Source organism: Streptomyces sp. SP18BB07 (assembly GCF_036322545.1).
Taxonomy (GTDB): Bacteria; Actinomycetota; Actinomycetes; order Streptomycetales; family Streptomycetaceae; genus Streptomyces; species Streptomyces deccanensis.
In genome coordinates this window covers 57,672-115,342 of record NZ_JAQYWT010000256.1, presented here as the reverse complement: position 1 = coordinate 115,342, position 57,671 = coordinate 57,672, and the positions used below count along the sequence as shown (strand labels likewise).

Here is a 57,671-nt window from a genome sequence, read left to right as displayed (position 1 = left end):
CGCGGAGGTCGCGGCGCGGTATCGGGTGGGGCTGGTGTGTACGCACGCGGGTGGGACCCAGCCGCGTACCCGGCCGCATCGGGTCGAGTACGACGACGTGATGGCCGACGTGCTGCGGGTGACCGTGGGGTTGGCGGAGCGGGCGGTGGCGCTGGGGGTGCCCCGGGAGTCCGTGCTGATCGATCCGGGGCACGACTTCGGGAAGAACACGCGGCACAGTCTGGAGGCGACTCGGCGGCTCGGGGAGATGGTCGCCACGGGGTGGCCGGTGCTGGTGTCGCTGTCCAACAAGGACTTCGTGGGGGAGACGTTGGACCGGCCGGTGAAGGAGCGGGTGGTGGGGACGTTGGCGACCACGGCTGTCTCGGCCTGGTTGGGGGCTCAGGTGTATCGGGTGCATGAGGTGGCTGAGACTCGGCAGGTGGTGGAGATGGTGGGGGCGATCGCGGGGTGGCGGGGGCCTGCCGTGGCCCGGCGGGGGCTTGCCTAGTTCTTTTCGCCCCCGCCGCCCCTACCCGTCCCGTCCTCAAGGGGCTGCGCCCCTTTGACCCCTCAGTCGCTGACTTCGGCTGCGGGTCCGGTGGGGGTTCTCGCGCAGTTCCCCGCGCCCCTTAAGGGCCTGCGGCCCATTAAGGGGCGCGGGACCCGGAGTTATCTGCCCGCTTCCTTCGAGACCAGCGCCACCGCCTCGTCGACGTCGTCCGTGACGTGGAAGAGGGTCAGGTCCTTGGCCGCTGCCTTGCCCTCGGCGATGAGGGTGTTGGTGAGCCAGTCGACCAGGCCGCTCCAGTAGGACTCGCCGAAGAGGACGATGGGGAAGCGGGTGACCTTCTGGGTCTGGACGAGGGTGAGGGCCTCGAAGAGTTCGTCGAGGGTGCCGAGGCCGCCGGGGAGGACCACGAAGCCCTGGGCGTACTTGACGAACATCATCTTCCGGACGAAGAAGTAGCGGAAGTTGAGGCCGATGTCGACGTAGGGGTTGAGGCCCTGTTCGAAGGGGAGCTCGATGCCGAGGCCGACAGAGGTGCCGCCCGCTTCGAGGGCGCCCTTGTTGGCCGCCTCCATCGCGCCCGGGCCGCCGCCGGTGATGACAGCGAAGCCGGCCTCCACCAGGCCGCGGCCGAGCCGGACACCCGCCTCGAACTCAGGTGAGTCGGCGGGAGTGCGAGCGGAGCCGAAGACACTGATCGCGGGCGGGAGTTCGGCGAGGGTGCCGAAACCCTCGATGAACTCCGACTGGATGCGCAGGACCCGCCAGGGATCCGTGTGGACCCAGTCGGAGGGGCCGCCGGCGTCCAGCAGCCGCTGGTCCGTCGTGCTCGCCTGGACCTGACCGCGTCTGCGCAGCACCGGCCCCAGCCGCCGCTCCTCGGGTGGCTGCTTCTTGCCCTCGGGGTTGCCGGTCGCCATGTCCGCTCCCTCCGCCGTGCTGGTGGTTCACCTCAGCGTAGATCCATACGGGTTACGGACGGGGGACGTCAGCGTGTCCGCCACGATCCGTCACCGGGGACAGCTCATGCCGTCAGCCAGGACCTCAGGCGCTCCTCGCCCGCCAGGATCTTCGCCGTCTCCACCCGCTCGTCGCGCCGGTGCGCCAAGTGCGGGTTGCCGGGGCCGTAGTTGACGGCCGGGACGCCGAGCGCGCTGAAGCGGGAGACGTCCGTCCAGCCGTACTTGGGCTGGGCGGTGCCGCCGACGGCCTCGATGAACGCCGCGGCCGCCGGGTGGGACAGACCGGGCAGCGCGCCGGGGCTGTGGTCGTCGACGGTGAAGTCCTCGACCCCGCAGTCGGCGAAGACCTCGCGGACGTGGGCGATGGCCTCCTTCTCGCTGCGGTCGGGCGCGTAGCGGAAGTTGACCGACACGACGCACGCGTCGGGGATGACGTTGCCGGCGACGCCGCCGGAGATGCCGACCGCGTTGAGGCCCTCGCGGTACTCCAGGCCGTCGATCAGCGGGTAGCGCGGCTCGTACGACGCCAGCCTGGCCAGGATCGGGGCGGCCGCGTGGATGGCGTTGGAGCCCATCCAGCCGCGGGCGGAGTGGGCGCGCTCGCCCTTGGTCGTCAGCAGGACCCGCAGGGTGCCCTGGCAGCCGCCCTCGACCTCGCCGTCGGTGGGCTCCAGGAGGACCGCGAAGTCGCCCTCCAGCCACTCGGGGTGGGCCTCGGAGATGTGCTTCAGGCCGTTCAGGTCCGCGGCGACCTCCTCGTTGTCGTAGAAGACGAAGGTCAGGTCGCGGTTGGGCGCCGGGACCGTGGCCGCGATGCGCAGCTGGACCGCGACGCCGGACTTCATGTCGCAGGTGCCGCAGCCCCACAGGACGCCGTCCTCGTCGAGGCGGGAGGGGACGTTGTCGGCGATGGGCACGGTGTCGATGTGGCCGGCCAGGATCACGCGCTCCGCGCGGCCCAGGTTCGTACGGGCGACGATGTTGTTGCCGTACCGGTCGACCGTGAGGTGCGGCAGGGCGCGCAGGGCGGTCTCGATCGCGTCCGCGAGGGGCTTCTCGGTGCCGCTCTCGGAGGGGAAGTCGACGAGCTGCGCGGTGAGCCGCGCGGCGTCCAGCGTGAGGTCAATCGGGGTCTCGGCCATGTCCCCGACCCTAACGCGCGGTCGGAGTCGGGCCGCGCGGCGAGTGGATCCGGTCACTTCCACACCCCTGTTCACATCACTCTTCACAACACCTGCACGGCGGCCATTACTCTCCAGTACCTTGGACCGCGTGTCGGAGCCGTACCCCTTCCCCCCAGGTCCCCGTCCCCGCCGTCGCGGCCGTCGCGTGCTGCAGTTCATGGCGGCCTTCGTCGTGCTCGCCGCGATCGGGGCGTATCTCACCGTGCAGTATCTGACCGGGGGGAACGGCACCCCGCGGTGTGTGGTCGTGTCCGCGGCCGGCGACGGGGCGTCGTACGAGTTCACGCCCGAGCAGGCCGCCAACGCGGCGACGATCTCGGCGGTCGGCACCTCGCGCGAGCTGCCCGAGCGGGCCGTGACGATCGCGCTGGCGACCGCGCTGCAGGAGTCGAGCCTGCGCAACATCGCGCACGGCGACCGGGACTCGCTCGGCCTCTTCCAGCAGCGGCCCTCGCAGGGCTGGGGCACCGAGCAGCAGATCCAGGACCCGGTGTACGCGGCCGGTGAGTTCTACGAGCACCTCGTCAAGGTCGAGGGCTACGAGCGGCTGCCGCTGACCGTGGCCGCCCAGCGCGTGCAGCGCAGTGGCTACCCGGAGGCGTACGCCAAGCACGAGCCCGACGCCACGCTGCTCGCCGCCGCGCTGACGGGGCGGTCGGCGGCCACGCTGACGTGCGAGGGGCGCCGGGACACGACCGGCACCGGCACCGCCTACACGGGCGGCCCGGAGGCCGTGCGCAGCGCGCTCGCCCGGGACTTCGGGGACGAGGCGTTCGAGTCGGCCGCGGCGGTGGTGAGCTCCGAGGGCGGCGCCTCCGCCGAGGCGAGTGCGGCGCCGAGTCCGAGCGTCTCCCCCGCCGCCGGGACCGTGACCATCCCGCTGACGGACATCGAGGACGGGGACCGGGCCCGGCAGCGCGGCTGGGAGCTGGCGCACTGGGCGGTGGCCAACTCCTCCCGGCTCGGTGTCGAGCGCGTCTCCTACGCGGGCCGTGAGTGGGTCGCGGAGGGCCGGGCCGGCGCGTGGCGCAAGGCGCCGGGCGTGGCGGGCGGTGCGGCGGGCGCCGCCACCGAGGTCCGAATCGTCACTGGACAGTAGGCTGCACGGCTCACCCGTGCGGGGTAGGCACGGCGCGTCGGGTGGACGGGGTGCGCGGGATTTCCCCTGCTCACCCCCGGTATGCGGAATCCGTTGGGAACACAGGGCCGTAAGGATTCAGCAGACGGTCACAGCGGGTGGCGTTTGTCCGACTGAATCCGTATTTGATGATGCGACGCATTGCCAACTCTTTACGTCGGGGCGCCGCAACCTCCGGGGACTGCGAGTCGGTAGTCACTGCGTCCGAGCCCGGAACGATCACATCCACTGGTCAACTCCCGGGCGCGGTCGGACACTTCACCGTCCTCTTCCGTCTAAGGAGCACCATGTCCCTCCCCCTGACCCGCCGGATCGCCCGTGCCGCGCTGCTGACCGCAGCGGGAGCGGCCTCCGTGGTCGGTGCGGCCGGCTCCGCGAGTGCGGCGCCCGAACTTCCGGCCACCCCGAACCTCGGCGGCCTGTCCGCCGTGGACGGGGCGAACGCGGGTAGCACCGTGGACGGCGCGACGCAGAACGTCACCGGGGTCGCGAGCGACGCCGGCACCAAGGCGTCCAAGCAGACCCTGCCGACCGTGAGCAAGACCGGCGGGAAGACCGTCAAGACGACGACGCCCGTCGCGCAGAAGGCCGCCGGAGAGGCCGCCGGGTCCGCCGGCACCGTTCTGGGTGACACCACCAAGACGGCGACGAAGGGTGGGCTCCCGACGGGGAAGCTGCCGGCCCAGAGCCCGCTCGGCTGACCTGCCGTACGTCGAAGGGGCCCGGGGAAACTCCCCGGGCCCCTTCGACGTCGTGTGCGCTACGCGTCGTGTGCGCTATGTCGTGTGCGCTACGCCAGGGACAGGCGTTCCACCGCTGCCGCCACGCGCTCGTCCGTCGCCGTGAAGGCCACGCGGATGTGGTGGTCGCCCGCGGTGCCGTAGAAGTCGCCGGGGGCCACGAGGATGCCCAGGTCGGCGAGGTGGGCGACGGTGGTCCAGCAGGACTCGCCCCGGGTGGCCCAGAGGTAGAGGCTGGCCTCGCTGTGTTCGATGCGGAAGCCGTGGGCGACGAGGGCGTCGCGGAGGGCCGTGCGGCGGGCCGCGTAGCGGGCGCGCTGCTCCTGGACGTGGGCGTCGTCCCCGAGGGCGGCCACGACGGCCGCCTGGGTGGGGGCCGAGGTCATCATCCCGCCGTGCTTGCGGATCTGCAGGAGCGGGCCGAGGACGTCCGGGTCGCCGGCGAGGAAGGCCGCGCGGTAACCCGCCAGGTTGGAGCGCTTGGAGAGGGAGTGGACGGCGACGATGCCCTCGTACGAACCGCCGTTGACGTCCGGGTGGAGGACCGAGACCGGATCGGCCTCCCAGCCCAGCTCCAGGTAGCACTCGTCGGAGAAGATCAGGATGCCGTGCGAGCGGGCCCACGCCACGATCCGGGTCAGCTCCGCCTTGGAGAGGACCCTGCCCGTGGGGTTGGACGGCGAGTTCAGCCAGAGGAGCTTCAGACCGGCCGGGTCCAGGGCCGTCGGGTCGTCGTAGACCTCGTGGTCCGCGCGGGCGAGCCGGGCGCCCACCTCGTAGGTCGGGTAGGCCAGGCGCGGGTACGCGACCCGGTCGCCGGGGCCGAGCCCCAACTGGGTGGGGAGCCAGGCCACCAGTTCCTTGGAGCCGACGATCGGCAGGACGTGGTGGTGGGTGACGTCCCGGGCGCCGAGACGACGCTCCAGCCAGCCCGTGATCGCGTCGCGCAGACCGACGGTGCCCCAGACGGTGGGGTAGCCGGGCGAGTCCGCCGCGGCGACCAGCGCTTTCTGGATCAGGTCGGGCACCGGGTCGACGGGGGTGCCGACGGAGAGGTCGACGATGCCACCGGGGTGCGCGGCGGCCGTCGCCTTGTACGGCTCCAGCTTGTCCCAGGGGAAGGTGGGGAGGCGGTCGCTGACTGCGGACACGGGAACTGGCTCACTTTCTCACTGGCGAACGCCTCGGTCCCGTACGGCGATCATGGTGATCGGGCCGTACGGGACCGGGGCGGCGCGGATGCGGGCCGCCGGGGCGTCACCCCGGGGCCTGCGGTGTCGCTCTCAGGCCTGCGGCGGGAGTGCGGCGACGAAGGGGTGGTCACGCTCGATCAGACCGAGCTTGCTGGCACCACCGGGCGAGCCGAGCTCGTCGAAGAACTCGACGTTCGCCTTGTAGTAGTCCTTCCACTCCTCCGGGGTGTCGTCCTCGTAGAAGATCGCCTCGACCGGGCACACCGGCTCGCAGGCACCGCAGTCGACGCATTCATCCGGGTGGATGTAGAGGGACCGCTGACCCTCGTAGATGCAGTCGACCGGGCACTCCTCGATGCACGCCTTGTCCTTGACGTCGACACAAGGCTGCGCGATGACGTAGGTCACGCTGTCGTTCCTCCTCGGTAGGGCGCTGGCGGGCCTCCTCAGGCTCCGCCGCCTGGCGCGCGGGAGCGCGGCGTCGTCGATGCCCGCACCTAGTATCTCCGTTCCGGGGCATGATCCGAACAGGAGGGGTGGACAGACCTGTGGAAATCTCTGCCGGTGGACGGCTCGAGATCCGTGTCTCTGCTGCTGACGTGGGCAAACGCGTGTCCGTGCGGTGCCTCGACGAGCCTACCGCCGGGGGTGGGAAATTCACTGACACGGTTGGTGTTCTCACATCATGGGACGGCGGTGTCCTGTCGATCACCCGCCGGAACGGGGAGCGGGTACGGATCGAGGAGTCGACGCTGGTCGCGGGGAAGGTGGTGCCCGCCGCCCCGGCCCGGCGGCGTGGGCCCGCCGCCTCGTACCGGGAGCTCGCGCGGGTCTCCGCGCGGGCCTGGCAGCCCGTCGAGAGCGAGCGGCTCGGCGAGTGGGAGCTGCGGGCCGCCTCCGGCTTCACCCGGCGCGCCAACTCGGTGCTGCCGATCGGGGACCCCGGAATGCCCCTGGACGACGCGCTCGCGGCCGTACGCGGCTGGTACGCGGCCCGGCGGCTGCCCGCCTACCTGCAGCTGGCCACGGGCGCCGAGGGCACTCAGGAGCTGCTGTGCGCGGAGGTGGCGGACCGCGGCTGGGTCCGTGAGGTGACCGCCGAGCTGTGGATCGGCGCGCTCGCGCCGGTCGCGGACCGGGAGTGGGCCGGGGTCGAGCTGTCGCGCACGGCGGACGAGGCGTGGCTCGGCCGCTACCAGCGCAAGGGGCTCGGCGAGGTCGCGCTGAAGGTGCTCGGGAGCGGGCCGTCGGTGTGGTTCGCGACCGTGCCGGGGGCGGAGGGCTCGGGGCCCGCCGCCATCGGGCGGTGCGTGGTGGACGGGCGATGGGCCGGTTTCGCGGCCGTCGAGGTCGATCCCGCCCAGCGGCGGCGGGGGCTCGCGACGACCGTGATGGCAGCGCTGGCCCGGCGGGCGCTGGACGAAGGGGCCTCGGCCGGGTGGCTCCAGGTGGAGACGGACAACGCCGGGGCGCGGGCGCTGTACGGGGGGATGGGGTTCGCGGCGCACCACGCGTACCACCACTATCGGGAGCCCGGGGGCGCCGGCCCCGGCGGTGACGCCGGTCCCGGTTCGGATGCCGGTGCCGGTTCCGTGTCGGGCCGGTCGTCGTGAGCGGGCATCACCCCGCCGTGCCGGCGCCGTTTCCCCCCGAGCCGGAGCGGGCGGCCGAGGTGCGGCGGCGGTTCGCGGAGGAGGCGCGGGCCGAGCGGCCCGACCTGGCCCTGCTGTGCCTGCTGGTGGGCGCGGCGGGCGACGGGACACTGGACGACGCGGGCGTCGACGCCGCCGAGATCGAGCTCGACCGGCTGGCCGGGCTGATGCCGTACCGGCCGGGCTCGCCGCGTGCGTGGGCTGTCGCGGCGGCCGAACTGCTCGGCGCGCGGTGCGGTTTCCGGGGGGCCGCCGGGGACTACCAGCGGCTGGAGTCGTCGCTGCTGCACCAGGTGCTCCTGCGGCGGCGGGGGTTGCCGATCCTGTTGTCCGTGGTGTGGATGGAGGTGGCCCGGCGGGCGGGGGCGCCCGTGTACGGGGTCGCGCTGCCGGGGCACTTCGTGGTCGGGTTCGGGCCCCGTGAGGAGCAGGTCCTCGCCGATCCGTTCGACGGGGGGCGGGTGCTGAGCGGGAGCGACGCGGAGCTGCTGGTGGCCGGGGCGACGGGGGCTCCGCTGGACCCCTCGGTGCTGAGTCCCGCCGATCCGCTCGACGTGGTGGTGCGGGTCCTCAACAACGTGCGGGCGTGGGCGGCGGCGCGGCCCGAGCGGACGGATGTGGCGTTGTGGGCGCTGGAGTTGTCGCTGGCGATGCCGTCGCATCCGGGGCGGTTGCGGTACGAGTGGGCGCGGCTTCTGGTGCAGCGGGGGGAGTTCGTGCGGGGTGCTGCCGCGTTGGAGGAGTACGCGGAGGTGGTGGCCGGGGTGGATGCCGGGGCCGCGGAGAAGATGCGGAGGCAGGCGGAGGCGGCTCGGGCTCGGCTGAACTGAGAGTGCGGCGGTTCGTGGGTGCCTGTTCGCCGTGCGGCGCCTGTTGTCCGGCGGGTGCGGGTGCGTCGTGGCTGGTGGCGCAGTTCCCCGCGCCCCTGGCGGTGGCTGCCCCTGGACTCGGTCACCAGCACAACCGTGCGCCCTACAGCCAGCCCTTCTCCCTCGCGGTCCGCACCGCCTCCGTTCTGTTTCTCACCGCCAGTTTGTGGATCGCCGTCGACAGGTAGTTGCGGACCGTGCCCTGGGAGAGGTGGAGGGTCTCGGCGAGTTCCGCGTTGGTCGAGCCGTCGGCCGCCGCGCGCAGGACCTCGCGTTCGCGGTCGGTCAGGGGGTTCGCGCCCTCCGCCAGGGCCGCTGCGGCGAGCGTCGGGTCGATGACCCGCTCGCCCGCGAGGACTCTGCGGACCGCGTCCGCGAGTTGGGCGGCGGGGGCGTCCTTGACCAGGAAGGCGTCAGCGCCGGCCTCCATGGCGCTGCGGAGGTAGCCGGGGCGGCCGAAGGTGGTGAGGACGACCAGCTTCACCGCCGGGAGCGCCCGGTGGACCTCGGCGGCCGCCTCGATGCCCGTCGCGCCCGGCATCTCGATGTCGAGGAGGGCCACGTCGACGGCGTGCGCGCGGGCGGCGGCCAGGACCTCGTCGCCGCGGGCGACCTGAGCCACGACCTCGATGTCGTCCTCCAGGCCGAGCAGGGCGGCCAATGCCTCGCGGACCATGGACTGGTCCTCGGCGAGCAGGACCTTGATCGTGCGGGTCATGCGCCGGATCCTACGTCCGGGTCGCCGGGCGTGGCGGGGGCCCGGGCCACCAGGCGGAAACCGTGGGGGGAGCGGCCCGCCTCCAGGGTTCCGCCCACCTTCGCCAGCCGCTCGGTCAGGCCCGCCAGACCGCTGCCCGTGCCCACGCCGGGGGTGCCGGCCGGAGCGCCCCTTCCGTCGTCGTCCACTGTCAGTTCGAGCACCGGTCCGTCGAGGGTGTGGCGGCGGACGAGGTCCACCGTGCAGCGGTGGGCGCCGCTGTGCCGTACGACGTTGGTGACGGACTCGCGCAGGGCCCAGGCGAGGGCGGACTCGCTCTCCTCGGGTATGTCGGTGAGGTCGGGGTCGGAGGGCAGTTCGGGGCTGATGCCGGCCGCGGTCAACGCGTCGCGGGCGCCCGCGAGTTCCGCGCCGAGGCGGGGGCGACGGTAGCCGGTGACGGCCTCGCGGACGTCGACCAGGGCCTGGCGGCTGACCTGTTCGATGTCGGCGACCTGCTGGGCGGCCCGGTCGGGGTGGTCGGGGAGCATCCGGCCCGCCAGCTCGCTCTTCAGCGTGATCAGGGAGAGCGAGTGGCCGAGGAGGTCGTGCAGGTCACGGGCGAGGCGCAGGCGCTCTTCGTTCGCGGCGAGCTGGGCGACCGTGGCCCTGGCCTCGCGCAGTTCCCGTGTCGTGCGGATGAGTTCGCGGATGCCGGTCATGGCGAAGCCGCCGAGGAGGGCAGGGAGGAGCAGGGAGGCGAGGTAGGCCTCGCCGCGCGGTACGGCGAGGGCGACGGTCGTGAGCAGGGCCGACACCACCGGGATCGTGAAGCGGGCGAGCCGCAGCGGGAGGGCCGCGCCAGAGGCGACCGAGACGTAGACGAAGAGGACGAGCCACTCCCGGCCGAGGGAGAGGGCGAGCACGACGGACTGGGTGGCGAGGACGGCGAGCGCGCCGAGGACCATGGGGGTGGTGTCGCGGCGGCCGGTGCGGAAGATCAGCACGAAGTACCAGGCGACGAAGGCCACCAGGCCGGTCCAGCCGAGGACGACGACGCCGTCGCTGTGGCCCCCGTGCAGCAGGTCGCTGACGGGGGCGCTCAGATAGGCGAGCCAGATCCCGGTCCAGAGGAACTTGATCGCTCTCTGTCTGCGGTTCTGCGGGCGCTGCCCGATGCCGACGCCGCTCACGCCTTCAGCGTGTCCTTCCGGTAGAGCCAGGCCGCGCCGCCCGCGAACAGGGCGAAGGAGACGGCCAGGATGACGAGGTCCCGGGTGTGCGGGGCCTGACTCTGCTCGATGGCCTGCCCCAGCGAGGCGTACGCGTGCGTGGGCACCCACTTGGCGATGTCCTGCAGCCACTGGGGGAACGTCGTCGTCGGCATCCACAGGCCGCCGAGCATCGACAGACCGAAGTAGGTGATCATCGTGATCGGGCGGACCGCGTCCCCGGAGGCGAGGTAGCCGATGGCCACGCCGAGCGCGGCGAAGACGAGGCTGCCGGCCCAGATCGCGCCGGTCAGGGCGAGCCACTGCCAGGCCTCCAGGCGTACATCCTTCACGACGGCGGCCACCACGAAGACGATCACGATGGCCGGCAGGCTGACCACGGCCGCGCTCGCGGTCTTCGCGAGGACGTAGCCGCGCCCCGGCAGCGTGGTGAGCCGCAGCTGCCGTACCCAGCCGCTCTCGCGTTCCTTGGCGATGCGTTCGCTGTTGCCCATCAGAACAGCCGTCAGGGCGCCGAAGGAGGCCATGGAGACCATCATGTAGGTCGGCAGGGTCAGACCGGTGTCGCCGAGTTCGTCGGTGGTGCTCGCGCTGCCCGCGATGAGCAGGAACAGCAGCGCGGGGTAGAGCACCGAGAAGAACATGGCCTTGCGGCTGCGCAGGGCGCGGACGAGTTCCAGCTTGATGAGGCTGTTCACTTCGACCTCGCCTCCTCGGCGGCGGTGATCGCGACGAAGGCCTGCTCCAGACCGAGGCCGGTGACCTCCAGGTTGCGGGGGTAGACACCGAGGCCGTAGAGGGCGTGGACGGTCGCGTCGGCGTCGGTGGACTGGATGCGGACGGTACGGCCGGACACGTCGAGCGTGGTCAGGAAGGGGAGGTCGCGCAGGGGTGGCTCGTCCAGCGGGCCGTCGGGCAGGTCGAAGGTGATGCGGCGGGCGCCCGCCCTGGCCTTGATCTCGGCCGCCGTGCCGTCGGCCAGCAGGCGGCCCCGGTGCAGGACGAGCACGCGGTCGGCGATGGCGTCGGCCTCTTCGAGGTAGTGGGTGGCGAAGAGGACGGTGCGGCCCCGGTCGGCCTGTTCGCGCATGGTGGCCCAGAAGGCCTGGCGGGCGGTGACGTCCATGCCGGTGGTGGGTTCGTCCAGGACGATCAGGTCGCTGTCGCCGGCCGTGGCGAGGGCGAAGCGGACCCGCTGGACCTGGCCGCCGGAGAGCTTGTGGACCTTGCGGTCGGCGATCTGGGTGACGCCGGCGCGGGCGAGGACCTCGGAGGCCGGGTACGGCCTGGGGTGCAGGGCGCAGGCGAGCCGGACCAGTTCGGCGACCGTGACCTCGTCCATCAGGCCGCCGCTCTGCAGCATGGCGCCCACGCGTCCGGCGGTGATCGCCTCGCGCGGGCCGGTGCCGAAGAGGTCGATCGTGCCGCTGTCGGGGTTCCTGAGGCCGAGCAGCAGGTCGAGGGTGGTGGACTTGCCGGCGCCGTTCGGGCCCAGCAGGGCCACGGTCTCCCCCGGGTGCAGGGCGAGCGTCAGGCCGTGCACGGCCCGGACGTCGCCGTATGCCTTCGTCACGTTGTCGAACGCCACCGCCGCGGGCCGGGTGGCGGCCTCGGTGGTCGTCGTCGTGGTCGTCGTCATGGGCACCATCGTGGGCGCGCGGGGGGTGCGGGCGGCAGTGTCGGGGGTCCTCACCCCGGGATGACAGAAGTCATACCCGCGACAGTGACGAGGGGGCACCCGGGATGTCCCGGGTGCCCCCTCGTCGTGTCGACGCGCTGCGCTCACCGGCGCTCGCCGGGTGCCGCTGCGCCCACCCGTGCCGCCCCAGCGGCACGACTGACCGCAGCCAGGAGCAGCGGCACGTTGCCGCTAGCTCGGGTCCGTCTCGATGACCGCCGTGCGGTCGGTCGTGCTCTTCAGGGCGAGGCGGAGGGCGCCGTAGACGTCCTGGACGGTGACGGGGGTCTTCTCGCCGTTGCCGCGGGTGATGAGAACGCCGTCGAAGGTGCCGCCGTAGAGCTCCTTGAGGGCCTTCTCGTCGTAGGAGTCGACGAGCTTGCCGTCGACGGCCTTCACCTTCAGGAACTTCCAGAGGGAGTTCTCCGGGCTCAACGGGATGCTGTGCGCGGCGTCGGTCTGGACGGTCACGGTGCCCGACATGGCCGGCTCGGCGAACTCCTTCATGAACCGGTCGACCTCGGCCTTGTCGACCGACGGCTCCTTGGTCGTCGTCGGCAGCTGCACCGTCGCGGCCTCGCCGGTCTCGACCTGGGTGCGGTACGCCTCCTCGACGGCGTCGGTGGACTCGTCGACCGCGATGCCCTTGCCCGCCTTGCCGTAGACGGCGACGGCCTTGCCCGCCTCGTACTTGACGGTGCCGTCGTTGGCCGAGCCGGAGCTGCCGGCGGCGCGCCGGAGGGCGGCGTGCAGCTTCTCCTCGTCGACGGGCATGACGGGCTCGACGACGCGCTCCTGGCCGAAGAGCGCGCCGATCACCGAGACGGGGTTGTAGTCGCTGACGGCGGCGGCGCTGACCGTGGCCTGCTTGTCGAACTGGAGGCCGGCCTGGTCGGGCTTGAGGGCGACGGTCTCGCCGTCGACCGAGAGCTTCAGCGCCTCGTTCGTGCTCTTGCCGAAGGCCGCGTCGAGCTTGTTGACGGCCTCGTCGCGGGTACCGCCGCCGATGTCGACGCCGAGCACGGTGGTGCCCTTGGGGACGTCGGAGTGGTTCATCAGCAGACCGGCGCCGTAGACACCGCCGCCGAGGACGATCACTCCGCCGACGAGCAGGCCGAGCTTGCTGCGGCCCTTCTTCTTGGCCGGCTTGGCGGACTTGGTGTTCTTCGCCGGGCCGGACTTCTGCTGCGGGCCGGGGTCGGGCAGCTTCGGCGGGGTGTGCTGCACCGCGCCGTCGGGGCCGCCCGCGCCGAACGGCGTGCCCTGGGTGCCGGGGGGCACGACCGGGATACCGCTGGTCAGGGTGTGTCCGGAGGGGTTGTCGACGAGGGCGCCGGAGCCGCCGTAGCCCGGGGTGCCCGGTTCGGGGGCGGGCCGCTGCGGGGTGAGGACCGCGGTGTCGTCGCTGATGCCGCCGCCGGGGCGGGCGTAGCCGCCGGAGGCGGCGGGCGCGGAGAAGTCGGCGTCGGGGCCGCCGAAGGGGTTGCCCTGGTAGCCGGGGCCACCGGGACCGCCCTGGCCGGGCGGCGGGCCGAGCGGGCTGTCGCCGGTGACGGGGCCGCCGGTGGGGCCCGCCGGACCGGAGCGGCCGTCCGGGCCGCCGGGGCGGCCGCCGTTGTCCGAGAAGTACGGCAGGTCGTCGCGCTCGGGCTTGGTGCCCGCCAGCGCGGCCGAGACGTCGAAGGAGCCGGTGCCGCCGCCGTGACCGGGCGCGACGGGCTGGCCGCCGGTGGCGCCGGGCAGGCCGGCACCGTTCGTGCCGCCGGGCCTGGAGCCCGCGCTCGCGCCGGGGCGCGGGCCGCCGAGCTGTGCACCGGGGCCGCCGGCCATCGGGCCGGGGCCGCCCGCACCGCCGGGCCGGGCACCCGTGGCGGGTCCGCCGACCGCGCCGGTACCGGGCGTACCGGTACCGGGGCCGCCGATCGGGCCGGTGGGGAACCCGGCGCCGTTGCTGCCGCCGGTGCTCGTGCCCTTGGCGGGGGTGGCGCCCTTGCGGGGCGCGAACCAGTCGCTGGCCGGCTTGTCGTCGGCGGGCGCGGCCGGCTCCGGCGCGGGCGCCGGGGTGTCCGTGAACACGGGCATGGCCGTGGTGCCGGTGGTCTCCGACACGGACCCGGGTCCGGTGTCGTCCGCGGCGCCGTCACCGTCGCCGACCGGCTTGCGGACGACGACCGGCGGGATCGGACGCGAGCCGGGGATGTTGATCCGGACGCGCGTCGTCAGCGTGGTCTCGGTCTTGGGTCCGTCCGGTCGCTCGCCCGCGCCCGACCGGGCCGCGTCGGCGCCGGCCTCGGTGGCCATGGGCGTGCCGTACGGCGGTGTCCCCGACGGGTACGCGGTGCTGCCGCGCCCATTGGCCCCGGAGGACGAAGTGTCAGTTTCACGACTCAAGGCAGGTTCTCCCGGTTTGCTCCGCCGCCCGTCACGACCTCAACTCAGCGGGCAGCTCGGCGGCGCGCACCACCATACTGGCCACTTCCGGCGCGTATCCCACGACCGCGTGGGAAACCCACACGGGACCCGCACCTGCCCGCTGCGGCGAAGTGGTACGTCACTTCCCAAGTCGGGCGTCGGACCCGGTCGGTTGCCGCCCCCGCCCAAGGGTGGCGCACATCACAGCCACAGCCATGCCACCGAGCAGGAAAAGGTACGAGCCCGCCCCCGCGCCGAACAGGAAGTCCCCCTCCGGCCGGGTGGACGTCAGCAGGACGACGGAGATCATCCAGCCGGCGGCCGGCGCAACGGCCCCGGCCCGGCCGCTTGTCGCCCGGGCGCCGCCCAGGAACAGCCCGGCCGCGCCGAGCAGCGCGAGCAGCAACCCCCCGGGGAACCAGGCCGCTTGGAGCAGCCCGCCGGCCACCCCGACCACGGCTCCCAGTACGAGGAGTCCCAGGTGTGCGGCGGCCCGCCCCAGCGGGGGGAACGTCAACGGCTGTGCGAGCGCGGGGCCTTGCCCGCTCGTCGGCCGGGTCTTCGCGGTCATCGCCGGCCCACCTCTCGGCGGCCGTGCGCGCGCACCACTCGTGTGTCATACCCATGCGTACGCATCACAGGGCCGTTCCGTTCTGCTGTTCCCCGAAAGTCTGCGCTTTCTCGGGAGTCTGTCGTTGCCCTGAAGTCTGCCGTTCCCCGGAAGAGATGCCGGGAGAGATGCCGGGGATCCCCTCGAACAAGTCGCCCTCCCGGCTCCCGCCTTCGCGTCTGCCCCGGACCAACTCGTAGTACTCGGTGGTCAGGAGCGGCTGGGCCAGCCGGTTGGAGAGGACGAAGTACGGCTCGACGACCTCGATCTGGGTGGCGTGCGCGCGCATCGCGGTGGCCTTCGCTGCCGCGAAGGCGGTGCCGTCGATCTCGGTGGTGACGATGTGGTCGTCCACCACTCCGGGCACATCGGTCACGCTCGCGGCCCGTTCGAACGGCAGCCGTCCGGGTTCGGCGAGATCGCGGCGGAGCCGGCCGAAGCCCTCCAGGAGCACCCCGCGCGGGACCCGGTTCCAGTAGACCTTGGCGATCTCCCAGGGCTCGCCCAGATCGGGGCGGAAGCCGGGGTCGGCGGTCAGGTCGGCGGCGCGCATGGCGACACGGTGGGCCTGGATGTGGTCGGGGTGGCCGTAGCCGCCGTTGGGGTCGTAGGTGACGAGGACCTGGGGGCGTACCTCGCGGATCACCTGGACCAGGTGGGCCGCGGCCTCGTCGACGTCGGCGGACCAGAAGGCGCCGGGCCGGTCGTTCTGTTCGACGCCCATCATCCCGGAGTCGCGGTAGCGGCCGGGGCCGCCGAGGAAGCGGTGGTCGGTGACGCCGAGCTTCTTCATGGCCTCGGCCAGCTCGTCCACGCGGTGCGGGCCGAGCTTGTCGTCGCGGTCGGGCGCGAGGTGGGCGAGGCCGGGCGGGATGACCTCCCCCTCCTCGCCGAGGGTGCAGGTCACCAGCGTCACCCGCGCTCCCTCGGCCGCGTACCTGGCCATGGTCGCGCCGTTGTTGATCGACTCGTCGTCCGGGTGCGCGTGCACCAGGAGCAGTCGGCGGGTGGACAGATCCGTCATGGGGCCACCCTACGAGGCCCCGGTGCGCGCCCGTGCCGGGCGCGGTCATTCACAGGGACGGTCGGCCGCGGGGGTCGCGGGCCCGGTGGGACGGGTCCTGGGAGAGGCCCCCGGCGGCCGGAGGTGTCAGAACTTGATACTGCCGATCATGCCCGCGATGTTGGTCGTCAGCTCGCTGATCGTCGGCGCGATGGTCGAGGAGGCGAGATAGAACCCGAGCAGGATGCAGATGATCGCGTGTGGTGCCTTCAGCCCTGACTTCTTGATCAGGATGAAGACGATGATCGCCAGCAGCACCACCGCCGAAATCGAGAGTGCCACGGCGGCTCACCTCCAAAAGTTCCCTGGGACCTGGGGAGCGAAGCAGTTGTCGATGGCTGACGGCGGGGCCGTCGTCAACCGGTGACGTGGGTGACGCAGTTGTAAATCCATACAGCGGCCAGCAGGTTCATACCCACCCAGCGGTAGTGATCATAACTATCCATACGCGCGCATCGGTCGGCGCACGGCCGCACAAGGGGGCGCATGGCCAATATGGTCGGACCCATGACGACCCAGCCCGAGTCCTTCCCTCGCCGACACGCCCGGACCCAACGTTTCTCCCTCGGCGCGCCGAGGGCTTTCTCCGTCGCGCCGGACGGTTCCCGCGTGGCGTTTCTGCGGTCCTCGTCCGGCACCGACCGGGCCAACAAGCTGTGGGTGATGGACCTCCCGGACGGTGGGGAGCGCGTGGCGGCCGACCCGGGCGTGCTGCTCGCCGGCTCCTCGGAGGAGTTGTCTGCCGAGGAGCGCGCGCGCCGTGAGCGCCTGCGTGAGGGCGGCGCCGGGATTGTCGGCTACGCCACCGACGCGGCCGTGGAGTTGGCCTCTTTCGCCTTGTCAGGGCGGCTTTTCGTGGCCGAGCTGCGGGCCGGGACGGCACGTGAACTGGACGTTCCCGGGCCGGTGATCGACCCCCGCCCCTCGCCCGACGGCCGCCGCGTCGCGTATGTCGCCCGGGGCGCGCTGCGGGTGGTCGGGGTGGAGGGCGGTGCGGACCTGGTGCTCGCCGAGGAGGAGGCGGACAACGTCACCCTCGGTCTGGCGGAGTTCATCGCGGCCGAGGAGATGGGCCGTTCACGTGGTTTCTGGTGGTCGCCGGAGTCGGACCGCCTGCTGGTGGCGCGTGTGGACGACACGCCGGTGCGCCGCTGGTGGATCTCGGACCCGGCGCAGCCGGAAAGGGACCCGCGGCAGGTGGCGTACCCGGTGGCCGGGAGCGCCAACGCGGAGGTGCGGCTCTTCGTGATCGACCTCGCCGGGGCGCGCACGGAGGTCGTGTGGGACCGGGCCCGTTACCCGTATCTGGCGCATGTGCACTGGTCAGCGGCGGGTGCGCCGCTGATCCTGGTGCAGGCGCGGGACCAGCGCAGCCAGTTGTTCCTGGCCGTGGACCCGGACTCGGGGGCGACCCGGATGGTGCATGCCGACGAAGATCCACATTGGCTTGATCTTTTCCCTGGGGTGCCCGCGTGGAGTCCGTCGGGCCGGCTCGTGCGTGTCGCGGACGAGGGCGGCGCGCGGGTGCTGGCGGTCGGCGAACGGCCTTTGACGGGGCCGCAGTTGCACGTCCGCGCGGTGCTCGACGTCGCGGACGCCGATGTGCTGGTCTCGGCCTCCGCCGGTGAGGCGGCGGCCGACCCGGAGATCGGGGAGATCCACGTCTACCGCGTGAACGAGCTGGGCGTGGAGCGCGTCTCCCAGGAACCCGGCGTGCACTCGGCGGTGCGCGCCGGGGGCGTGACCGTACTCGTCTCGGCCGTTCCGGGGCAGGCCGGCGCCCGTGTTCAGGTGCTGCGCGACGGCAAGCAGGTGGCGATCGTGGCGTCTCATGCGGAAGATCCCGGTATGTCACCGCGCGTGCGGTTTACACAGGGGGGCGCACGCCGCGTACCGTGCGCCCTGCTTATGCCGAGCGACTACGACGGGGTCACGCCCCTGCCGGTCCTCATGGACCCCTACGGCGGTCCGCACGGCCCCCGGGTGCTCGCCGCGCACAACGCGCACCTCACCTCGCAGTGGTTCGCCGACCAGGGTTTCGCGGTGGTGGTCGCCGACGGGCGCGGCACCCCCGGCCGCTCCCCCGCCTGGGAGAAGGAGATCGACGGGGACTTCACGCTCTCCCTGGACGACCAGGTGGAGGCGCTGCACGACCTGGCGACGACGCATCCGCTGGACCTGTCCCGGGTGGCGATCCGCGGCTGGTCGTACGGCGGCTGGCTGGCGGCCCTCGCGGTGCTGCGTCGCCCGGACGTCTTCCACGCCGGCATCGCGGGTGCCCCGGTCACCGACTGGCGGCTGTACGACACCCACTACACCGAGCGCTATCTCGGCGATCCGGCGAAGAACACGGCGACCTACGCGAAGAGTTCACTGATCACGGACGAAGGGCTGTCCTCGCCCGCCGAGCCGCACCGCCCGCTGATGATCGTGCACGGCACCGCCGACGACAACGTGGTCTTCGCGCACGCGCTGCGCCTGTCCTCCGCGCTGCTCGCGGCCGGCCGACCCCACGAGGTGCTGCCGCTCTCCGGCGTCACCCACATCACCCCGCAGGAACAGGTCGCGGAGAACCTGCTGCTGCTCCAGGTCGACTTCCTGAAGCGTTCGCTCGGCCTGGTCTAGCGGAAGCGGGTACGGCAACGGGCCGGGGCTACATGGCGAGCCCCGGCCCGTTTACGGCACCCGCACGGCCGTACGCGTTGTAGATTCGCGCGTCCGTATATCGGAACCGCGTCAGCCAAGTTGCCTGCGTGTTAACACATTTGGTGCCGATTTGTAGGCCTATTCCGCCTCATCCACATGATCGTCCATGGATTTTTCCACCGGCCCCTCCGCCGGCTCCTCAGGCGGCACCACCTGTTTCTCCTCCGCGAAATGGCAGGCCGAGTCATGGGCGGCCGGACCGGTGGTGAGCCGGAACTCCGCGGGGACCGCCAGCAGCGGCACCTCCAGCGCACAGCGCTCCTGAGCCTTCCAGCACCGCGTGCGGAAGCGGCACCCGGACGGGATGTTCGTCGGGGAGGGCACGTCGCCGAAGAGGATGATCCGCTCCCGGTGCTCGCGCGCCTCGGGGTCCGGGACGGGCACGGCGGACAGCAGCGCCTGGGTGTAGGGGTGCGTCGGGTGGTCGTAGATCTCCGCGTCGCGGCCGATCTCCACGATCCGCCCCAGGTACATCACACCGACCCGGTCGGAGATGTGCCGCACGATGGACAGGTCGTGGGCGATGAAGACGTACGACAGCCCGAACTCGCCCTGGAGGCGGTCCAACAGGTTGATCACCTGGGCCTGGACGGAGACGTCCAGGGCGGAGACGGGTTCGTCGGCGACGATGATCTCGGGGCGGAGCGCCAACCCCCGGGCGATACCGATGCGTTGGCGCTGGCCGCCGGAGAACTGGTGCGGATAGCGGTTGATGTACTCGGGGTTGAGGCCGACCACGTCGAGGAGTTCCTGCACCCGGCGCCTGCGGTCCCCCTTGGGCGCGACCTCGGGGTGGATGTCGTACGGCTCCCCGATGATGTCGCCCACGGTCATCCGGGGGTTGAGGGAGGTGTACGGGTCCTGGAAGACCATCTGGATGTTGCGGCGGACGGTCTTGAGCGCCCGGCCGGAGAGCTTGGTGATGTCCTCGCCCTTGTAGCGGATGGATCCGGCGGTCGGCCGTTCCAGGTGGACCAGCATCTTGGCGACCGTGGACTTGCCGCAGCCGGACTCGCCGACGATGCCGAGGGTCTCGCCCCGGCCGAGGGCGAAGTCGACGCCGTCGACCGCCTTCACGGCGCCCACCTGCTTCTTGAAGAGGATGCCCTCGGTGAGCGGGTAGTGCTTGACCAGGCCGCTGACCTCCAGGATCGGCTCAGCCGGTACGACGGTCGTGGCTGTCGTGGATGTCGCGGTCATCGAGGCACTCCCTCCAGAAGTGGCAGGCGCTCAGCCGGATCCCGTCCGCCGGCTCCACGTCGTACAGCGGGGGTACGTCGGTCCGGCACACGTCGCGGGCCATCGGGCAGCGGGGGTTGAAGGCGCAGCCGGGCGGGATGTTCATCAGGTTGGGCGGCAGCCCCTTGATCGCGTAGAGCTCCTGGCCCTTCTGGTCCAGGCGCGGGATCGAGTCGAGCAGGCCGCGGGTGTACGGGTGGGCCGGGGCCTTGTAGATGTCGTGGACGGGCGCGGACTCCACGATCCGGCCCGCGTACATCACGGCGATGCGGTCGGCGACGTCCGCGACGACGCCGAGGTCGTGGGTGATGAGGACGAGGCCCATGCGCAGTTCCCGCTGGAGTTCGGCGAGGAGGTCCATGACCTGGGCCTGGACGGTGACGTCCAGCGCGGTCGTCGGTTCGTCGGCGATGATCAGCGCGGGTTCGAGGGCCAACGCCATGGCGATCATGATGCGCTGGCGCATACCGCCGGAGAACTGGTGCGGGTAGTCCCGCACGCGCTCCTTGGCGGCCGGGATGCGGACCCGGTCCATCAGCTCGACGGCCCTGGCGCGGGCGTCCTTCTTCGACATGCCCCGGTGCACGACGAACATCTCGCCGAGCTGGTCGCCGACGGACAGGACCGGGTTGAGGGACGACAGCGCGTCCTGGAAGATCATCGCCATCTCGGCACCGCGGATCTTCCGTCTCTGATCCTCCTTGAGCTTCAGCAGGTCCTGGCCCTTGAAGAGGATCTCGCCGCCGGTGATCCTGCCGGGCGGCATGTCGAGGATGCCCATGATCGCCTGCGCGGTGACCGACTTCCCGGAGCCGGACTCCCCCAGCACGGCCAGCGTCTGCCCCTCGTCCACCCCGTAGTCGACCCCGTTGACGGCCTTGGCGACCCCGTCCCGGGTGCGGAACTCCACGTGCAGATCACGCACTTCGAGCAACATGACGCCGCCTCACCTCAGCTTCGGGTCGAGGGCGTCACGGACCGCGTCACCCAGCATGATGAAGGCCAGGACGGTGATCGCCAGGGCTCCGGAGGGCCACAGCAGGGCGTGGGGGGCGTTGCGGATGTACGGGGAGGCGGCGGAGATGTCGATGCCCCAGGAGACGCTGGGCGGTTTCAGGCCGACGCCGAGGTAGGACAGGGTCGCCTCCAGAGCGATGTAGGTGCCGAGGGCGATGGTGGCCACGACGATGACCGGGGCGACGGCGTTGGGCGCGATGTGGCGCAGCAGCATGCGGGAGTTGGAGGCGCCGAGGGCGCGGGCGGCCTGCACGTAGTCGTTCTGTTTGGCGGTGATGACCGAGCCCCGGGCGATGCGGGAGATCTGCGGCCAGCCCAGCAGCACCATGAACCCGATCACGGGCCAGATGGAGTTGTTGGTGACCACCGAGAGCAGCACCAGACCGCCGAGCACCACCGGGATCGCGAAGAAGACGTCGGTGATCCGGGACAGGATCGAGTCCGGGAGCCCGCCGAAGAACCCGGCGAGCCCGCCCAGCACCGACCCGAGGATCGCGACGCCGAGCGTGGCGCAGACGCCGACGGCGATGGAGATCCGCGCCCCGTAGACGGTACGGGTGTAGACGTCGCAGCCCTGCCCGTCGTACCCGAACGGGTGGCCGGGCTGCGCGCCCTCCTGGGCCTTGGCGAGGTCGCACGTGAGGGGGTTGCCGGAGGCGATCAGCGACGGCCACAGGGAGATGACGACCAGGAAGAGGATCACCAGGGCCGAGATGATGAAGACGGGGTTGCGCCGCAGGTCGCGCCAGGCGTCGGACCAGAGGCTGCGGGCCTTGTCGGCCGGGCCGCCCGCGTCGGCGTTGCCGAGCCCCTTCTCCAAGGTCTCCCCCTCGGTGGTGGCCAGGTCCATCGTGCCGTCCAGCCCCGTCGCGGCGATCGCCCCGTCCTCGGCGGCGCGCTGGCCGCCCGAGACGTGCGGCTCCTCGGGTGGCGGCTCAGGCATAGCGGATCCTCGGGTCGAGTACGGCGTAGAGGAGGTCGACGAGCAGGTTGGCGACGAGGAACACCAGCACGAGGACGGTCACGAAGCCGACGACGGTCTGGGTGTTCTGGCGGAGGATGCCCTGGTAGAGCTGGTAGCCGACGCCGTGGATGTTGAAGATCCGCTCGGTGACGATGGCGCCGCCCATCAGCGCGCCGATGTCGGTGCCGATGAAGGTGACCACGGGGATCAGGGAGTTCCGCAGCAGGTGCTTGCGGATCACGCGGTGCCGGGGCAGCCCCTTGGCGACGGCGGTGCGGACGTAGTCGGCGCGGGTGTTCTCGGCGATGGACGTCCGGGTCAGGCGGGTGACGTAGGCGAGGGAGACGGAGGCGAGGACGAGCCCGGGGACGATCAGCTCGTCGAAGGGCGCCTCGGAGGAGACGGACGGCCGGATCCAGCCCCACTCCACGCCCAGCAGCAGCTGCAGCAGCAGCCCGGTGACGAAGGTGGGGACGGAGATGACGACCAGGGTGACCACCAGCGCCCCGGTGTCGACGGGCCGGCCGCGCCGCAGGCCCGTGACGACACCGAGGGTGATGCCGATGACGATCTCGAACAGGATCGCGACGATCGTCAGCCGGATGGTGACGGGGAAGGCGGAGGCCATCAGCTCGGTGACCTCCTGCCCGTTGAACGCGGTGCCGAAGTCGCCGGTGAAGACGTTGCCCATGTAGGTCAGGTACTGCTGCCCCACGGGCTTGTCGAGGCCGAACTCCCGTCTGAGCTGGGCGGCCGTCGCCGGATCGCACTCCCGGTCGCCGCAGAGGCCCGCGATGGGGTCGCCCATCACGTTCACCATCAGGAAGATCAGGAGGGTGGCGCCCACGAAGACCGGGATCATCTGGAGCAGGCGCCGGGCGACGTACCGTCCCATGGAAGGTCAGCCGACCTTGATCTGGTCGTACACCGGCACGCTGAACGGGTTCAGGGCGACGTCGGAGAGCCGCTCCGAGTAGCCGGCGCTGCCGTTCTGGTACCAGAGCGGGATCGCGGCCATGTTGTCCCGGACGACCTCCTCGGCCTGCTGGAACGTCTGCACGGCCTTCGCGGTGTCGGACTCGGCGTTGGCCTGGTCGACGAGCTTGTCGAATTCGGCGTTGGACCACTTGCCGTCGTTGGAGGAGGCGTTGGTGTAGTACAGCGGCTGCAGGAAGTTCTGGATGAGCGGGTAGTCCATCTGCCAGCCGGCGCGGAACGGGCCGCTCATCTTCCGGTCGGTGATCTGGTTGCGGAAGTCGGCGAAGGTGCCGACCGGGTTGCCGACGCACGCCTTGTCGTTGTCGAGGGCGTTGTTGATGGAGTTGCAGACGGCGTCGACCCACTGCTTGTGGGAGCCGGTGTCCGCGTTGTACGTGATCTTGACCTGGCCGCCGGGGAGGCCGCCGCCCTCCTGGATCAGCTTCTTGGCCGCGTCCGCGTCGTACTCGCAGGCGTCACCGCACAGGCCCTCCTTGAAGCCGCCCTCCTCGCCGAGGACGGGGGAGGTCCAGTCGGTGGCGGGGGTGCGGGTCTTCTGGAAGATGGTGTCGGTGATCTGATCGCGGTCGATGGCCCGCGAGAGCCCTTCACGGACCTTGTCCGAGCCCTCCTTGTTCCAGTTCTCGTCGTAGAACGGGAAGGCCAGGGTCTGGATGATGCCGGCGGGGGTGTTGATGTACCGGTCGCCGAGGTCGGCCTGGACGTTCTTCAGCTGGGCGGCGGGGACGTCGTCGACGAGGTCGAGGTTGCCGGCCATCAGGTCGGTGTAGGCGGTGTTGTTGTCGGTGTAGACCTTCAGGTCCACGCCGCCGTTCTGCGCCTTGTCCTCGCCGGGGTAGTCGTCCCACTTCCGCACGGACAGCTGGGAGCCCTTGGTGTAGGAGTCGACGGCGTACGGGCCGTTGCCGACGGGCTTGGCCAGCCAGGCGTCGTGGTCGGTGAAGAAGGACTGCGGCAGCGGGGCGAAGGCGTTGTAGCCGAGGGTGTCGGGGAAGGTCGAGAACTTCTGGGTGAGCTTGACGGTGAAGGTGTTCTCGCCGGTGACCTTCAGCCCGGAGAGCGTGTCGGCGGTCTGCTTGCTGCCGTCGTCGGGGTGCGTCTTGTCGTAGCCCTCGATGTACTCGAAGAAGTACGCGTTCTTCTGGTTGTTCTTCAGGCTCGCCCCGTAGTTCCAGGCGTCCACGAAGGACTTGGCGGTGACCTTCTCGCCGTTCTGGAAGGTCCAGCCGTCCTTGACGGTGATGGTGAAGTTCTGCGAGTCGGTCGTCTCGATCTTTTCGGCGAGCATGTCCTTCGCCTCGCCGGTCTTGGCGTCGTACCGCTTCAGCCCGCGGAAGATCATGTCCAGCACCTTGCCGCCCTGCACCTCGTTGGTGTTGGTCGGCTCCAGCGGGTTCTGCGGGTCGCCCCAGGATGAGCTGAGCACGGCCCCGGTGTCACCGCTGCCACTGCCGCCGCCATCGTCGTCCCCGCCTCCGCAGGCGGTCGCGGTGAGAGCCACCGCCACCGCGCCGGCGATCCATCGGGCGTGCGTGGCTCCACGCATGGGTGCCTCCTCGTGCTGCGTGCGTGATCTCCTTGTTACCGGACAATATCGACGCGTTTCGCCTATACCGCACATTTGGGGGGCCGTATGGGGTGCGTTGTCGGGTGCGGCTCCGGTGGGGCTTCTCGCGCAGTTCCCCGCACCCCTGAAAAGCCGGGGCTGCGCCCCATGCGTTGCGACAGCGCCAGCCGGGCTCGCTCAAACCAGTGCGGCTCACCCACCACGCCGTACGGCGCGGCCAGCAGCGACTATGGGTTCAGCACGGATCCACAGCTCAGCCGGTCGACCTTCACCGACCTCTCTGCCGTGCCCAACGCGTCGCCGTCGATCGCCACAGTGATAACTGTCCGCCGTCGCCATGAGGCGCGGCTGAACAAGAAAAGGTTCAGGCTGCGGATGACCTAGCGCACGCCCTCACATCAGGATCGGGATTCCGGCATGGCGACACCGAGTCAACGCTAGGGTAATCGCGTGACTACGGAAAGCGCACAGCGGAAGCGGCAGTTTGGGCATCGAGCCCGACTGTCGCTGACACCTGCGCAGATCCGGCTCATGGACAACCAGGCGCACGCCGCCCGCACCCTGTGGAACTGTTTGCACGACTGGTGGGCGATGCTCCCCAAGGACAAGCGTGCCCTAGCCGCGGCCGACCAGGCGATCCGCCAAGCCCGCAAGGACATCGAATGGCTCGGCGCACTCCCCGCCCAGGCCGCGCAGGCCGTACTGAAGACGTATTTTCAGGCCTGGCGGAACTGTTGGGACGGCCGCGCCGAGGCGCCCACTTTCAAGGCGCGGCTGCGTACGGTGATGTCGGTGGACATCCCGCAGGGCCGGGACCTGAATATCATCCGCGTACACCGCCGGTGGGGCATGGTCAACATCCCCATGATCGGCCGAGTCCGCTTCCGCTGGACGAAGGACCTGCCGGTCGGCAAGCGGGCCAACAGCGAGAACCGGATCACCGGTGCGCGGCTGGTCAAAGACGCACTCGGCTGGCACATCGCCTTCCGCGTCCAGACCCTGGAATCCGCCCCCCAGCCCCATCAGGGTCCGGAGGTCGGGATCGACGTCGGGGTGCACCTGCCCCTCGCCCTGTCCGACGGCAACCACCAGGACCACACCCGCCCGGCCGGCCCGCCCTACGGGCAGGCCGGCCGGGATAAGTGGCTGAACCCCTCGGAGAAGGTCAAGCTGTTGGGCCTGGAACGACGCGCCGCCCAGCGTAAACAGCACCGAGGGCGCGAAGAGAAGATCTCACGCCGCCTGCAACACACCTACGACCAGATCAAACAGCTCCGCGCAAAAGCCACGCGCCGTGCCGTTGACTGGCAGCACAAGACCACCACCAACATTGCCAAGCAGTACGGCACCGTCGTGGTCGAACAACTCAACATCAAGAACATGGTCAAGTCCGCCAGGGGCACCATCGAGAAACCCGGCAGGAACGTCGCCCATAAGTCCGGCCTGAACCGCTCCATCAGCCAGGAGGCATGGGGCCGCACCATAGCGATGCTGACGTACAAGACCGCCCACCACGGCGGCACCCTGCACAAAGTTCCCGCCCCCGGCACTTCCCAGCGCTGCTCCGCCTGTGGGTTCACAACACCTGGCAACCGGGAGGACCGGGCCACGTTCGCGTGCAAGAACCCCAACTGCGGCTGGTCCGGCAACGCCGATTGGAACGCAGCCCGAAACGTCTTGCACTTGTACCGGACGGGCCACGCGCTCATCCCGGCTGCCGGGAGGGCAGTCGTCAGGCGTCCCCGTGGCGTCAAGCCCACCACCGCAAGGTAGGCAGGAATCTCCCTCGTACGCGAAGGAGAGCACTTCAACAGAGCGACATCACGTACAGAGTACAGAGAGACCGAAGTACAGCGGGCAGAACGTGTCCTGCCTGTGCGGTCTTCTTCCTCCAGGCCGATTGAAGCGATATACGCGGGTCGGTCCATGGCACGGCCAGGGTTGGGTACGGGGGAGCGGCGCGATCCCGGTCAACGGTCAGCCCAACTCCCCCGCTCCACGCAGAATTCGTTGCTCTCCGGTCGGCCATCAGCACCCACACGCCGCCGTCGGGCCAGGTGTGGTCGGCGATCACCCGGCCGCCGATCGCGACCGCCCGCTCGACCTCCTCGACACGGGTGCGGCCCTGGGGCTTGGGGGGGGGCGAAGTGGGCCCGACTCTTGAGCGCCTTGGCCTCGGGCCCCGAACGAACAGCAGCCTCTGCCCACCGTCCAGGTCCGCGATCAGCGCCTCCGGATCACCAGGCTTGTCGTCATCGGCCGAGGGCCTCCCAAGCAGCTCGCAACCCAGGATGCCGCCACCGGCCCTGGGTGCACCACTGAGTTCGCCCTTGGCCCCGTTTCACAATGCTCAATTAAACCTCAAGAACCTGTGTATGCGGTTGCAGGCCACAATGAATCGTGGGACGGTCGTCGAGCATTGAAGGCCAATCACCTTCCGCATGCAGGGGGAATACAGCGCATGAACAAGGAAGCATGTTCCAAGTGCCCTTGTAGACGAGTGCGCTTGATTAAGAAGCTGGAGAGATGAAATATGCGTATCACCAAGAAGAGTAGCCTCACGGGGGTTGTCGCGCTGATGACGGCGGCCTCGGCGCTCGTTATCGCCGTACCGGGAACGGCTCAGGCGGCGGCTTGGTCCACCAGCTGCGACAAGTGGGCTGCCGACAACGACGCCGGTGCCAACGACATGGTCGCCACCGTCTGGCGGACGAGCGACGCCACCAAGGGCGCCCGCGCTTCCTTCAAGGGCAACGGAGAGACGCTGTCCGCACGTAACTGGTCGGGGGCCTCGATGACCGTCAGGGTCGAATGGGCGAACGGCTCGCAGCTAGAGGGGATTCGGGACTATGCCCTGTGGACCGGGGGCTCGATCGAGCAGAATTTCAATATCGCTGAAGGGCGTACGGTGTGGGTGAGCATCGGAACGCCGGGCGGGTCCACGGCCGTCTGCAAGGGCAAGGCATAAGATTCTAGTTGTGCCAAATAATTGAGCGGGCCGGACAGGATCTCTGTCCGGCCCGCTGCTTTTCGGTTGGCCGCTCCGCCGATGTGATGCGTCGTGCCGGTCAGTCCTTGCCCGTCTTCGCCTCGGTGTCCGCATCCGTCTCCAGCGCCTTCAACGCCGGTCCAGCAGCACGCCCTCCCCATGGGCCTCCGTCGTCGACCCCTCCGAGAAATGGCAGGCCGTCAAGTGGCCCTCGCAGTTGCCGGAGACCTGGAGCAGCGGGTTCTCCTCACTGGCACACTTGTACTACGCCATTCCGCAGCGTGTACGGAAACAGCCCGCCCACGGAGAGAGATGGGCCGATGGAGGACGTTTGGGGCTCGGCAGGGGCCCAGCGTTTCTGCGGCCCCGGACCCGCGGAGGTGCCCCGGCGTACCGCCGGTGGCCCGGCCCCACGACAGCATCGTTGTCGCCGAGGAGACTCCGGGGCCCTCGGTCACCTCCGGTGCCGGCCGCTGGAGCACCGTTCGCAACGAACACGTCCGCCCTCCAGGGGCCAACTGCAATGATCTCGGCGAGTACACATGACCGCGCCAATGCAGAGCCCCACCCCTTCGACTGGACCGCAGACCTCGGGACGGCCCCCTCGAGCCGCTACGTTGCGAAGCTGCGAAATAAACCTCAGATGTTCCTCAGAACTCAAGGAGCCCAGAACAGCCGAGCTGGGCATCGCCCAGCCAGTCGCCCAACATCACCAGTCGAGGAGCTTCGCAGTGCGGGCTTCCGGAGTCGCATCGGCGCTACTCGCCTCCACCCCTCGCTGCCGGAGTGCCGGGCGGGGCCGGTCCCGCCGCAGCGAATGGCCATGGGCCTTTCGGAAAGCCGTGCGAACCGGGCAATGAGTACGTAGCCACCCCGACGAAGAAGTCCGTAAAAGCGCAAGGAAGAGGCGACAAGAAGGGAATCGGTGTCACGTTGGCCAACTACAACGGCGGGTCGAAAACCATGACTTTGATTTTACATGTGAATCAGGAGACGAAGTTGGCATCTCAGTGAGCGGCAAGCTAAAGGCTAAGAGCTCCGTAGTACTGGCCGAGGTGGAGCACGAATTACGGCGTGGGGTTCCCGCCAAGCTGACGGTCAAGATTGGCAACCAGATCAGGTGAAGACCCCGCCCAAGAAGACCAGTTATGCGCGTTACGGCGCCTACCGGTTTAAGATCACCGGCTACAGTCGATACATCTACGCGAACTGCACCAGGGGAACAAAGGTTAAGTCGACAGTGCTCACACCCTACCTCGTCGGCTGGCACACCTACACCCTCGACGCCCAGAAGACATGACAATCTTTCAGGCGTCGAGGGTCCAGGGATGATCTCGAGAGTGTGATCCGGAGACGGAGTCCCTTACCTCACACTAAGATCACCCATCACCTGTTGAATCAGTCCATGCGGACCTCTGTTGCCGTCTCGCCATCCTTCTCCAAAGCATTCAAGGCTGGATCCAGCACCACGTCCTCTCCACGGGCCTCCGTCGTCGGCTCCTCCGGGAAATGGCAGGCCGTCAAGTGGCCCTCGCGGTTGCCGGAGATCTGGAGTAGCGGGGGTTCCTCGCTGGCGCACTTGTCCTGTGCCTTCCAGCAGCGGGTCCTGAACCGACAGCCCGACGGCGGGGAGATCGGCGAGGGCACGTCGCCGTACAGCCGGATGCGCTCCTTGTCCTGCCCTTCGTCGTCGATCGCGACCTCGGGGACCGCGGAGAGAAGGGCATGAGTGTAGGGGTGGCGGGGCCGATTGTAGATCGAGTCCCGATCACCGACCTCCACCACCTTGCCGAGGTACATCACGGCCACCCGCTGCGAGAAGTGCCGGACGATGGCGAGGTCATGGGCGATGAACAGGAACGCGATGCCGAGCTCGTCCTGGACCTTCTGGAGCAGGTTGACGACCTGCGCCTGGATCGACACGTCCAGCGCCGAGACCGGCTCGTCCGCGACAATCAGCTTCGGGTTCAGGGCGAGCGCACGGGCCACACCGATGCGCTGGCGCTGACCGCCGGAGAACTCGTGCGGGAAGCGGTTGTAGTGCTCGGGGTTGAGACCGACCAGCTCCAACAGCTCGCGGACCTTCTTCTCCCGGCCACCCTCGGGGTCAATCCCGTTGACCTCCATCGGCGACTTGATGATCGTGCCGACCGTCTGCCGCGGGTTCAGCGAGGAGTACGGGTCCTGGAAGATCATCTGGATCTCGGACCGCACCGGGGCCAGCTGCCTGCGTGAGGCACGCGTGATGTCCTTGCCCAGGTATGTGATCTGGCCCGCAGTCGGCTCCAGCAGCCGTGTGATCAGCCGGCCCGTCGTCGACTTGCCGCAGCCCGACTCGCCCACCAGACCGACGCTCTCGCCGACACCGACGGTCAGGTCGACGCCGTCGACCGCCTGTACGGCACCGACCTTGCGTTTGATCGGAAACCCGCCGTATATGGGGAAGTGTTTGGTCAGGCCCTTGACCTCCAGGAGAGTTTCCTTCGAGGCGTCGGCGGAGCCCTGCTGTGCGGGGAGGGTGAGGTTGTCGCTCATGATCTCGGTTCTCCCTAGCGCAGCCGGGGCTGGATCTTGTCGATGAAGATGGTCTGCTTCTGCTCCGCCGTCAGATGGCACGCGGAGGCGCGGCCTTCGGCCAGCGGCGGCCGGGTGTCGGTGCACAGGGTGCCGGTGACCTCGCCGGTGAACGCGCACCGCGGGTTGAAGCGGCAGCCGGTGGGCGGGTTGAGCAGCGAGGGCGGCGTGCCCGGGATCGGCGTCAGCATCTCGTGGATGTCGCCGTCCAGACGCGGCATCGAGCTCAGCAGGCCCCAGGTGTAGGGGTGCTGGGGTGTGCGCAGCACCTCCTTGACGCTGCCACGCTCCACGGCCCGGCCCGCGTACATCACCAGCAGATCGTCGGCCATGTGCGAGATGACGCCGAGGTCGTGCGTGATGAAGATGATCGCGGAGCCGAACTCCTGCTGGAGGTCCTTGAGTAGGTCCAGGATCTGCGCCTGCACGGTCACGTCGAGCGCGGTCGTCGGCTCGTCGGCGATCAGCAGGTCGGGGTCGCACATCAGGGACATGGCGATCATCGCGCGCTGGCGCATACCGCCGGAGAACTGGTGCGGGTAGTCGTCGAAGCGTACCTTGGGTTGCGGGATGCCAACCTTCTCCAGCATCTGGATCGCCCGGTCCTTCGCCTCCTTCTTGGAGGCGCCCGTGTGCTTCATGTACGGCTCGGACAGCTGCCGGCCCACCGTGTAGTACGGCGACAGGGCGGTCAGCGGGTCCTGAAAGATCATCGCCATCTTGTTGCCGCGGAGCTGTTCGAGCTCCTTCTCCGTGGCGGTGACGAGTTCCTTGCCGTCGAGCAGGATCTCGCCGTCGACGGTGCTGGTCCGAGGGTTGTGCAGGCCCAGGATCGTCAGGTTGGTGACGGACTTGCCGGAGCCGGACTCACCGACGATGCCCAGGGTCTTGCCACGCTCGACGTTGAAGGAGAGACCGTCGACGGCCTTGACGATGCCGTCCTCGGTGGAGAACTGCACCCGCAGGTCACGGACCGAGAGGAAGCTCTCGGACCCGGACGGGGCCGGGGCGTCCTCGGTCTTGGTCAGTGTGGTCACGGTGGTTCGTTCTTCCTAGGAGAGCCGGACGCGCGGGTCGATGTAGGCGTACGCGATGTCGGTGAGGATGTTCACCATGAGGATGAAGAAGGCTCCGAACATCATGACGCCCATCGTCAGCGGGAGGTCCTTGGAGCCGGCGCCCTCCACGGCCAGGCGTCCGATGCCCTGGAGGGAGAAGGTGATCTCCGTGACGACGGCGCCGCCGAGCATCGAGCTGATGTCGATGCCGAGGACGGTGACGATCGGAATCATCGAGCCGCGCCAGGCGTAGCGGAAGAAGACGTACTTCTTCGACATGCCCTTGGCGCGAGCGGTGCGGACGTGCTCCTCGGCGAGCTGTTCGATCATGGCGGCACGCGCCATACGCGTGTACTGCGCGGTGAAGATGGTGGCCATCACGACCACGGGAATGGACATGCCGATGAACCAGCCGACCGGGTCCTCGGTGATGGGGACGTACTTCGGGTCCTCCATCAGACCCGTGCTGTAGACGAAGATGACCAGCACGATCGGGCCGAGGAAGTAGATCTGGAAGGAGCTCAGCACCATGGACGCGCCCGTGGCCACCTTGTCGAGCATGGAACCACGCCGGTAGGCGGCGAGCATGCCCGCGCCGACGCCGATGATGAGGAAGCACACCGCGCCGCCCGCGGTCAGCGTGAGGGTGGTGGGGAACCGGTCCACGATCGTGTCCCAGACCATGTCACCCGAGTGGAACGACTGGCCGAGGCACGGGGCGGCGCAGTGGCCGTCCGGGAAGTCACGGCCCGTCACGATGCCGGACATGAACTGCCAAAACTGCTGTGCGATCGGCAGGTTGAGGCCTAGTGCCTCGCGGATGTCCTCCAGTCTCGCTGCGGAGCAGTCCCTGCCACAGGCCAGAGAGGCGTAGTCGGACGGCGCGGCGACGAAGAGGAAGAAGGTGGCGGCACCGATGAGGAACAGGGTGACGACGGCACCGACCAAGCGCCGGATGATGAACTGAAACATGGCGGGGAGGCTGCTCTCTACGGAGACGGTGGGAGGTTTCACGGAACCGCGGGAGTGCGCTCCGCCTGGTGCGCACCCCCGCGATCAGCCGTCGGACGTTACGACTTCAGGAACAGTCCGTTGACGTCGATGTAGCTCGACTCGGTGCTGTAGCGGGCACCGCCGATGTTCGAACCGTAGAGCTGGAACTGCTTGACGTACCACAGCGGAGCGGCCGGGTTGACCTTCTCCAGGATGTAGTGGTGCGCCTCCTGCCAGGTCTTCGCCGCCTCGGTCGGCTCCTGGGTCAGGGCCTTCTTGATCAGCTCCTGGACCTTCGGGTCGTTGATGTGCGAGTAGTTCGGCGAACCCTCGGCGATCTGGTCACCGTCGTAAACCGGCGTGACGACCGTACCCGCGGACGGCCAGTCCTGGCCCCAGCCGCTGATGTAGATGTCGTACGGGTTGTCGACCTTGCCGATCTGCTCGTAGTAGCTCGCCGAGTCGACCTCCTTGGAGACGACGTCGATGCCGACCTTGGTCAGCGCGTCCTCGATGGCGACCTTGCGCTTCTGGCCCTGCTCATTGTTGTTGTACGCGAAGACGAGCTTCTTCTCGGCGGCCGGGACGTCCTTCAGGAGTTCCTTGGCCTTCTTGATGTTGCCCTGAGGATTCTTCAGACGGCCGTACGGGTCGTACGAGTCCTCGTAGCCCGGCAGGGTCGGCGCGAAGAGGTTCTGAGCGACGTCACCACCGTAAACACCACCCTCACCGGCGATCAGCGACTTGGAGTTCGCCGCGTAGGTGATGGCGTCGCGGACCTTCTTGTTCTTGACCCGGTCCAAGTTGAAGTTCAGCACCTGGACGTAGGGAGCGTAGCCCTTGATCGTGCGCTTGCTGGTGGCCGGGTCCGTGACGACATCCTGGATCTGCGTGGACTCCACGGAGCCGGTGAGCTGGATGGCGTTCTTGGACACACCCTGGTCCGCGATCAGACGCTTGGTCTGGGTCGACTCGGTGATACCGAAGTCCATGTTCCAGGCATCCACGTACTGGTGGCGCACGGAGTCGGTCTTCGCGTCCCACTGGTCGTTCTTCACCAGTTTGAGGGACTTGCCGACCTTGTACTCGGAGATCTTGTACGGGCCGGTGGAGACCGGGGCCTTGTCGTACTTCTCCTTCGTGTCGGTCTTCTCCGGAACGATGGTGTAGCCCGGCATGGCCAGCGTCTGCGGCAGGTCCGGCCGCGACTGGTCGAAGTGGAAGACGATTGTCTTGTCGTCCGGCGTCTCCAGGACGCTGTCCGGCAGGTGCTTCTTGCCGTAGCCGCCGTCGGGCAGAGCCTTGCGGTAGTCCGCACCGCTCAGCCAGGTCTGCACATAAGTGGGACCGTCGAAGATGAACTTGGCGTACTGGCGCTCGATGGTGTGGCGGACATCGGCCGAGGTGATCTCGTTGCCGTTCTGGTCCTTGATGCCGTCCTTCAGCGTGAACGTCCAGGTCTTGCCGCCGTCGGAGGACTTGCCCGAGTCGGTCGCAAGGTCACCGACGACCGCGACACCGCCCTTGCCGTCCTCCTTGAAGTTCGTCAGTCCGCGGAAGAGCAGGTTCGCGACCTGACCGGCGTCGGAGACGTAGATCTGTCCCGGGTCCAGGTGCGAGAGACCCGCCTCCTGGTAGACCTCGATGGTGCCGCCGCTCTTGGCACCGGGCACTTCCTCGGCCGGGCCGGTGGAGGCAGCTGCGTCGGCGTAGGTGACGGGCTTGGACTGCGCCGCCGCACCCTTCTGGTCTTCCGCGGCGTTCTTCTTCGAGCTCGTGCCCTTGTTCTCCGAGCAGCCGGTCAGCGCGAGGGAGCCGGCCGCGATCGCGACGACTATGGCGCGCGCTCTGCGCGAGTTGAGCGACTTCATGTGGTGAATCCACCTACCTGTCGGTTGTTATCCATGAGTACTGCCTGACGCGGCTGGTAGGCCGACGCGGGGGCGGCAGTCACCCCCCACCAATGGACGATCAGCGCCCGGACTTGGGGTCGAAGGCATCCCGTACGGAGTCTCCGAGGAGGTTGAAGCACAGGATGAAGATCACCAGCGCCACGCCGGGGAAGAACATGAACGCCGGGTCCTGCTCGGCGTACTTGGCGCCGGCGGCGAACAGTCGTCCCCAGTCCGGTGTCGGTTCGACGAACCCGACGCCGGCGAAGGAGAGGAAGGCGATGGTGAGGATCGTGCTCGGCAGCTGGTACGTGAACTGCACCAGGATCGGCGAGACGACGTTCGGCAGGATCTCCTTGCGGACGATCCGCCAGGGTGAGGCACCGGAGACCTTGGCGGCCTCCACGAACTCCCGCTCACGCAAGGACAGCACGGTGGAACGGACAAGTCGAGCCATGCCCATCCAGCCCAGCAGCCACAGCACGATCAGAATCGCGAGCGCCCGGAAGTACGTGGGGGTCTCCTCACGCGGGTCCACGAAGAACGCGGTCACCACGGGCATGAAGGCGATGAAGAACAACTGCTGCGGGAAGGACAGGAAGAAGTCGGTGAGACGGCCGATCCAGTAGTCCGTACGACCACCGAAGTAACCGCCGATCAGACCGATGATGACGCCGGTGACCATCAGCAGCACGGTCACGCCCAGCGCCATGAAGAGCGACGTGCGCATGCCGTACACCAGCATGGCGAACAGGTCACGGCCGTACTGCGGCTCGACACCGAACCAGTGCTCCCCCGAGACACCGCCGAAGTAGCCGAGCGGCAGACCGAAGTCGTCCAGCACGGGAGTCTCCGCGTACGTGGGGTCCTGGCCGTACAGCGTGTACGGGTTGGTCCCGCTGAGCGCGGTGAGCAGCGGCGCGCACATGGCGATGACGAAGTAGAAAATCACTACCCCGGCGCAGAACATGCCGGTACGGTCGCGCCGGAAGCGCTGCCACATCAGCTGGCCGGGGGAGCGGCCTTCGAGCTTCTTGGGCTCGACCTTCTCGCTGGTGGATGCCAGCTCGGGGTCCAAGGCGACCGCGGACCCGGAGCCCTCGGCCTTGGTTGGACTGGTCATGTCTGTTCTTCCCCCGGGGGGTTGGAGAGTTGAGCGCAGCACAGATACCGGCAGGTTCTGTGGTTTGGGGGAACTTTCGCCAAACGGGTCAACGCGCGTCAAGGGCGGGAGGCATAGGGATCTCCCTACCGTCCATATTTTGAGCAAAAATTGCAAAGATTGACACCTGGTCGCGCTTGACAGGTGAGATGAGAGACCGGCGAATCGGACATACGCGGAACGATTTTTGTTTACATGTCCGAAACTTGATCGCTGCAACACCGATATCCGAACAGCGCCTCACAGCCGACAGACAGTCAACCGAAGGGTCCCGGCCGGAAGTCCAGCCCCCCTTGCGCGCTCTTCGCAACCTCCCCGGAATCCCCAGCATCCCCACGGGACCTCCCCTGTATGCGGATACGCCTGAAGCCCGACCCTTCAGAGGTCGGGGAAACGGGACTTGACACTTCGACAGATGCCCGATGGCGCGTCGGCGTGCGGTGCGGTCGAGTCAGTCTACACGCGTAGCGTCAATCGGGGGAGGAACCGGGGAATCGATACTCCCGCCCGGCACGCGACCACGCCGCCACCGGACGCGACGTGGCCCCGGCCGGCCCCCGCGGAAGCGAGGGCCGGACCAGGTCCGCGGGAACGTCAGCCGTGCTTGGCGCGGCTCGCGGCACGCGCGCGCTCGCGGGCGTCCAGGTTGACCTTGCGGATGCGCACGGCCTCCGGGGTCACCTCGACACACTCGTCGTCGCGGCAGAACTCCAGCGACTGCTCCAGCGACAGCTTGCGCGGCGGGACGATCGCCTCGAACGAGTCGGCCGAGGAGGACCGCATGTTCGTGAGCTTCTTCTCCTTGGTGATGTTCACGTCCATGTCGTCGGAGCGTGAGTTCTCACCGACGATCATGCCCTCGTACACCTCGGTGCCGGGCTCCGTGAACAGCACACCGCGCTCCTGGAGGTTCGTCATCGCGAACGCGGTGACGGCACCGGCGCGGTCGGCGACGAGCGAGCCGTTGTTACGGGTCGTCAGCGTGCCGAACCACGGCTCGTGGCCCTCGTGGATGGAGTGGGCGATACCCGTGCCGCGCGTGCCGGTCAGGAACTCCGTACGGAAGCCGATGAGGCCACGGGACGGGACGACGAACTCCATGCGGACCCAGCCGGAGCCGTGGTTCGACATGTTGTCCATCCGGCCCTTGCGGACACCCATGAGCTGCGTGACCGCGCCCATGTGCTCCTCGGGGACGTCGATCGTCATGCGCTCGACCGGCTCGTAGACCTTGCCGTCGACGATCTTGGTGACCACCTGCGGCTTGCCGATGGTCAGCTCGAAGCCCTCGCGGCGCATCTGCTCGACCAGGATGGCCAGCGCCAGCTCACCACGGCCCTGCACCTCCCAGGCGTCGGGACGCTCGGTGTCGAGGACCCGGAGGCTGACGTTACCGACCAGCTCACGGTCGAGGCGGTCCTTGACCTGGCGGGCGGTGACCTTGCGGTCCTTGACCGCGGCCTTGTTGTCCGCGCCCTTGCCCGTGCCACCGCGGCCGACCAGCGGCGAGGTGTTCGTGCCGATGGTCATCGAGATCGCCGGCTCGTCGACCGTGATCAGCGGCAGCGCGATCGGGTTCTCGGTGTCGGCGAGGGTCTCGCCGATCATGATGTCCGGGATACCGGCGACGGCACAGATGTCACCGGGGCCGGCCACCTCGGCCGGCTTGCGGGTGAGCGCCTCGGTCATCATCAGCTCGGTGATGCGGACGTTGGCCATCGTGCCGTCACGCTTGATCCAGGTGACGGTCTGGCCCTTGCGCAGCTCACCCTGCTCGACACGGAGCAACGCGATACGGCCGAGGAAGTTGTCGGCGTCCAGGTTGGTGACGTGCGCCTGGAGCGGGGCCTCCTCGTCGTACGACGGGGCCGGGACGTGCGACAGGATCGTGGAGAAGAACGGCTCCAGGCTGTTGCTGTCGGCCGGGACGGTGCCGTCCTCCGGCTTGGTCAGCGAGGCGACACCGTCACGCGCACACGCGTAGACGATGGGGAACTCGATCTGGTCCTCGTCGGCGTCGAGGTCGAGGAAGAGGTCGTAGGTCTCGTTGACGACCTCGTCGATGCGCGAGTCCGCGCGGTCCGTCTTGTTGATGCACAGAATGACGGGCAGGCGCTGCTGGAGCGCCTTGCGCAGCACGAAGCGGGTCTGCGGCAGCGGCCCCTCGGAGGCGTCGACGAGCAGGACGACCGCGTCCACCATCGACAGACCGCGCTCGACCTCACCGCCGAAGTCGGCGTGGCCGGGGGTGTCGATGATGTTGATGGTGATGACGTCGCCGCCATCCTTCGGGTGGTACTTCACCGCCGTGTTCTTGGCGAGGATCGTGATGCCCTTCTCACGCTCCAGGTCGTTCGAGTCCATCATGCGGTCGTCGAGCGACTCGGCGGCGTGCGCGGCGAAGGCACCGGCCTGCTTGAGCATGGCGTCGACCAGAGTGGTCTTGCCGTGGTCTACGTGAGCGACGATGGCGACATTGCGAATGTCGTGGCGCGTGGCCATAGTGCGGCGATCTCCCGGGGTGTGTGGACGGCCCTCGCGTATGTCTCTCGTCACGCGGACCCTGCCGGGCTGGACACGCCACGGCCTCACCCCATGGTACGGGGCCGACGCGGCAAGGGCTCCCCGGGCTGCTCCGGCCCAGCTCAGCCCGGCCCAGGCCCAGCTCAGACAGGCTCCGACGCGACTTGGGCGCCCCATACGCCGGCCGCCGCCCCCTACGACACGGGGCGGCGGCCGGTTTCTCGAGGGGTGATCCCCTACGACGCCGTGGGCCGCGCCGGACCCTTCGCGCCCTTCTTCAGGAAGCCCATGTCCTCGTAGAACGGGGTCTGGAAGCCGAAGGCACCCGCGTTCGCGAGGTCGGTACGGGCGGCGACGAGCTGGGGCCGCTGGTAGAGGGGGATGGACCCGGCGGCGGCCCAGATGCGGGCGTCCGCCTTGCGGATCAGGGAGCGTGTCTTCGCCTCGTCGAGGGTGGAGACGGCCTGGTCGAAGAGCTGGTCCACCCGGTCGGTGCCGACCCGCGTGTAGTTCTGCTCGACGCTCAGCGAGCCGTCGGCCGCGGGCACCGGCTTGGCGTAGATCGGCCGGGCGTCGGTGGCGGGGTACGCGGAGGCGGGCCAGGAGTACAGCGCGAGGTCGTACTGCCCGTTCGCGATGTGGTCCTTGAAGTAGCTCTCGTCCGCGACCTTGGAGATCTCCGTACGGATCCCGACGCGCTCCAGCATCGCGGCGATCCGCTCACCGACGGCCCGCAGCGACTCCGTGCCCGGCCCCGACGGCAGTACGAACCGCAGCGTCAGCAGCTTGCCGTTCTTGGCGAGCGGGCCCCTGGCGGCATCGGCGGGCGCCCGCGTCCCGCGCGGGGCGTACGCGCCGGGCGCGCCGCCCGGCTTGAACTGCTTGCCGTCCTGGGCGAGGTTCCCGTCGGCGTCGTTCGGCTTGTCGTCCTGACCGACGATGTACGTGCTCTCGTCCTCGGAGTTCCTGGAGTCCTCGGTGTCCTTGGTCCCGGAGCCCCCGGAGCCCTTGGGGTCCTTGGGGTCCTTGGGGTCCTTGGGGTCCTTGGTCTCCCGCTCGGTCCGCTGCTCCTCCTCGCCCTCCGCGCCGGCCGCCTTCCTGCCGGGTGCGAGGGGGCCGCCCTGTTCCCAGCCGGCGTCGGCGAGGAGGGCGCGTGCCTCGTCGGTGTCCTGGCCGCCGAGAGCGCCGCTGTTGTCGGCGTAGGCGGCCTGGCCGGCGAGGGCGAGGTGGCTGCCGACGGGGACGGCGGGCAGGCCGAGGGGCTTCAGGACGAGGGCGGCGAGCTTCTCACGGTCGATCGCGCGGGCTACGGCGCGGCGGACCCGCTCGTCGGCGAGGGGGCCGTCGGAACCGTTCAGGGCGAGCTGGGTGAAAGCGGGTTCCAGGGAGCGGCGGACGGTGAAGCCGCGCAGGGCGGACTGCTGGGCGGTGTACGCGGCGATCGCCTGGCGCCGCTTCTTCCGTGCGCTGATCTCGTCGTCGGCGGCCTCCTCGTCCGAGCCGTGCGCGACGGCCCAGGAACGCAGCGCCTTCGCGGAATCGCCCTGCGCGAGCGGCCCGGCGGCCCCCGACTCCTTCTTGTCCCGGGAGGCGAGCATGATCCGCTCGGCCTGGACCGAGTCGATCTCGGCGATGTCGACCTTGTCCTCGGCCAGCGCCTCGACCCGCTCGGTACGCGGCACGGCACGCAGTACCAGGGTCGAGACCTTGGCGGTGCGGCCCCACCAGCGGGGATTGCGGGTGAGCGTGACCGCGCCGCCCTTGCGGTCGATGCCCTTCAGCGCGAACGGACCGGCGGTGACCTTGAGCTTCTTGCGGGCGCCGTCGTTGAAGGAGTCCGGGGTGCCCATCACCTGCTTCGGGTACAGCGGCGAGAACAGCGACTTCCAGTCGGCGTACGGGCGGGCGAAGGTGACCCGGACCTCCAGGTCGTTGTCGCCGCGTTCGATCTTCTCGATGCGTTCGTAGCCGGCGTTGCGGGCCGTCCAGTACGCGGAGTCCTTGCCGGACAGGGCCCGCCACTGCGCGGCGAAGTCGGCGGCGCCGATCTCCCGGCCGTCACTCCACACCGCCTGCTGGTTGAGCTTGTAGAGGACGACCTGCCGGGGCTCGCGCTCGACGACCTCGGCGGACTCCACGTAGTCGGAGTTGAGCTCGGGGCGTCCGCTGGCGTCGAGACGGTACATCGACGGCAGTACGGCACCGGCGATCCGCGTGGTGGCCGGGTCGGCGTCCGCCTGGAACGTGTTCAACGTCTCCGGTACGGCGTCCACGGCCCAGCGCAGGGTGCCGCCGTCGGCGACGAGGTTCCGCGCGGCGGGCGCGATGTCCTGCTCGGCGACGGGTCTGCCCGCCGGGTCCTCCTCACCGCATCCGCTCAGCACGGGCATCGTGAGCATGCCTGCGGCCAGGAACACCAGCGAGCGGCGCGGGGCGCGCGGTCGAACGCGGTCGTGGGGAATCGGCGTCATGGCGACCTCCTCGCTCCGCGGTGGGAGAACGGGGACGGGGGTGGCTCTGATCACGTTCGGCGGTATATGGAGCTGATCAGACGGATGCGGCCCACTGAAGAGGACGGTGCGGGAGCGGGGCCGCCGACACGACGAGGGGGTTCCGGAACCCACCCGTTTGGCCGCGTCGCCCTCCGGGGGTGCGGCCGGGTGGGTGCGTTGTCGGGTGCGGGCCCGGTGGGGCTTCTCGCGCAGTTCCCCGCGCCCCTGATAAGCAGGGGCTGCGCCCCGTGCTTTTCAGGCCCGCAGGGCCTGGTCTTTTAGGGGCGCGAGAAGCCCCACGGACCCACACCCGCCAACGCACCCCGCCCGACGAAGCCCACCCGCGCAAAAGAAAACCGCAAACCGCTTCCCACCGGCAGGTGTGACGCGCGACACTCGCAGGCGCATGAACGTTGCCGCCTTGGGGCCCACACCCCCTGAAAGCGAGGGCAAGTCATGTCCGTGCACGACGACTTGACGTCGGTCCGGCGCTGCCTGGACGAACTGACCCGGTCCGTACGCCGCCTGGAACAGCAACTCGGCGGCAGCGGCCTGGAGATACGCCGCGTCCGCACCGACGCGGACCACCTGCGCGAGAGCATCGCGCTGCTGGGCGAGGCCGCCTCCGCCCAGACGAAGCCGCGTCGCCCCGACCTCGTCCCCATCCCCGACACCCCGTACGACAGCTCCCTGTGGACGGACTCGGACGACGAGGGCCTCGGCTCCCGCGACCGCCGCGCCCCCTGACCGCCGTCGTCCGCCCACCCCCGACAACCAACCCGACCGGGAGTCCCCCGTTGGCCACTGGTACGGAACCACCGGCAACAGAACCCCTTCCCCAGCGCGGCGTGCGGACCCGTACGCGCGCCGCGATCTCCGCCCCGCACCTGCGCACCGACCGCTGGTGGCTGGCCCCCGCCGCCACGGCCGCCGGACTGCTCGCCTTCATCGTGTACTCGACCTGGCGGGCCTTCGCGGACGAGCACTACTACGCCGCCCCGTACGTCTCGCCGTTCTACTCGCCCTGTCTGGCGGAACGCTGCGAACCCATGCACGGCGGCCCCAACTGGGAGATCTTCGGCGGCTGGTGGGGCATCTCACCGGCGATCATCATCCTGATCTTCCCGCTGGGCTTCCGCCTGACCTGCTACTACTACCGCAAGGCCTACTACCGCGGCTTCTGGGCGTCCCCGCCCGCCTGCGCGGTGGCCGAGCCGCACAAGACGTACTCGGGCGAGACCCGCTTCCCGCTGATCCTGCAGAACCTGCACCGGTACTTCTTCTACGCCGCCCTGCTGGTCGCCGGCATCCTCACCTACGACACGGTCCTCGCCTTCCGCGACGAGACCTACGCGTGGGGCCACATGGGCCTCGGCACCCTCGTGTTCCTCGTCAACATCGTGCTGATCTGGGCGTACACCCTCTCCTGCCACTCCTGCCGGCACATCGTCGGCGGCAAGCTCAAGCACTTCTCCAAGCATCCCGTGCGCTACCGGATGTGGCAGTGGGTCGGCAAGCTGAACGCCCGTCACATGCAGCTCGCCTGGGCCTCGTTGGTGAGCGTGGCGCTCGCCGACTTCTACGTGTACCTGGTCGCGTCCGGCGCCTTCGACGATCCGAGGTTGTTCTGATGTCCGTGGTCGAACGACAGGAGTGGGACGTCGTCGTGATCGGCGCGGGCGGCGCCGGACTGCGCGCCGCGATCGAGGCCCGCGAGCGGGGCGCCCGTACGGCCGTGATCTGCAAGTCCCTGTTCGGCAAGGCCCACACGGTGATGGCCGAGGGCGGCATCGCGGCCGCCATGGGCAACGTCAACTCCGGTGACAACTGGCAGGTCCACTTCCGCGACACCATGCGCGGTGGCAAGTTCCTCAACCAGTGGCGGATGGCCGAGCTGCACGCCAAGGAGGCTCCCGACCGGGTCTGGGAGCTGGAGACCTGGGGTGCCCTCTTCGACCGTACGAAGGACGGCCGGATCTCGCAGCGCAACTTCGGCGGCCACGAGTACCCGCGCCTCGCCCACGTCGGCGACCGTACGGGCCTGGAGCTGATCCGCACCCTCCAGCAGAAGATCGTCGCGCTCCAGCAGGAGGACCACAAGGAGACCGGTGACTACGAGTCCCGGCTGAAGGTCTTCCAGGAGTGCACGGTCACCCGGGTGCTGAAGGACGGCGACCGGGTGTCCGGGGCGTTCGCGTACGAACGCGAGTCCGGGCGCTTCTTCGTCCTCGAAGCGCCCGCCGTCGTCATCGCGACCGGCGGCATCGGCAAGTCGTTCAAGGTGACGTCGAACTCGTGGGAGTACACGGGTGACGGCCACGCGCTGGCGCTGCTCGCGGGCGCGCCGCTGCTCAACATGGAGTTCGTGCAGTTCCATCCGACGGGCATGGTCTGGCCGCCGTCGGTGAAGGGCATCCTGGTCACGGAGTCGGTGCGCGGCGACGGCGGGGTGCTCAGGAACTCCGAGAACAAGCGGTTCATGTTCGACTACATCCCGGACGTCTTCAAGGAGAAGTACGCGGAGTCCGAGGAGGAGGGCGACCGCTGGTACGAGGACCCGGACCACAACCGTCGCCCGCCCGAGCTGCTGCCGCGCGACGAGGTGGCGCGGGCCATCAACGCCGAGGTGAAGGCGGGCCGGGGCTCGCCGCACGGCGGGGTCTTCCTGGACGTGTCCACGCGCATGCCCGCGGAGACCATCCGGCGCCGACTGCCGTCCATGTACCACCAGTTCAAGGAGCTGGCGGACGTCGACATCACGGCGGAGGCGATGGAGGTCGGGCCGACCTGCCACTACGTGATGGGCGGGATCGCGGTCGAGTCGGACACGGCGGCGGCACGCGGGGTGCCGGGCCTGTTCGCGGCCGGTGAGGTGGCCGGCGGGATGCACGGCTCCAACCGGCTGGGCGGCAACTCCCTCTCCGACCTGCTGGTCTTCGGGCGCCGGGCGGGCCTGCACGCGGCCGAGTACGCGGCGGGCCTGGCCGGTGCGCGCCCTCCGGTGGACGACATCGAGGTCGACACGGCCGCCGCCGAGGCGCTGCGCCCCTTCTCCGCCGAGGGCCCCGCGCCCGGGGAGGCCGAGGCTGCGGGGGGCCGGCCGCCGGAGAACCCGTACACCCTCCACCAGGAACTCCAGCAGGCCATGAACGACCTGGTCGGCATCATCCGCCGCGAGGGCGAGATGGAACAGGCGCTGGACAGGCTCGCCGATCTGCGGGTGCGGGCGCGCCGGGCGGGTGTCGAGGGGCACCGGCAGTTCAACCCCGGCTGGCACCTCGCCCTGGACCTGCGGAACATGCTGCTGGTCAGCGAGTGCGTGGCGAGGGCGGCGCTGGAGCGCACGGAGTCCCGTGGCGGCCACACCCGCGAGGACCATCCGGCGATGGACCGCGACTGGCGCCGGATCAACCTGCTCTGCCGGCTCACCGATCCGGCGGCCGGCGACAGCGTGGGCGGCCCGATCGCCCTCACCCGAGAGACCACCGAAGCCATCCGTCCCGACCTGCTCGCCCTCTTCGACAAGGAGGAGCTGGTCAAGTACCTCGCCGAAGAGGAGCTGTACGAGTGAGCAGCTACGAGGAGCCGCGGTCATGAGCGGTTACGAGGCCCGCTTCAAGGTGTGGCGCGGCGATGTCGAGGGCGGTGACCTGAAGGACTTCAGGGTCGAGGTGAACGAGGGCGAGGTGGTCCTCGACATCATCCACCGCCTCCAGGCGACCCAGGCCCCCGACCTCGCCGTCCGCTGGAACTGCAAGGCGGGCAAATGCGGTTCGTGTTCGGCGGAGATCAACGGCCGTCCCCGGCTGATGTGCATGACCCGCATGTCGGTGTTCGAGCGGGACGAGACGATCACCGTGACGCCCCTGCGTGCCTTCCCGGTGGTCCGTGACCTGGTCACGGACGTGGGGTTCAACTACACCAAGGCGCGTGAGGTCCCGGCCTTCGTACCGCCGGAGAAGCTCGCCCCGGGCGAGTACCGGATGATGCAGGAGGACGTGGACCGGCCGCAGGAGTTCCGGAAGTGCATCGAGTGCTTCCTGTGCCAGGACACCTGCCACGTCGTCCGCGACCACGAGGAGAACAAGCCGGCCTTCGCGGGCCCCCGCTTCCTGATGCGTGTCGCGGAGCTGGACATGCACCCGCTGGACGCGGCCGAGGACACCGGCCTGGACCGCAAGAAAACGGCCCAGGACGAACACGGTCTCGGCTACTGCAACATCACCAAGTGCTGCACCGAGGTGTGCCCCGAGGGCATCAAGATCACGGACAACGCCCTGATCCCCCTCAAGGAGCGGGCCGTCGACCGCAAGTACGACCCGCTGGTGTGGCTCGGCTCGAAGATCAGGAGGCGCTCCTCGACGGGGTGAGGTCCCGGGCGGGCGGTCGACACCCCGCCCGTCGCACCCGGGCGGCTCCCCCACTCCGGCCCACCCCGCTCGCGGGCGCCCGATACCGGTCATACGCTCCCGAATGTGTCGTCGCGTCTGAGAAGGAGCCGAGCGCGCGGGGCCACGTCCCACATAGCCGTGCGCGTGTCCCACGCCGCGTTCGGGGGGCTCGTGGCCCTGGCGTGGCTCCTGCTGCCCACGACGACGCAGACAGCCGCCGAGGAACGACCCACGGGTCCGCACGCCGCCGAGCGGTCCGTGACCAGGGTCATGGGGCCGCCCGTCGGCGATCGGCCCGCGGCTGCCGCCCCCGGGCGGCTTGTCGTGGCGCCGGTCGTCGACGGGATCGCGGCTCCGGCCGACGACAGCGCCGGCTCGGATCTGATCCTGCCGGTGGCCGCCGCGGGCACGGCCGTCGCCGTCGCCGCGTACTCCCTCGTACGACGCAGGCGCCGCGCCCGGCTGCGCACGACACCGACCGGCGTCTTCGAAGCCCCCACCACCCCGCTGACCGACCTGCACCACCGCGCCCGGCGCCTGCTCGTCGAGACCGACGACAGTGTCCGCACCAGCACCGAGGAACTCGGCTTCGCGGCGACGCGCCCGGGCCACCCCGCCACCACGCCGCCAGCGGGTGAAGCCCCGGGCCCCGCCGAGGCCGAGCAGTCCCCGGAGACCGCCACGGACCGCCCCGAGGCCCGACCGGACGCGGACCAGCCGGGTACGAACGAGTCAGGCGTGCACCGGCCGGCCCGTGAGAACCCCGACACGGACCAGCCGACCTCGGACCAGCCGACCTCAGACCAGCCAACCTCGGACCAGCCGACCGCGGGCCAGCCGACCTCAGACCGGCCAACCTCGGACCAGCCGACCGCGGGCCAGCCGACCTCAGACCGACCAACCTCGGACCAGCCGACCGCGGGCCAGCCGACGTCAGACCGACCAACCTCGGACCAGCCGCCCACGGACCGACCAACTGCGAGCAAGTCGGACATGGAACAGTCCGGCCTCGACCGACCCGACGTCGGCGAGCCCCACCTCGACGGGCGCCACCTCGACCGGCCCGACGTCGAGAAGCCTGACGCCGACGAGCCTGACGCGGCGGGCCCCCCGGGGTCCGGCCCTCTCGGCTCGCGTGCGGCGCGGCCGTTCGTGCTCGACCCGGCGCAGCCCTTCGCCGAGACGCCCGCGATGCGGGACGCGGTGCGGCCGTTCGTGGAGGCGTTGGCGGACGCCCGGGGTGAACTTGTCGCCGCGTTCGGCGCGGGCCAGCGGCTGGACGAGGAGAGCGGATCGCTGTCGCCCGACGAGGAGCGCGCGCTGCTGGAGGAGATCCTCACCCGGTGCACGACGGCACAGCGGCGGCTCGACACGGCGACCCCCGCCTTTGATCAACTCCGGGCCCTGGAGCGGGACATCACCCCCGCCCTGGAGTGCGCCGAGGCCCGCTTCCGTGAGCTGACCGGCCGTACGGCGACCGCGACCACCACGCTCGTCGCCCTCCGCGACACCTACGCCCCCGCCGCCTCCCTCCCCGTCACCGGCCACGTCGAGCAGGCCAAGGACCGCCTGGTCTTCGCCACCACCGAACTGAACCGGGCCCGGCAGTCCGCCTACCCCGGCGACCTGGACACCGCGGCGGTGCACCTGCGGGCCGCCGAGGGCGCGATCGACCAGGCGGACCTGTTCGTGACCGGAGTGGAGCGGCTCGCCGCCGAGCTGGCCGACGCCACCGAGTTCGCGAAGCAGGGCGAGCCCCACACGGGCCCGTACGACGACCCCCTCGACGTCCTGCGCCGCCAGGACCGCTGGCTCCTGCCGTCCCGCAGCGCCGTCGCGGCCGCGGCCGACTTCATCACCACCCACCGGGCGGCGGTGGGCGTACGGGCCAGGACCCGACTGTCGGAGGCGGAACGGCACCTGGGGCTGGCCGGGGACGCCGAGAACGCCGACCACGCCCGCCGCGCGGACACCCTCGCCCTGGAGGCCCGCGAGCTGGCCGAGCAGGACGTACGGGCGTACGGCAACCCGTACGGCGGCCCGGTCGGCGACGGCCTCGCTGGAGCCCTCCTGGGCGGCATCATCCTCGGCGAGCCCCCCGACGGCACCGGCCGAGCAGACCTACGGGGCCCCGCCTGCTACGGCGGAACCGCCACCCGGGCCCGCAGAGCGGTGAGCGCCCGCTTCTAGAACAGGCTCAGCAACGCCTCCGCCGGATCCGTCAGGCCGTGCTCACCACCCGGCAACGGCAGTTCGAACCACACCGTCTTGCCGCGAGGCGTCCGGCGCGAGCCCCACGCGGCGGAGAGCAGCCCGACCAGCTGCAACCCCCGTCCGCCCTCGTCCGTGTCCCGGGCACGACGCCGGCGCGGCTGCACGAGCCCGGCGTCCCACACCTCGCACACCAGCGTTCTGTCCAGCAGCAGCCGGAGCCGTATCTCGCCCTCGCCGTACCGCAGCGCGTTGGTGACCAGCTCGCTGACCAGCAGTTCCGCCGTGTCGACGAGCGGCTCCAGGTCCCACGCCAGCAGCCGGCCACGGGCGTACTCACGGGCGCGCCCCACGCTGCGCGGCTCACGGGGCAGGGTCCAGTCGCCGACGGAATCCTCCGGCAGCCCCTGCACCCGGGCCATCAGCAGCGCGATGTCGTCCTCGCCGTGGTGGGTGTCGAGGGTGTTGAGGACGTGGTCGCAGACGTCCTCCAGGGACCGGGGCGTGTCCGCGCGGAGCGTGGTCGGCGGCTGACCGGGGTCCGTGAGCGCGCCGACGAACGCCTGGAGGCCCTCGTCGAGGGGGTGGTCGCGCGATTCGACCAGTCCATCCGTGTAGAGCGCCAACAGTGCCCCTTCGGGCAGTTCGACCTCCACCTCCTCGAACGGCTCGCCGCCGACGCCGAGCGGCATACCGGGCGGCACGTCGAGCATCAGCGCGCTCTCGCCCGGCTCGACCAGCACCGGCGGCAGATGGCCGGCGTTGGCGAAGGTGCAGCGGCGGGTCACCGAGTCGTAGACGGCGTAGACGCAGGTCGCGAGATAGACCTCGGAGAGGTCCTTGTCGCTGGGCCGGCTGGCGGCGGTGCGGGAGGTCGACTGGACGCCGCCGGGGGTGCCGAGGCCACGGGCGATCTCGTCGAGCGCCGAGAGGACCTCGGCGGGCTCCAGGTCCAGCAGGGCCAACGTACGTACAGCCGTACGAAGTTCACCCATCGCCACCGCTGCCCGCAGCCCGCGGCCCATCACGTCGCCGACGACGAGTGCCGTGCGGTGCCCGGGGAGTTCGATGACGTCGAACCAGTCGCCGCCGACCTCGGTGGCCGCGTTGCCCGGCAGATAGCGGCAGGCGATGTCCAGCCCGGAGGCCTCGGGGTCGCCCGGCGGCAGCAGGGAGCGCTGCAGGATGAGGGCGCGTTCGTGTTCGCGGCGGTAGAGGCGCGCGTTGTCGATGCAGACGGCGGCGCGCGCGGCCAGCTCGACGGCGAGCCCCCGGTCGCGCTCACCGAACGGCTCGCTGCCCTTGGTCCGGGAGAACTGCACGAGCCCGACGACGGTGTCGTGCGCGACCATCGGCACGGCGAGCGTCGACTGGATCAGGTTGCCCTCCTCGGGCACCTCCTGGGGGCGGGCGGTGCGCAGGGCGTCCGAGCAGGCCGAGTTGAACGGGTAGTGGTGGACGGCCCCGACGCGTACGGGGGCGGGGCCGCCGACGAACGGCGCGTCGGAGACGGCGCTGGCGAAGGCGACCCGGCGCAGCTCGGCGCTTCCGTCGGCGAGTCCGGGCGGGGTCTCGTCGCCCACCAGCAGGCCTTGGTAGAGGTCGACGGTGGCCAGGTCGCAGAAGTTGGGGACGACGACGTCGAGGAGTTCGCGGGCGGTGGTCTCCAGATCGAGGGAGTTGCCGATGCGCGAGCCCGCCTCGTTGAGGAGGGCGAGATTCCGCCGGGCCGCGGCGGCCTCGCGGGCGGCGGCGCGGCGGGCGGTGTTGTCGATGGCGAGCCAGGCGATGCCGATGGGGCGGCCGGTGCCGCTGTGTACGCGGTAGAGGTTGACGGACCAGTGGCGGCGCTCTTCGGAGCCGGGCACGAAGCCGGTGATGTGCATGTCCGTGATCGAGTCGCCGGTCTCCAGGACCCGACGCAGGGTCGCCTCGACCCGTTCGGCCTCCGGGGACTGGAGGTAGTCGTGCACGCCCCGGCCTCGGTGGTCGTCGACCTCGCCCCCGTAGATGGTGGCGAAGCGCTGGTTGGCGCGCCGCACCCGGAGATCGGTGTCTATCAGAAGGAAACCGAACGGGGATTGGCCGAAAATGGCCTGCGAAGCGGCAAGGTCGGTCTCTATCCGGCGCAGGGTCCGCACGTCCACGACGATGCACAGGGCGGCCCGCTCGCCGCCCTCCACGGTGGTGGGCATCACATAGACCTCGGCGAGCCCCTCCTCCCCGCCGGGGACCGGCACCCGGAAGGGGACCACGCCGGTCCACTCCCGGCCGTCGAGGACCTCGGCCATCTTTCGCTGGCCCTCCGCACGCCGATCGGGGTCGACGAACGCCTCGATGGGGTCCATCCCCACGGCCCGCTCCGCCGAGATACCGAACAACTGCTCGGCCCGCAGGCTCCACTGGTCGACGAGTCCGTCAGGACCGATCGAGAACGAAGCGACCTTGATGTAGTCGTACATGGACCCGGGCGGGCTGGTCTGCCACATCGGGTCACCGACCCCCTGACCACCCATCACACCCGCGCCCTCAGCGGATTCGCCCCCGCGACCGGCGGGTTCGACCGCCTCGCGCCCGGCGGAGCCGACCGCCCCACGACCGGCGGATCCGACCGCCCCACGACCGGCGGATCCGACCGCCTCACGGGCGGTTTCGCCCGCCGTACTGTCGCGTGCGGCGCCACTGTCGCGAGTGGCTCCGCCCAGGCCGGAATCTTCTGCGGCCTCGGGCCTCGCGCGGTCCGACGGGTTACCTGAACCCGTGGACTTCGTGGCCTTCGCTGGTATCTCGCTCACGCGAACCGTCCCCTCCAGCTCACCGCGTCCGGCTTCGGTCACCAGGGGCGGCTGCCCGCAGTATCCAGCACTACGGCGCCGCGCAACACGGTGTTCACGATCACAGCACGGTCCCGATCGTTTTTGGACCGGCTGCGACATACTCCCAAGACTTCTAACCAGGCGTTGCCCGCTCGAATCAAAGACTCCAGCCAGCGCTACTGGCTTGAACCAGTCGGTCGCACGCGCGCCCCCGGGAGCCGCCCCCTCCCCCCTGCCGTACGCCGTGAACCCCCGCCGTGCACCCGGACCTTCGCCCCGTACGTCGACAAGGGCGCTCAGCCGGGAACCGCCAGCTCGAACCAGACGGTCTTGCCCGCCTCCCCGGGGCGGGTACCCCAGGCTCGCGAGGAACAGGCCACCAACTGGAGCCCCCGGCCGCTCTCGTCGTCGACATCGGCCGCGCGTTCACGCGGTGGATCGGGCAACGGGTCGGAGACCTCGACCAGGAGAGTCCCGGAGGGGCCGGTGGGACGCACGAGCCGCACTCCGATGGGTCCGGTCGCATGCCGCAGCGCGTTGGTCACCAGCTCGCTCACCAACAGGGCGGTGATGTCCGCGAGCACCTCGAGCCCCCACTCGCGCAGCTGCCCTCGCACCACCGCGCGAGCGTCCCGCACCGCCCCCGGCTGCGCCGGAAAGGTCCACTCGGCGCAGTCGTCTCCGCTGTCGATCACGCCGATCACTTCCCAGTCCAGAAGCAGACCCTGTCCGGTTTCATGGGGTTAATGGGCACATACCCGATATCCCGCACGAAGTACCGCGCACGAGGGCGCACTGTGGCACGAACGGCGTAGAACCGACAACCCTTGACCGCCGACCCGGCCGAAAGGGGGCGCGGAGAACCGCGAGAACGGGGCCCGCGACGGAGTCGAGTCCCCGAGGGAAGTGAGGGGGACCCCCCGTGACGGGACGGGCCGAGGCGGCGGGGGCTGGGCGTCGCACCCGGCGCCGCATCACATGCCGCCGTCCCCCCAAGCCAGGCGCGCCGCCTCCATCACCGCCGGCACGTCCTGATCGAGCCAGTCGACGTCCCACACCTCGTCCACGGTCAGCCAACGCAGTTCGTCGTGGTCCTCCAAGGCTCGAGGCTCACCGGACAGCAGGTGCGCGATCCACACCCGCAGCACATAGCCCGGCCGCACCTCCCACTCGCCGGGCACCCGCTCCGCGGACTTCGCCTCGACGCCCAACTCCTCCCGCAGCTCGCGCACCAGCGCCTGCTCGGGAGACTCGTCGGGTTCCACCTTGCCGCCCGGCAGTTCCCACCGTCCGGCCAGCTCAGGCGGTGCGCTGCGGCGTGCGGCGAGCAGTCGGCCACCGCTCAGCAGAGCGGCTCCCACCACCACGATCGGTTCGGTCATGCGCGGGAGCCTACGGGAGCGGCCATGAGCGCCGGGCAGGGTGAGTCACTTGCTCCCATTCATCCCGCTCTGGCCGTTCTGCCCGATACGTTCGACCCAGTAGAGCTGCTTGTGCCCTCGGGCGTCGAGACTGTCCGCGATCTCCTGCGCCTCGGCGCGCGTCGCGTACCGGCCCACCCGGTAGCGATTGCCGCTGTCGTCCTGCCTTATGACGAGCCAGGGAAGAGTGATCGTGCCGTCGTTCATCGACCCCCACCGCTCCTTCCCGCCCCGGCCCCTCCAGGTCCCACCCCCGGATGCCGCCGCGCCCCGCCACCTAAGGAAACCGCAATCCGCATATGCCCGAGCGTACGCCCAACCTTCACGCAGCGAATCTGACTTCTCACAAAGAGGTACGCAACCAGCCAAGACAAGGGGGGCGCACCCCGTCGAACGCGCCGTCGATCACCACCCGCGCGCCCCCCTGCGCTCCGACGAGCAGCGGTCCCGTGCCGTACGCGCGAAACGGGCACCTATCGGGCACCATGACGACCCGCCGCCAAGAACGACCGAATTCGAACTACGTTCGGACGGTTCCCCCAGGCTGTGACGGTTTCAACTTCCCCCCGGCAAGAGCCACTTGACCCATGCCCGCGTCACCGCCCGATACACGTGAAACACACGAATTCCGCCCGATGCGCCAACGGGCCGCGCCCCGGCCTCACTTGACCGGCAAGTGGTACGCCACCTGGTAGCGGTCCGCCGGCACCACCACGTCCGCCGTCTCCACCGGGCGCCCGGAGGCGAAGTACGTGCGGTGGACGACCAGGACGACATGCCCGGGCACACCGCCGAGGGTGAGCAACTCCTCGGCCAGACCGGGGCGGGCCCCCACCTCCTCGGTGACGTTGTCGACGACGACGTCGATGGCCGCCATGCGCTCGACGACGCCCATGCCGCCGAGGGGGCCCTCCTCGGGGAGCATCACGGGTGTGCGGCCGGTGAGGGCGAGGGGCTCCCAGGAGGTGGAGAGCATCATCGCCTCCCCCGCGTCCCGGAAGGTGTACCTGGTGCACATCACGCGGTCCCCGGGCTGGATCGCGAGCCGCTCGGCGATCGTCCGGCCCGCCTCGACCTGCTCGCTGCGCGACTCCCAGGTGCCGCGCGCCCCGGCGTCGGCCTGCTCCTGCCGGAAGGGGGTGGCACCCCCGGCGGGCCGGAACCCGGAGCGGGCGACACGACGCGGCACCGGCCGCTCTCGCACATATGTGCCGGACCCCGAGCGACCTTCCACCAGCCCCTCGGCCATGAGCACCTTGCGGGCCTCCAGCGCGACCGTGTCCGAGACGCCGTACTCCTCGCGGATGCGGGCCTGGGAGGGGAGACGGGTGTGCGGCGGCAGCGATCCGTTCACGATCTTCCTGCGGAGATCACCCGCGACACGCAAGTACGCCGGCTGCTCACCGAAAGTCACTGGCCGCTCCCATCTGGATGTACAGACAGCAACAGCGTGGCAACCGTGGGTTGGCCAGGCAAGCAAAGGCCAGAGAATCACTCGATGTGATGACATGTGCCCGGTGAGGGCTTTACGCAGGCACTTTCTCCCCACTATGGACGCCGTCACACCTCGGCGCCGGGCCCGTCCTCGCCGTCGCCCTCGCCCTGGCCGCCGCCGGTGTCCTCGTCGTCGTACGTCGGCGGTTCGGTGGCCAGCCCCAGAGCCTCGCGCGCGGTGATGGCCTTGGAGCCGTCCGTCAGTCGGTGCGCCGCGTCCCAGTGGTCGGTGAAGTCGTCGGCGTCGCTCGCCTCGTGCGCCGCCTCCCACTCCTCGCGCGCCAGGTCCAGGACCTCGGCGTAATCGGCGACGGCCTGCTCGACGGCGGGCCCCCAGTCGTGGGCGCGCAGGGCGGACGACTGCCGCTCCAGGGCGTCGACCACCTGTGACGCCCATTTCTTGTGCCCTGCCAGGTCGTCCTCGACGTAGTCCGTCTCGGGCATCCCGTCGAAGGCGCCGTTCAGGATCGCGTCGGCCTCAAGGAAGGCGAGCTGGTCGTCGTCGAGGGTCGTCTCGTCCTGCCGCAGCGAGCCCGTCAGGTGGGCCCGCGGGTCCACGTTGCCGAACATGCAGGTGATCTCGCGGTCGCCGTAGCGCCAGCTCTCCCGTGTGGGGGTGAAGTAGTAGACGTCGACGTCGGCGGGGAGCGCCCAGGTGTCCATGGCGTACGCCTCCGAGAGCTCGTAGCACCGGTCGTCGGCGGCTTCGGTGACCGCGTCGTCGCCGGGGTAGTCACCGTCGGCCCGATCGGCGTCCGGCATCGGGAAGTTGGCGAAGACCTCGGCGTCGTGCTCACCGTCGCACGGGACGATGTCGACGTCGTACGCGTACCCCTCCAGGGAGTCGGTGCGCGAGTCGAAGCACTCGCCCTTCGCCACCGAGAACGTGCCACCCGCGTCGCTCGCCGCGCTGCGGAAGCCGTCCCACGCGTCGCGCGCGCCGCCCGTGGTGAGGGCGAGGGTCATCAGCAGCGCGCCGACCGTCGACAGCGCGATTCCGGCCACCGCCATGCCCTTGCCGCGCTCCCCCTTCTTCCTGATCTGCGCCAGCGCGACGATGCCCAGCACGAGCCCGATCCCCGGCAGGAAACAGAGCACTCCGAGCACGAGCGCGGCGATCGCCAGCCCGTTGACGGGCGGGGTGGGCGTCCAGGCCGGATACGGCTGCCCCCAGGCCCGCCCCCAGGGTTCGGCGGCCGTCCCGTACGGATACGGCTGCCCGCCACCATCCGCCTGCGGCTGCCCCGACGGCGGGAACGGGCCACCTCCGTGAGGCGGCTGGGGCCCGAAGGGCGGGGGTGTGACCACGGGTACGGATACTCCTTGCACCGAGCAGAGGGGAACTGGCGTACGACTGGGCGCATGGTAAGCGCGTGACGGCCACGCGCGATACGCCGGGCACCCCGGAACCGGCGCCGTCGCGGAGCCACCCGCCCGGCCGTCCCTGCCGCCGCGCCCGGCCGGCCCTGCCGGTGTGCCCCTCCGCGACTAACCTTCGTTCATGACCCCTCTGCCGGATCGCTTCTGCCCGACCGACGGTACGCGCGTCCCCGCCGCCTCCCTCGCCTGGTGCTGTCCGGCCTGCCGGGGCCCCCTGGACCTGGACTTCGCGCCCACACCGGCATCGCTCAAGTCGCTCTCCGGCCGGGTGAACTCGCTCTGGCGCTACGCGGAATGCCTCCCCCTGGCGTCGCCCACGGTCTCGCTGGGCGAGGGCCGGACCCCGCTCGTCGAACTGCGGGAGGGCATCCAGGCCAAGCTCGACTTCCTGATGCCGACGCTGTCCTTCAAGGACCGGGGCGCGGTCCTCCTCGCCGAGCTGGCCCTGCGCCTCGGGCCCCGGCAGGTGATCGCCGACAGCAGCGGCAACGCGGGCACGGCGGTCGCCGCGTACTGCGCCCGCGCCGCGCTGCCCTGCACGGTGTACGTCCCGGCCGGCACGTCGGACAAGAAGCTGGAGCAGATCGGGGCGCACGGCGCGCAGCTCCACCTCGTCGACGGCGACCGCGAGGCCACGGCCCGGGTGGCCCGCGCGGCGGCGGACGAGGACGGCGTCTTCTACGCCTCGCACGTCTACAACCCGTACTTCCTGCACGGCACCAAGACATACGTCCACGAACTGTGGGAGGACCTGGGCGGCCGCCTCCCCGAGGTGATCGTCGTACCGGTCGGCAACGGCACGCTGCTGCTGGGCGCGGCCCTCGCCGTCGCCGAACTGCACGCGGCGGGCCTCATCGACCGCCGTCCCGCCCTCTACGCCGTCCAGTCCGCCGCCGTGGCACCGCTCGCCCACGCCTGGACCGAGGGCGCCGACGACCTCGTCGGAACGACTCCCACGGCCCCCACCTTCGCCGAGGGCATCGCCATCCCCCGCCCGCCCCGGGCCCGCCAGATCCTCCGCGCCGTCCGCGACTCGGGCGGCGCCTTCCTCACGGTGACGGAGGACCAGATCCGCCATGCCCAGCGCGACCTGGCCTCCCGCGGCCTGTACGTCGAGTCCACGGGCGTGGCCTGCTGGGCGGCGGTTCGGGAGGGGGCGCTGGGATCGCGCACGGCGGTGGTGCCGTTGTGCGGCGCGGGCGTGAAGACGGGGTTGGCGGGGGCCTAAAGCCCCGGAGGGCTCGCCGGCGCCGGGATCAGTACGCCGCGTACAGCATCAGCGCGAGGAACCCCGCGCCGGCCGCCGTCAGCAGCATGCTGCCGCGCTTGTGTCCGGCCCACAACAGGAGCGCTCCGGCGGCGACCGCCAGCGCCCCGACCTGATGTGCCGACCTGCTCGGAAACTGCCCAGCGAGAGAGATCGACACCCCGAACCAGCACGTTTCCGACAGGGGAACTCACCGAACACCGGTGGCAGAGGGGGGAATTTCCCTCTTGCGAGCCTTCCGGCTGCGTAACAGAGCCGCTCTGCGACTAGGCTCTGTCCCGTCGCCCGGTGCCCCGGCGTGGCACCGGACCACAAGAAGCACACGCCCAGTCGGCGCGTGCGAGGTAGAAAGGCACGTCAGGTGCTGAGAGAGACGAGCGGCCCCGAGTACGTCTCGGACCTGGTGGACATCACCGACCTGCCCATGGAAGCGCTCGAGGACCTGCCGGACACGGTTCTCGCGTCGGTGCTCCACGATGTGCGATTCCCGTCGGGCGAGAGCTTCGCCGCGTTCGCGTCGGCACTTCTCTGACCCGTCCACAGCCTTCCTCACCGCCTTTCGGCCAACTACGATCCGTCCTTCCTCGGTGAGTTGAGCCCCGGTCCAGCGGGGTATCACGTTGCCACGCACGTATCCCGGCTCATAGGCGCGGTGAAACGCCTGCGGCCGGATACGCCGGCCGGGGGGTGCTTTGGAGCGAGAGCCGTACTTTTTCCTCAGTTATGCGCGCCGGGACGACCGGGGTAGCGCCTTCGTGCGTCGTTTCTACGACGACCTGTTGGCAGAGCTGAGCCGCCTGGGCGCGGACTGCGGCGGACAACAGCCGTTCCTCGACATCGAGCGGATCGGCCTGGGCATGGACTGGGAGACCGCGCTCGGCAACGAGATCGGGCACTGCCGGGCGCTGGTGGCCCTCTGCTCACCCGCCTACGTCAACAGTCCCTACTGCGGCAAGGAATGGGCCGCCTTCGAATCCCGGCTGCTGAGGTACCGCGAGCAGACCGACATCGAGGTACCGGCGCTCATACCGGTCCTGTGGGTTCCCCTGCACCATGCGATGCCGCCGGAGATCAGCAAGTACCAGTACTTCGAACCGGCGATGGGTCAGGAGTACCTGGAGCAGGGGCTGATGGGGCTGTTGCGGTCCGCTCCGGGGGGTCGCGCCTACCGCGCGGTCCTGGAACTCGTCGCGAAGCGGGTGCACCACGTCGCCGATCTCTTCCGGCTGCCCCGTGCGCAGGGCCTCGACCTGGGGACCGTGCGCAGCCCCTTCGAGGGGCGGGAACCCGCGGGCCCGGGGAGACGCACCACGGGTCACGTCCGGGTGTTCATCGCCGCGGGCGTCACCGACCCCCTGCCCACGGGTCGGCAGCGGCCCGAGTACTACGGGCCCTCACCGCTCGACTGGACGCCGTACCACCCGCCGATCCACCCCACCGTGGCCTACCGGGCGCAGCGCGTGATCATCGACGAGGGGTGCACGAGCAGCCTGGAGGTCGTCGACCGGGGCCTCGGCGAGAAGCTCGACGAGGCCATGCAGAACAACCAGACCTCCGTGCTGTTGGTCGACGCGTGGGCCGCCCGGGAAGGCCGGTACCGCGCTCCGCTGTCCGACTACGACCGGCAGAACCACCCTGTCACCGGCGTCCTCGTGCCGTGTCACGAGACGGACGAGGAATCCGTCGACGAGAAGCTGTGGACCGACCTTCAGCAGGTCTTCAGACGCAACTGGATGCGGCGCAACGACCCCTACGATCCGCTGTTCCAGGTCCAGGTCGAAAGACAACGGTTCGAGAGCAGGCTGGCCCGCATGGTGGTGGTCGCCCAGAACCGCCTCATGGAGCAGGCCGTGCCGCGTCGGCTGCCCGCCGGGCCGTCGGCACCGCCCATGCCGGGACTGAACGTCCCGTACACGCCGCCCTCCAGCACCGACGATCCGACCGAGCCGCCGGGTCGTACGCCCCTGCGGAAGGATCAGGACGATGAGCTCTGAGACCGAGGCTCAGGACGCCGGCCGGATAGTCACCTTCTATTCCTACAAGGGTGGCACGGGCCGCACGATGGCCCTGGTCAACGTCGGCTGGATCATGGCCAGCAACGGCAAGCGGGTGCTGCTGGTCGACTGGGACCTCGAGGCCCCCGGACTGCACCGGTATCTGCGCCCTTTCCTCCTCGACCCGAAGCTGCGGGACACCGACGGCCTGATCAACATGGTGAACTCCTTCGTCGGACAGGTGATACGCCCCGGGGAACCGCTGGAACCCGGCGCCGGGACCACCGTGATGAGTGACGACGAACTGCGTTCCCACGCCCGGCTCGGCCCTCGCACCACCGGCCTGGACCTGCGCTTCCCCGGGGGCGGCCGGCTCGACTTCCTGCCCGCCGGGCGGATGTCCCCCTCGTACTCCGCGGACGTCACCAGCTTCAACTGGCGCGCGTTCTACGAACGTCTGGGCGGTGGCTCCTTCCTCCAGGTGCTGCGGGAGGAGATGAAGGCGTCGTACGACTACGTCCTCATCGACAGCCGCACCGGTGTCAGCGACATCTCGGGGATCTGCACCACCGTCATGCCGGACGTCCTCGTCGACGGGTTCG

49 protein-coding genes (2 of these 49 cut by a window edge) are annotated in these 57,671 nt (G+C 70.0%); 17 read left to right on the top strand and 32 right to left on the bottom strand.

Features of this window, described 5'->3' with window-relative positions:
• Positions 1-490, top strand: partial view of a dihydropteroate synthase gene (folP, locus tag PUR53_RS10605; RefSeq protein WP_329908112.1) — the 3' portion only. The gene continues 371 nt to the left of window position 1, outside the view; the window shows 490 of its 861 coding nt (coding positions 372-861); the start codon falls outside the window, past its left edge; its stop codon occupies positions 488-490.
• A 161-nt stretch (positions 491-651) separates the two neighbouring features.
• On the opposite strand, the gene PUR53_RS10600 is transcribed toward folP, so the two are convergent.
• Both PUR53_RS10600 and dapE read right to left on the bottom strand, forming a co-directional pair.
• The gene (locus PUR53_RS10600; RefSeq protein ID WP_329898247.1) at positions 652-1,410 is read right to left on the bottom strand and encodes a TIGR00730 family Rossman fold protein; all 759 of its coding nucleotides are present in this window, start codon (positions 1,408-1,410) and stop codon (positions 652-654) included.
• 104 nt (positions 1,411-1,514) lie between these two features.
• Positions 1,515-2,594, bottom strand: a complete 1,080-nt coding sequence (gene dapE, locus PUR53_RS10595; protein ID WP_329908111.1) for a succinyl-diaminopimelate desuccinylase — start codon at positions 2,592-2,594, stop codon at positions 1,515-1,517.
• Between the two features lie 130 nt (positions 2,595-2,724).
• Between dapE and PUR53_RS10590 the strand changes: the two genes are divergently transcribed.
• Both PUR53_RS10590 and PUR53_RS10585 read left to right on the top strand, forming a co-directional pair.
• Positions 2,725-3,735 (top strand): heavy metal transporter, encoded by a 1,011-nt coding sequence (locus PUR53_RS10590; protein ID WP_443080284.1) that lies wholly within the window; start codon positions 2,725-2,727, stop codon positions 3,733-3,735.
• Positions 3,736-4,061: 326 nt separating this feature from the next.
• The gene (locus tag PUR53_RS10585; protein ID WP_239757053.1) at positions 4,062-4,475 is read left to right on the top strand and encodes an ATP-binding protein; all 414 of its coding nucleotides are present in this window, start codon (positions 4,062-4,064) and stop codon (positions 4,473-4,475) included.
• A gap of 89 nt (positions 4,476-4,564) precedes the next feature.
• Here PUR53_RS10585 and PUR53_RS10580 read toward each other — a convergent pair whose 3' ends face one another.
• Together PUR53_RS10580 and fdxA are read right to left on the bottom strand one after the other, a co-directional pair.
• Positions 4,565-5,665: a bifunctional succinyldiaminopimelate transaminase/glutamate-prephenate aminotransferase gene (locus PUR53_RS10580; RefSeq protein WP_329908109.1), complete on the bottom strand. Its 1,101-nt coding sequence runs from the start codon at positions 5,663-5,665 to the stop codon at positions 4,565-4,567.
• 132 nt (positions 5,666-5,797) lie between these two features.
• Entirely contained in the window at positions 5,798-6,115 is a 318-nt protein-coding gene (fdxA, locus tag PUR53_RS10575; protein WP_005480604.1) for a ferredoxin, read from the bottom strand.
• A 140-nt stretch (positions 6,116-6,255) separates the two neighbouring features.
• Here fdxA and PUR53_RS10570 point away from each other — a divergent pair, with 140 nt between their 5' ends.
• Positions 6,256-7,320, top strand: coding sequence for a GNAT family N-acetyltransferase (locus PUR53_RS10570; RefSeq protein ID WP_329908108.1), 1,065 nt, complete (start codon positions 6,256-6,258; stop codon positions 7,318-7,320).
• Between the two features lie 17 nt (positions 7,321-7,337).
• A complete protein-coding gene (locus PUR53_RS10565; RefSeq protein ID WP_329908107.1) occupies positions 7,338-8,189 on the top strand; it encodes a transglutaminase-like domain-containing protein in 852 nt (283 codons plus the stop codon).
• Positions 8,190-8,331: 142 nt separating this feature from the next.
• Here PUR53_RS10565 and PUR53_RS10560 read toward each other — a convergent pair whose 3' ends face one another.
• The 8 genes from PUR53_RS10560 to PUR53_RS10525 all read right to left on the bottom strand — a co-directional run bounded on the left by PUR53_RS10560 (position 8,332) and on the right by PUR53_RS10525 (position 16,202).
• Positions 8,332-8,946, bottom strand: coding sequence for a response regulator transcription factor (locus tag PUR53_RS10560; RefSeq protein WP_239757049.1), 615 nt, complete (start codon positions 8,944-8,946; stop codon positions 8,332-8,334).
• A complete protein-coding gene (locus PUR53_RS10555) occupies positions 8,943-10,118 on the bottom strand; it encodes a sensor histidine kinase (RefSeq protein WP_329908106.1) in 1,176 nt (391 codons plus the stop codon). The genes PUR53_RS10560 and PUR53_RS10555 overlap by 4 nt, the downstream gene beginning before the upstream one ends.
• The gene (locus PUR53_RS10550; protein WP_329908105.1) at positions 10,115-10,855 is read right to left on the bottom strand and encodes an ABC transporter permease; all 741 of its coding nucleotides are present in this window, start codon (positions 10,853-10,855) and stop codon (positions 10,115-10,117) included. The genes PUR53_RS10555 and PUR53_RS10550 overlap by 4 nt, the downstream gene beginning before the upstream one ends.
• Positions 10,852-11,805: an ABC transporter ATP-binding protein gene (locus PUR53_RS10545; RefSeq protein ID WP_443080286.1), complete on the bottom strand. Its 954-nt coding sequence runs from the start codon at positions 11,803-11,805 to the stop codon at positions 10,852-10,854. The genes PUR53_RS10550 and PUR53_RS10545 overlap by 4 nt, the downstream gene beginning before the upstream one ends.
• Positions 11,806-12,027: 222 nt before the next feature.
• Entirely contained in the window at positions 12,028-14,226 is a 2,199-nt protein-coding gene (locus PUR53_RS10540) for a hypothetical protein (protein ID WP_443080283.1), read from the bottom strand.
• A gap of 160 nt (positions 14,227-14,386) precedes the next feature.
• Entirely contained in the window at positions 14,387-14,818 is a 432-nt protein-coding gene (locus PUR53_RS10535) for a DUF6113 family protein (protein WP_329898237.1), read from the bottom strand.
• Between the two features lie 64 nt (positions 14,819-14,882).
• Positions 14,883-15,881 (bottom strand): N-acetyl-1-D-myo-inositol-2-amino-2-deoxy-alpha-D-glucopyranoside deacetylase, encoded by a 999-nt coding sequence (mshB, locus tag PUR53_RS10530; protein ID WP_329908101.1) that lies wholly within the window; start codon positions 15,879-15,881, stop codon positions 14,883-14,885.
• Between the two features lie 126 nt (positions 15,882-16,007).
• A complete protein-coding gene (locus PUR53_RS10525) occupies positions 16,008-16,202 on the bottom strand; it encodes a hypothetical protein (protein ID WP_005480627.1) in 195 nt (64 codons plus the stop codon).
• Positions 16,203-16,427: 225 nt separating this feature from the next.
• On the opposite strand from PUR53_RS10525, the gene PUR53_RS10520 reads away from it, so the two are divergent.
• On the top strand, positions 16,428-18,545 hold the full coding sequence (locus tag PUR53_RS10520; protein WP_329898235.1) for a S9 family peptidase: 2,118 nt from the start codon (positions 16,428-16,430) through the stop codon (positions 18,543-18,545).
• Between the two features lie 159 nt (positions 18,546-18,704).
• Here PUR53_RS10520 and PUR53_RS10515 read toward each other — a convergent pair whose 3' ends face one another.
• Genes PUR53_RS10515 through PUR53_RS10495 form a run of 5 tightly spaced genes read right to left on the bottom strand, consistent with a single transcriptional unit; the run spans position 18,705 to position 24,391 of the window.
• Positions 18,705-19,826 carry an ABC transporter ATP-binding protein gene (locus PUR53_RS10515; RefSeq protein WP_329908100.1) on the bottom strand — a complete coding sequence of 374 codons (1,122 nt, stop codon included), beginning with the start codon at positions 19,824-19,826 and terminating at the stop codon, positions 18,705-18,707.
• Entirely contained in the window at positions 19,783-20,802 is a 1,020-nt protein-coding gene (locus PUR53_RS10510; protein ID WP_329908099.1) for an ABC transporter ATP-binding protein, read from the bottom strand. The genes PUR53_RS10515 and PUR53_RS10510 overlap by 44 nt, the downstream gene beginning before the upstream one ends.
• A gap of 9 nt (positions 20,803-20,811) precedes the next feature.
• A complete protein-coding gene (locus PUR53_RS10505) occupies positions 20,812-21,825 on the bottom strand; it encodes an ABC transporter permease (RefSeq protein ID WP_329898232.1) in 1,014 nt (337 codons plus the stop codon).
• A complete protein-coding gene (locus PUR53_RS10500) occupies positions 21,818-22,741 on the bottom strand; it encodes an ABC transporter permease (RefSeq protein ID WP_239757038.1) in 924 nt (307 codons plus the stop codon). The genes PUR53_RS10505 and PUR53_RS10500 overlap by 8 nt, the downstream gene beginning before the upstream one ends.
• A gap of 6 nt (positions 22,742-22,747) precedes the next feature.
• A complete protein-coding gene (locus PUR53_RS10495) occupies positions 22,748-24,391 on the bottom strand; it encodes a peptide ABC transporter substrate-binding protein (protein ID WP_329898231.1) in 1,644 nt (547 codons plus the stop codon).
• 471 nt (positions 24,392-24,862) lie between these two features.
• Between PUR53_RS10495 and PUR53_RS10490 the strand changes: the two genes are divergently transcribed.
• Positions 24,863-26,185: an RNA-guided endonuclease InsQ/TnpB family protein gene (locus PUR53_RS10490; RefSeq protein WP_329908098.1), complete on the top strand. Its 1,323-nt coding sequence runs from the start codon at positions 24,863-24,865 to the stop codon at positions 26,183-26,185.
• 34 nt (positions 26,186-26,219) lie between these two features.
• Here PUR53_RS10490 and PUR53_RS48125 read toward each other — a convergent pair whose 3' ends face one another.
• Positions 26,220-26,636 (bottom strand): hypothetical protein, encoded by a 417-nt coding sequence (locus PUR53_RS48125; RefSeq protein ID WP_443080285.1) that lies wholly within the window; start codon positions 26,634-26,636, stop codon positions 26,220-26,222.
• Positions 26,637-26,945: 309 nt separating this feature from the next.
• Here PUR53_RS48125 and PUR53_RS10485 point away from each other — a divergent pair, with 309 nt between their 5' ends.
• On the top strand, positions 26,946-27,380 hold the full coding sequence (locus tag PUR53_RS10485; protein ID WP_329908097.1) for a hypothetical protein: 435 nt from the start codon (positions 26,946-26,948) through the stop codon (positions 27,378-27,380).
• Positions 27,381-28,799: 1,419 nt separating this feature from the next.
• Here PUR53_RS10485 and PUR53_RS10475 read toward each other — a convergent pair.
• The 7 genes from PUR53_RS10475 to PUR53_RS10445 form a co-directional block, all read right to left on the bottom strand.
• The gene (locus tag PUR53_RS10475) at positions 28,800-29,936 is read right to left on the bottom strand and encodes an ABC transporter ATP-binding protein (RefSeq protein ID WP_329908096.1); all 1,137 of its coding nucleotides are present in this window, start codon (positions 29,934-29,936) and stop codon (positions 28,800-28,802) included.
• Between the two features lie 14 nt (positions 29,937-29,950).
• Positions 29,951-31,012, bottom strand: coding sequence for an ABC transporter ATP-binding protein (locus tag PUR53_RS10470; protein WP_329908095.1), 1,062 nt, complete (start codon positions 31,010-31,012; stop codon positions 29,951-29,953).
• Between the two features lie 15 nt (positions 31,013-31,027).
• On the bottom strand, positions 31,028-32,005 hold the full coding sequence (locus tag PUR53_RS10465; RefSeq protein ID WP_329908093.1) for an ABC transporter permease: 978 nt from the start codon (positions 32,003-32,005) through the stop codon (positions 31,028-31,030).
• Positions 32,006-32,103: 98 nt separating this feature from the next.
• Positions 32,104-33,897, bottom strand: a complete 1,794-nt coding sequence (locus PUR53_RS10460; protein ID WP_329908091.1) for an ABC transporter substrate-binding protein — start codon at positions 33,895-33,897, stop codon at positions 32,104-32,106.
• 100 nt (positions 33,898-33,997) lie between these two features.
• Complete coding sequence (locus tag PUR53_RS10455) at positions 33,998-35,041, bottom strand: ABC transporter permease (protein ID WP_329908090.1); 1,044 nt, start codon at positions 35,039-35,041, stop codon at positions 33,998-34,000.
• Between the two features lie 633 nt (positions 35,042-35,674).
• Positions 35,675-37,582, bottom strand: coding sequence for a translational GTPase TypA (gene typA / locus PUR53_RS10450; RefSeq protein WP_329898222.1), 1,908 nt, complete (start codon positions 37,580-37,582; stop codon positions 35,675-35,677).
• A 257-nt stretch (positions 37,583-37,839) separates the two neighbouring features.
• On the bottom strand, positions 37,840-40,074 hold the full coding sequence (locus PUR53_RS10445) for an ABC transporter family substrate-binding protein (RefSeq protein WP_329908088.1): 2,235 nt from the start codon (positions 40,072-40,074) through the stop codon (positions 37,840-37,842).
• Between the two features lie 477 nt (positions 40,075-40,551).
• On the opposite strand from PUR53_RS10445, the gene PUR53_RS10440 reads away from it, so the two are divergent.
• The 5 genes from PUR53_RS10440 (at position 40,552) to PUR53_RS10420 (ending at position 46,676) form a co-directional block, all read left to right on the top strand.
• Positions 40,552-40,842: a hypothetical protein gene (locus PUR53_RS10440; RefSeq protein ID WP_239757024.1), complete on the top strand. Its 291-nt coding sequence runs from the start codon at positions 40,552-40,554 to the stop codon at positions 40,840-40,842.
• A gap of 50 nt (positions 40,843-40,892) precedes the next feature.
• The gene (locus PUR53_RS10435; protein WP_329898220.1) at positions 40,893-41,726 is read left to right on the top strand and encodes a hypothetical protein; all 834 of its coding nucleotides are present in this window, start codon (positions 40,893-40,895) and stop codon (positions 41,724-41,726) included.
• A complete protein-coding gene (locus tag PUR53_RS10430) occupies positions 41,726-43,666 on the top strand; it encodes a fumarate reductase/succinate dehydrogenase flavoprotein subunit (protein WP_329898219.1) in 1,941 nt (646 codons plus the stop codon). The genes PUR53_RS10435 and PUR53_RS10430 overlap by 1 nt, the downstream gene beginning before the upstream one ends.
• Before the next feature lie 22 nt (positions 43,667-43,688).
• Positions 43,689-44,465, top strand: coding sequence for a succinate dehydrogenase/fumarate reductase iron-sulfur subunit (locus tag PUR53_RS10425; protein WP_329898218.1), 777 nt, complete (start codon positions 43,689-43,691; stop codon positions 44,463-44,465).
• A gap of 165 nt (positions 44,466-44,630) precedes the next feature.
• A complete protein-coding gene (locus tag PUR53_RS10420; RefSeq protein WP_329908086.1) occupies positions 44,631-46,676 on the top strand; it encodes a hypothetical protein in 2,046 nt (681 codons plus the stop codon).
• Here the strand turns inward: PUR53_RS10420 and PUR53_RS10415 are convergent.
• The 6 genes from PUR53_RS10415 to PUR53_RS10390 all read right to left on the bottom strand — a co-directional run bounded on the left by PUR53_RS10415 (position 46,673) and on the right by PUR53_RS10390 (position 53,736).
• Positions 46,673-49,534, bottom strand: coding sequence for a SpoIIE family protein phosphatase (locus tag PUR53_RS10415; protein WP_443080282.1), 2,862 nt, complete (start codon positions 49,532-49,534; stop codon positions 46,673-46,675). The genes PUR53_RS10420 and PUR53_RS10415 overlap by 4 nt on opposite strands.
• Before the next feature lie 275 nt (positions 49,535-49,809).
• Complete coding sequence (locus tag PUR53_RS10410; protein WP_329898215.1) at positions 49,810-50,217, bottom strand: ATP-binding protein; 408 nt, start codon at positions 50,215-50,217, stop codon at positions 49,810-49,812.
• A gap of 270 nt (positions 50,218-50,487) precedes the next feature.
• Positions 50,488-50,895 (bottom strand): (deoxy)nucleoside triphosphate pyrophosphohydrolase, encoded by a 408-nt coding sequence (locus PUR53_RS10405; RefSeq protein ID WP_239757017.1) that lies wholly within the window; start codon positions 50,893-50,895, stop codon positions 50,488-50,490.
• A 45-nt stretch (positions 50,896-50,940) separates the two neighbouring features.
• Positions 50,941-51,141 (bottom strand): SPOR domain-containing protein, encoded by a 201-nt coding sequence (locus PUR53_RS10400; RefSeq protein WP_329898214.1) that lies wholly within the window; start codon positions 51,139-51,141, stop codon positions 50,941-50,943.
• Positions 51,142-51,595: 454 nt separating this feature from the next.
• On the bottom strand, positions 51,596-52,348 hold the full coding sequence (locus tag PUR53_RS10395) for a GntR family transcriptional regulator (RefSeq protein WP_329898213.1): 753 nt from the start codon (positions 52,346-52,348) through the stop codon (positions 51,596-51,598).
• 146 nt (positions 52,349-52,494) lie between these two features.
• Entirely contained in the window at positions 52,495-53,736 is a 1,242-nt protein-coding gene (locus tag PUR53_RS10390; RefSeq protein WP_329908085.1) for a DUF4190 domain-containing protein, read from the bottom strand.
• A gap of 193 nt (positions 53,737-53,929) precedes the next feature.
• Here PUR53_RS10390 and PUR53_RS10385 point away from each other — a divergent pair, with 193 nt between their 5' ends.
• On the top strand, positions 53,930-55,036 hold the full coding sequence (locus PUR53_RS10385) for a threonine synthase (RefSeq protein ID WP_329898211.1): 1,107 nt from the start codon (positions 53,930-53,932) through the stop codon (positions 55,034-55,036).
• Positions 55,037-55,064: 28 nt separating this feature from the next.
• Here the strand turns inward: PUR53_RS10385 and PUR53_RS10380 are convergent, their stop codons facing one another.
• Complete coding sequence (locus tag PUR53_RS10380) at positions 55,065-55,235, bottom strand: hypothetical protein (RefSeq protein WP_329898210.1); 171 nt, start codon at positions 55,233-55,235, stop codon at positions 55,065-55,067.
• 201 nt (positions 55,236-55,436) lie between these two features.
• Here PUR53_RS10380 and fxsA point away from each other — a divergent pair, with 201 nt between their 5' ends.
• From fxsA to fxsT, 3 genes are all read left to right on the top strand, one after another.
• The gene (fxsA, locus tag PUR53_RS10375; protein WP_063774451.1) at positions 55,437-55,607 is read left to right on the top strand and encodes an FxSxx-COOH cyclophane-containing RiPP peptide; all 171 of its coding nucleotides are present in this window, start codon (positions 55,437-55,439) and stop codon (positions 55,605-55,607) included.
• A 160-nt stretch (positions 55,608-55,767) separates the two neighbouring features.
• On the top strand, positions 55,768-57,069 hold the full coding sequence (locus PUR53_RS10370; protein ID WP_329898209.1) for a TIR-like protein FxsC: 1,302 nt from the start codon (positions 55,768-55,770) through the stop codon (positions 57,067-57,069).
• Positions 57,059-57,671, top strand: the 5' portion of a protein-coding gene (fxsT, locus tag PUR53_RS10365; RefSeq protein WP_329908083.1) for an FxSxx-COOH system tetratricopeptide repeat protein. The gene runs 3,359 nt beyond the window's last position; the window shows 613 of its 3,972 coding nt (coding positions 1-613); it begins with the start codon at positions 57,059-57,061; the stop codon falls past the right edge of the window. Before PUR53_RS10370 ends, fxsT begins: the two co-directional genes overlap by 11 nt.

Excerpts from the sequence above, each read along its gene's own strand:
- PUR53_RS10600 (WP_329898247.1), bottom strand. The coding sequence starts at position 1,410 with ATGGCGACCGGCAACCCCGAGGGCAAGAAGCAGCCACCCGAGGAGCGG.
- dapE (WP_329908111.1), bottom strand. The coding sequence starts at position 2,594 with ATGGCCGAGACCCCGATTGACCTCACGCTGGACGCCGCGCGGCTCACC.
- PUR53_RS10585 (WP_239757053.1), top strand. The coding sequence starts at position 4,062 with ATGTCCCTCCCCCTGACCCGCCGGATCGCCCGTGCCGCGCTGCTGACC.
- PUR53_RS10560 (WP_239757049.1), bottom strand. The coding sequence starts at position 8,946 with ATGACCCGCACGATCAAGGTCCTGCTCGCCGAGGACCAGTCCATGGTC.
- PUR53_RS10545 (WP_443080286.1), bottom strand. The coding sequence starts at position 11,805 with ATGGTGCCCATGACGACGACCACGACGACGACCACCGAGGCCGCCACC.
- PUR53_RS10535 (WP_329898237.1), bottom strand. The coding sequence starts at position 14,818 with ATGACCGCGAAGACCCGGCCGACGAGCGGGCAAGGCCCCGCGCTCGCA.
- mshB (WP_329908101.1), bottom strand. The coding sequence starts at position 15,881 with ATGACGGATCTGTCCACCCGCCGACTGCTCCTGGTGCACGCGCACCCG.
- PUR53_RS10520 (WP_329898235.1), top strand. The coding sequence starts at position 16,428 with ATGACGACCCAGCCCGAGTCCTTCCCTCGCCGACACGCCCGGACCCAA.
- PUR53_RS10515 (WP_329908100.1), bottom strand. The coding sequence starts at position 19,826 with ATGACCGCGACATCCACGACAGCCACGACCGTCGTACCGGCTGAGCCG.
- PUR53_RS10510 (WP_329908099.1), bottom strand. The coding sequence starts at position 20,802 with ATGTTGCTCGAAGTGCGTGATCTGCACGTGGAGTTCCGCACCCGGGAC.
- PUR53_RS10505 (WP_329898232.1), bottom strand. The coding sequence starts at position 21,825 with ATGCCTGAGCCGCCACCCGAGGAGCCGCACGTCTCGGGCGGCCAGCGC.
- PUR53_RS10500 (WP_239757038.1), bottom strand. The coding sequence starts at position 22,741 with ATGGGACGGTACGTCGCCCGGCGCCTGCTCCAGATGATCCCGGTCTTC.
- PUR53_RS10495 (WP_329898231.1), bottom strand. The coding sequence starts at position 24,391 with ATGCGTGGAGCCACGCACGCCCGATGGATCGCCGGCGCGGTGGCGGTG.
- PUR53_RS10485 (WP_329908097.1), top strand. The coding sequence starts at position 26,946 with ATGCGTATCACCAAGAAGAGTAGCCTCACGGGGGTTGTCGCGCTGATG.
- PUR53_RS10475 (WP_329908096.1), bottom strand. The coding sequence starts at position 29,936 with ATGAGCGACAACCTCACCCTCCCCGCACAGCAGGGCTCCGCCGACGCC.
- PUR53_RS10465 (WP_329908093.1), bottom strand. The coding sequence starts at position 32,005 with ATGTTTCAGTTCATCATCCGGCGCTTGGTCGGTGCCGTCGTCACCCTG.
- PUR53_RS10460 (WP_329908091.1), bottom strand. The coding sequence starts at position 33,897 with ATGAAGTCGCTCAACTCGCGCAGAGCGCGCGCCATAGTCGTCGCGATC.
- PUR53_RS10455 (WP_329908090.1), bottom strand. The coding sequence starts at position 35,041 with ATGACCAGTCCAACCAAGGCCGAGGGCTCCGGGTCCGCGGTCGCCTTG.
- typA (WP_329898222.1), bottom strand. The coding sequence starts at position 37,582 with ATGGCCACGCGCCACGACATTCGCAATGTCGCCATCGTCGCTCACGTA.
- PUR53_RS10445 (WP_329908088.1), bottom strand. The coding sequence starts at position 40,074 with ATGACGCCGATTCCCCACGACCGCGTTCGACCGCGCGCCCCGCGCCGC.
- PUR53_RS10440 (WP_239757024.1), top strand. The coding sequence starts at position 40,552 with ATGTCCGTGCACGACGACTTGACGTCGGTCCGGCGCTGCCTGGACGAA.
- PUR53_RS10430 (WP_329898219.1), top strand. The coding sequence starts at position 41,726 with ATGTCCGTGGTCGAACGACAGGAGTGGGACGTCGTCGTGATCGGCGCG.
- PUR53_RS10425 (WP_329898218.1), top strand. The coding sequence starts at position 43,689 with ATGAGCGGTTACGAGGCCCGCTTCAAGGTGTGGCGCGGCGATGTCGAG.
- PUR53_RS10405 (WP_239757017.1), bottom strand. The coding sequence starts at position 50,895 with ATGACCGAACCGATCGTGGTGGTGGGAGCCGCTCTGCTGAGCGGTGGC.
- PUR53_RS10400 (WP_329898214.1), bottom strand. The coding sequence starts at position 51,141 with ATGAACGACGGCACGATCACTCTTCCCTGGCTCGTCATAAGGCAGGAC.
- PUR53_RS10385 (WP_329898211.1), top strand. The coding sequence starts at position 53,930 with ATGACCCCTCTGCCGGATCGCTTCTGCCCGACCGACGGTACGCGCGTC.